This is a genomic window from Pantoea sp. S-LA4, assembly GCF_054482835.1.
Genome location: NZ_JBTLRC010000002.1, coordinates 460,725 through 518,395, shown reverse-complemented (window position 1 = coordinate 518,395; position 57,671 = coordinate 460,725). Strand labels below are relative to the sequence as shown.

Here is a 57,671-nt window from a genome sequence, read left to right as displayed (position 1 = left end):
TGACGCCAAGCGCCAGCAGCAGTTCGGTGGGTAGCCATTCCAGGGCAATAATGCGCGACAGATCTGGCGTGGCGGCGCCCAGCGGCAGGCTGCGGAGCAAGGGTGCAGCCGCCAGCGCCAGCATCAACCTGCGGCGTAACAGATCGGGCATGAGGCCATCCTTAGTAGACAAAACTGACCGGGGCGCCGCCCTGCGGATGCGGTAAAATGCCCATCGGTATGCCGTAAATCTCGCCGAGCACCTCAGCCTGCATGATCGTCTCCGGCCCGCCCTGGGCGATTAACGCACCCTGACGTAGCGCCACCAGATGATCACAGTAGCGTGCCGCCATATTGATATCGTGCAGCACCGCAATCACGGTCAGCCCGCGCTCACGGCTCAGGGTCTGAATCAGCGCCAGGACCTCGACCTGATGGGCGATATCCAGCGCCGAGGTCGGCTCATCCAGCAACAGACAGCGGCTGTTCTGCGCCACCATCATCGCCAGCCAGGCGCGCTGACGTTCACCGCCCGACAGGCTATCAACTAACCGTCCGGCGAAGGCGTTCAGCCCGACGCGCGCAATCGCATCCTCGACCCGGTCGCGATCGTCCTGACCAAAACGCCCCAGCGCACCGTGCCACGGATAGCGACCAATCGCCACCAGCTCGCGCACCGTCATGCCTTCCGCGGCCGGTAACTGCTGCGGCAGATAGGCCACCTCACGGGCAAAAGCCTTGCTGTTCCAGCGTTCAACCGGCTGCTGGTTGAGCAGCACCTGGCCGGTGCTGGCGCTCTGATGACGACCCAGCATTTTCAGCAGCGTCGATTTACCCGAGCCGTTGTGACCAATCAGCGCGGTGACTTTGCCAGGCGGAAAGGTCAGCGACAGCGGCTGAAGGAGAGTACGACCCGGTACCTGAAAACTGGCGTTATCCAGTGTAAAGGTCGCGTCTTCTGCGTGCGGATGCGGCATGGTTATCCCTGTGAACGGGCGCCGCAGCGCCCGGATAAATCAAAATCTGAAAGTGGCAGTACCCACAATCTGGCGTTCCGCGCCCCAGTAGCAGGCGTAGTCACGGTAGCAGCTGGCGACATATTCACGGTCAAACAGGTTGTTGACGTTGACGCCCACTGTCGAGCCCGGCAAACCGAAACGCGCGAGATCGTATTTCAGCGCGGCATCGACCGTGGTGTAACCGGCCACCTTAAAGTTCTGGTTCGAGAGTCCAGCAGCGCTATTATCTGTGGTTTCAGCATACAGCCCCTGACTTTCACCCACGTAGCGAACCCCAGCGCCGATCGTTACCCCTGACAAAGCGGTCTCGTGGAAGGTGTAATCACTCCACAAGGAGGCCATGTGCTTCGGCACCTGTACCGGCGTTTTGCCTTTCAGCAGCGTATCTTCGGTATATTCCGCATCGGTATAGGTATAGGACGCGGTCAGGTTGACGTTGGCATTGAGCGCCGCTTTGGCTTCCAGTTCCACACCGCGCGACCGGATTTCACCGCCCTGCACGCTGAAATTGAGATTACCGGGTTCAGCCGTCAGGTTTTTGGTTTTGGTCAGCTGGTAAACGGCGGCGGTAAGCACCACCGGACGATCTTTGGGAACATATTTCACGCCAGCTTCATATTGCTTTGCGCGTGAGGGATCAAAGGGTTGACCGCCGGACGTAGTGCCGGTGTTGGGAATGAATGATTCGCTGTAGCTAAAGTAGGGAGCCACACCATTATCAAACACATAGTTCAGACCACCGCGCCAGGTGAATGCCTGGTCGTGATTTTTCACTTCGGTACTGCTGCTGCGGTTAAGCGCAGAGGTCGTGGCGTAATCGTAACGGCTGCCTAACGTCAGTACCCAGCGATTCCACTCCATCTGATCCTGTGCATAAAGACCGGTTTGTTCTTGTTTATTGAGATAGTGATAAGGGTATGGCGTACCGATTGCAATGTCATTGCCATATTGGGGGTTGATCGCATTAAGTGGCGTAACAGTGCCGAAGGCAGCATCAATATCGTTACGGGTCCGTTGATAATCGACGCCCAGCAGCAGCGTGTGATCCAGCTGGCCGGTGGCAAATTTCGCCTGCGCCTGAGTATCGACCGCAAACTGATTGAGCTTCTCTTCAGAAATGGCGGAGCCGCGATTAATCTCCTGGGTTTGCGGATTAAAACCGCTGCCATAAATACTGCGGTAATCGGTGCGCAGGTCGGCATAACGCAGGTTCTGGCGCACCGTCCAGGTGTCATTAAAGCTGTGCTCGGCGTTATAACCGACCATTTTGGTGTTACGCGAAATCTTGTTGCTCTGCTCGCCTTCATCAAAATTGGTTGGCAGTTTGTACTCGCTGCCATCAGGACGGGTAATCGGCACCACTGTGCCCTGGCGCGGCAGCCAGCCGTAATAGCCGGTTTCCGGCTCGTTCTGGAAATAGGTCAGCAGATCAATACGGGTACGGTCATCCGGACGCCAGCTGAATGCCGGTGCGAGGGTGTAACGCTTCTCTTTGTTCATCGCCTGCTGCGCATCCTGACTGCGCGCCTGACCGGTCAGACGATAGCTGTAGACGCCATCATCATCCAGCGCGCCACCAAAGTCGAAGCCGGTTGAGAACAGGTTATCGTTGCCCATCTGGAACTGCACTTCACGCAGGGTTTCCTGAGTCGGACGCTTACTCACCAGCGAGACCACACCGCCGGGATTGCTCTTGCCGTACAGCACCGACACCGGACCACGCAGCAGTTCAGCGCGCTCCAGGAAGTAAGGATCGATGGCGAACTCAGAGTAGTTATCCCCCTGCAGTTTCAGGCCATCCAGGTACTGGTTGGTATTGGTTTCGCTGAAGCCGCGAATCGACAGGGCATCAATCACGTCTGAACTGCCGCGGTTGCCGGTCAGCACGCCAGGCGTGTAGTTAAACGCCCCTTTGACGCTGGTGACGTTACGCATTTCCATCTCTTCGCGTGTCACCACGGAAACAGACTGCGGATTTTTTTCGATCGGCGTATCGGTTTTGGTCCCGGTGGCGCTCTGTTTCGCCGCGATAGTCGCCGCTGGTCCCCACGCGCTTTCGGCTGGCGCGCTGGCACCGCCGTCTGCTGACACCACCAGGGTCTCCTCCGCCAGCAGGTTACTGCTCAGGCTGGTCAAAGCCAGCGCAATCATGATTCCCAAAGGCTGGCGGTAAAACTGTTTTTTTACAGAACAAGGAAAAGTCGTTCGCGCATTCATAAAGGTGTCTCTTAACTATGAGGGATCGGCAGGCGAATCGAAACGATAATGATTATTATAACGGTCGGATAATATGCGAAACGCCGCCGGGACTGCAAGGATAAATCCCAGGCGTGACGCCGTTTGTAGCGCGATTAACCGGTATTGATCAGGCACAAAAAAAGGGCGCCGAAGCGCCCTTTTTAACCAGTCTGGTGAAATTATTTACCAAACATATCTTTTATCCATCCCGCTACGCCGTCGCTGTCTTTCTGCTCCTGCGGTTGCTGAGCTGGTTGTTGCTGTTGCTGCTGCTGTTGTTGCTGTTGCTGATCAAACAGCTGTTGCTGCTGCTGGACCTGTTGCTGCTGCTGCTGACACAGCGCATTCGGGTCCAGCGCCCAGACCGGCAGTGAACGCCAGGTGCTGCTGCCACTGCCGCAGACAAAGTTGCCAGCCGAGTCGATGTTCATCAGTGATACATCTTCCGGTGGCGTCAGCTGCAACGGCATCGGTGCCTGGTTGTCAAGGTAGCGGCGATAGAGCTGCATCGCCCCGCTGGCGCCATAGAGTTTGGTCGGCTGGTTGTTGTCACGACCGACCCAGGTAATCGCCACTTCTTTACCATCGATACCGGCAAACCAGCTGTCGACCAGATCGTTGGTGGTTCCGGTCTTGCCCGCCAGGTGGGCATTCGGGAAACGCGCCCCCAGCGCACGCGCCGTACCGTGATCCGCCACCTGCTGCATGGTGTAGAGCGTCAGATAGGCCGCCTGAGCTGGCTCAACGCGCTGCGCCTGCGGATAGCTCTGATAGAGCACGCTGCCATCTTCCGCAATCACCGAGCGCACCGCCGACAGCGAAGCGCGGTTGCCGCCGCTGGCGATCGACTGGAACGCCTGCGCCACTTCAACCGGCGTCAGGTTCAACGCGCCCAGTAACATCGCGGGCACCGGATGCAGCTGATCTTTCGGCACGCCCAGCTTGTTCCAGGTATCAACCACCGCATCCAGACCCAGCGTCATCCCCAGATTCACCGTAGGCACGTTCATCGAGTTGGTCAGCGCATCCACCAGCATCACTTTGCCGCTGAAGCGACGGTCGTCGTTCATCGGTTTCCAGACGCTGCCGTTGGGCTGCTTCAGCGCAATCGGCTCATCGGCGATCCAGCTGTTCAGGCGATAGCTGTTCGGCTGACTCAGCGCGGTGAGATAGGTCGCCGGTTTGGCCAGTGAACCGATCGAGCGGCGCGCCTGCAGCGCACGGTTGTAACCGGCATACTGCGGATCGGCACCGCCGACCATGGCGCGCACTTCACCACTGAAGCGGTCAACCACCACCATCGCAGTTTCCAGATCTTTCAGGCCACGCTGTTTTTTCAGCGTGGGAATGCCGTCGATCACCGCTTTTTCCGCCGCATCCTGCGAGACCGGATCGAGGGTGGTGAAGATCTTCACGCCGGAGAGATCTTTCACCTTGTCGCCGAGCTTCGCCTGCAGTTCATTACGCACCATCTGCATAAAGGCTGGCTGCGGCGTAATCACCCCGCCTTTCGGCTGCACGCCCAGCGGACGCGCCGACAGCATGTCATACAGCTCCTGGTCGATCACTTTCTGCTGCTGCAACAGGCGCAGCACCAGATTGCGGCGTTCCAGCGCCAGTTTCGGGTTACGCCACGGGTTATAGAGTGACGCGCCTTTCACCATGCCGACCAGCATCGCCTGTTGATCCAGACTCAGCTCATCAACCGGGCGACCAAAGTAGTAGAGACTGGCCAGCGGGAAGCCGCGAATCTGATCGCTGCCAGCCTGACCGAGATACACCTCGTTCAGGTAGAGTTCCAGAATGCGGTCTTTGCTGTAGCGCGCATCCATGATCACCGCCATGTAGGCTTCACGCGCTTTACGCCACAGCGAACGCTCGTTGGTGAGGAACAGGTTTTTTACCAGCTGCTGGGTCAGCGTACTGCCGCCCTGCACCGCTTTCCCGGCCGTGATGTTGGCGAGGAAAGCGCGACCAATCGAATAGGGGCTGATGCCGTCATGTTCGTAGAAGTGGCGATCCTCGGTGGCAATCAGCGTATCGACCAGCAGATCCGGGAAACCGGCGCGCGGTACGAACAGACGCTGTTCACCGTTCGGCGATTGCAGCATGGTGATCAGTCGCGGATCGAGGCGGAAAAAGCCAAAATCGCGGCCGGTATCGAGGTTTTTAATCTCGCTCAGCTCATCTTTGCTGAAGCTCATCCGTGCGTGGATCTGCCCCTCTTTACTGTCGGGGAAATCGAACGGGCGACGCAGCAGATCAATGGTGTTGCCTTTGACCGAAAACTCGCCAGGCCGGGTGATGCGTGACACCTCGCGGTATTGCGTCCCTTCCAGCAGCGCGACCATTTCACTTTTGTTGTAGGCCATCCCCGGTTCAAGGCTGACCATACGGCCATAAACGGTGGCGGGCAGTTGCCACACTTTACCGTCTATCCGGCTGCGAATTTCCGAGTCGAGGTAGACGCCCCACGCGGCCATGACCACCACAAACACCAGGAACAGCTTAATTAACCATCCCAGCCAACGGCGTTTGCCGCGCGGCGGTTTTCCACCTTTACCTTTACGTGGCACCGGCGCTTCCTCCTCGTCATCATTAAAATCGTCCTGATCGATATCCTGTTCGATATCCCTGCGGCGTCCCCGGCGCGCGCTGCTGCGCGGCGGCAACGGTTTACCTTTGCGCCCAATAGGTTCGCGATCGTTCCCAGACATTGCTTTTATTCTCCAGGCATAGCTTACGGCTGCGCCGCTACTCTAACTGCTTTCTGGCGTTCCGCATGGCAGAACCCTCTGAATTCGATCCAGCGGTCTCAACCCTGCGGGGACATTTTTTTGGTGCGCCTTGTTGGCAAGGCGGTGGCCGGATCGTCTGGCCAGGGATGTTTAGGATAGCGTCCTTTCATCTCTTTGCGGACCTCCGGGTACGCGCCGCGCCAGAACGCCGCCAGGTCACGGGTAATCTGTAACGGGCGCTGCGCCGGTGATAACAGCTCCAGCACCAGCGGCACCCGACCTTCCGCAACGGCAGGATTGGTGGCTTCGCCAAACATCTCCTGAATCCGCACCGCCAGCGCCGGTGGCTTGTCTGCATCATAGCGGATCGGCAGCCGGCTTCCGGTCGGCACAGTGTAATGAGTTGGCAGCGCACTATCCAGCCGCTGACGTTGTGACCATGTGAGTAAATGTAATAGCGCGTTGACAAGGTCTACCGATTGCAGCGTTTTCAGATCGCGCACGGCGGACATCTGCGGCAATAGCCACTGCGGGAGGCTGTCGAGCAGCGCGGCGTCATCCACCGCCGGCCACGCCTCTTCCGGCAACCACTGTGCGGCACACTGGATGCGCAGCCGCAGCTGCTCCGCCTGCGGCGTCCAGCCCAATACCGCCAGACCTTTTTCGGCGATCCAGCGCAGCATCGCTGCGTGCAGCACCGCCGGTTCCGGGCGGGCCAGCGGCTGGGTTTTCAGCACCAGCGCGCCAATCTGCTCACGCCGGAAAGCGCGCAGCGTGCCTTTCTCCTCATCCCATTCCACTTCGGTCCGGCGTTCAATCAGCGCTGGCTGCTGCTGACACAGCGCCTCAATATCGACCGGCAGCGCCAGTAGCATTCGTGCGTCCGGCGTGGCGCTGACCTGCAACAGCGCCGGGGCGATCAGCCACGCGTTGCGGGTCAGCCCATCCTGCTGATCCAGCCGGGCGCCCAGTCCATTGGCCAGCTGATAACGGCCGCTCTCGTCGCGCCGTCGCGCCAGTCGATCGCCAAATCCTGCCGCCAGCAAGCTGGCGAAGCGATCCTCATCCACCCGACCGCCGCTGACCTTGATCCGTCGCTGCCACTGCTGCGCCCGACGCAGCCACTGCGGTTGCGGCCGGTGCAGCGCATCACGCAGATCGGCACCGCCGCTGCGCGGCGGATCTTCCAGAATCGCCACCAGCAGCGCCGCGCTGGCGACCGCATCAGCATCCTGCCCGGCGGCGCACAGCATCGCCGCCAGCCGGGGATCGCAGCCCAGCGCGGCCATCCGCCGTCCCTGCGGATTGAGCAGTCCATGATTGTCCAGCGCGCCGAGGCGGGTTAACTGTTGCTGCGCCGCTGCCAGATGTCTGGCCGGCGGCAGATCAAGCCACTGCAGCTGTTGCGGCTGGGTACAGCCCCACTGCAGCAGATCGAGCCACAGTGAGGAGAGATCGCTGTGCAGGATTTCCGCTTCGCTCTGTGCCGCCGCGCGTGACGCCTGCTCCTGCGGCAGCAGATGCAGGCAGATGCCCGGCATTAAACGTCCGGCACGTCCGGCGCGCTGGGTCATCGAGGCCTGACTGATGCGCTGAGTCTGCAGACGCGTCACGCCGCTGCGGGCATCAAACAGCGCACTGCGTTCCAGCGCACTGTCGACCACCAGCCGAATCCCCTCAATGGTCAGGCTGGTCTCGGCGATATTGGTGGCGAGCACCACTTTGCGTCTTCCCTGTTCGGCGGGCAGAATCGCCCGACGCTGTGCCGCCAGCGGCAGTGCGCCATACAGCGGCGTCAGGTCGACGTCGTCACTGATGCGTGATTCCAGCTCGCGCTTAACCCGTTCGATTTCCGCCACGCCAGGCAAAAACAGCAGCAACGAGCCCTGCTCATCACGCAGCAGCTGCGCCACTTCACGCGCCACAGCCTCTTCAAAACGTACGTTAGCGTTCAGTGAGGCGTAGCGCCGTTCAACCGGGTAGCTGCGCCCTTCTGAGACGATCAGTGGCGCATCCGGCAGCAGCGCCGCCAGCCGGGCGTTGTCCAGCGTGGCGGACATCAGCATAATCTTCAGGTCATCGCGCAGTCCCTGCTGGACATCCAGCAGCAGCGCCAGCGCCAGATCGGCCTGCAGGCTGCGCTCGTGGAACTCATCGAGGATCACCAGCGCAACCCCGTCCAGCATCGGATCGTGCTGTAACATCCGGGTCAGCATTCCTTCGGTCACCACCTCCAGCCGGGTCTGTGGCCCGACGCAGCTTTCGCCGCGCATCCGGAACCCGACCGTGGCACCCGGCTGTTCGCCCAGCTGCTCCGCCAGCCGCTGCGCCACGTTGCGCGCCGCCAGCCGTCGCGGCTCCAGCATAATGATCCGGCCTGGCAACTCCGCCTGCTGCAACAGCTGTAGCGGCAGCCAGGTTGATTTGCCTGCGCCGGTCGGTGCCGCCAGCAGGATTTGTGAGGCGCGGCTCAGCGCTGCCAGAATGTCAGGCAGCACCGCGCTGACCGGTAAATCGCTCACAGCAAACTCCGCTTCTGCCTGTGCTAAGATGGCGCGCATTGTAGCATTCATCCGTGATATTTGCCGGAGAGCGCCATGGCGACACAACGCTTATTTTTTGCCCTCAGCCTGCCCGACGCGATGCAGCAACAGCTGGTGCGCTGGCGGGCCGATACCTTTCCCGCCGAGGCGGGCCGACCGGTCGCCGCCGCCAATCTGCACCTGACGCTGGCGTTTCTCGGTGAGGTGACGCCAGAGACCGCGCAGCGGCTGCAAACCCTGGCATCGCGCATTGTGCAGCCGGCGTTTGATCTCGATCTGGATGATGCCGGTCACTGGCCGCGTCCCGGCGTGGTGTGGCTCGGCTGCCAGCGCGCGCCGCGCGGTCTGTTGCAACTGGCCAGCCTGTTGCGGGCGCAGGCCGCCCGGCACGGCTGTCACCAGAGTCCGCAGCCGTTTCATCCGCACATTACCCTGTTGCGCCATGCAACCCAGCCGGTGGCCCTGCCGCCACGCGGCTTTCACTGGCGCTTTCGCGTCAGCCAGTTTTCTCTGTTCGCCTCCGACTACGTGCAGGGCCGGACCCGCTATCGCGCGCTGGCCAGCTGGCCGTTACAGCCTTAATCCAGGAACCTTATGCACTTCTCTCCCCCCCTCAAACCTGCCCGTTTGATCGCCCGTTACAAACGCTTTCTGGCCGATGTTGAGACGCCGGAGGGTGAAATCCTGACCATCCACTGCGCCAATACCGGCGCCATGACCGGTTGTGCCACGCCTGGCGATCGGGTCTGGTACTCCACCTCAGACAGTCTGACGCGAAAATACCCGCACAGCTGGGAGCTGACCGAAACGCAACAGGGCCACTGGATCTGCGTCAATACGCTGCGCGCCAATCAACTGGTGGCTGAAGCGCTCGATCAGCAACGGCTGCCCGAACTGGCCGGTTATTCGCAGCGACAGGCCGAAGTGAGATATGGCAGTGAAAAAAGCAGAATTGATTTTCTGCTCAAGGCGCAGGACCGACGCAACTGCTATATTGAGGTGAAATCCGTAACCCTTTTACATGAAGGAAAAGGTTATTTTCCGGATGCGGTGACGGTTCGGGGACAGAAACATCTGCGCGAGCTGGCTATGGTCGCGGCAGAAGGTCATCGGGCCGTTTTGTTGTTTGCCGTTCTGCACTCGGGGATTGAGGACGTTTCCCCGGCGCGTCACATTGACGTGGCTTACGCAGAGCAACTGGTCCAGGCGCAGCGGGAAGGCGTGGAGGTTTTAGCGTATCGGGCGGACTTATCCGCAGCGGGCATGTTTCTTAAAACGCCGCTGAACGTAACCTTGTAATATCTTTTGCAATTTTATGTGGTAAGAATGTTCTGAGCTAAGGCCCAATTACGCTGTTCCTCACAGGCTTGTCAAGGTGTGTTCACGAATAATTGCCAACCCTGACTGCTTCTGTTATTTATAGCGGCCTGTTTTTTTCCCCAATGGGGGATCGATGTACCCCGTAGATGTCAAACAGCAGGCTAGCAGCAACGCACCTGCAAGACGAAAGTCGAAGGGTATAGTGCGTGTTATCCAGGAGAAACAACATGCAAGAAGGGCAAAACCGTAAAACATCGTCCCTGAGTATTCTCGCCATCGCTGGGGTGGAGCCTTATCAGGAGAAGCCGGGCGAAGAGTATATGAACGACGCGCAGCTGACCCATTTTCGCAAGATTCTGGAAGCCTGGCGTAATCAATTGCGGGACGAGGTCGATCGCACCGTATCGCACATGCAGGATGAAGCTGCTAACTTCCCCGACCCGGTTGACCGTGCCGCGCAGGAAGAGGAGTTCAGCCTGGAGCTGCGTAACCGCGATCGCGAACGTAAACTGATTAAAAAGATCGAGAAAACACTGAAGAAAGTTGAAGATGACGACTTCGGTTATTGCGATTCCTGTGGCGTTGAGATTGGTATTCGCCGTCTCGAAGCACGTCCTACTGCCGATCTTTGCATCGACTGTAAGACGTTAGCAGAAATTCGTGAGAAACAAATGGCCGGCTAATGCCGCGTCCAGCACGTTGCCACGCAGTGGAACAACAACCGTTTTTTCCGCTGCGTGGTCACGTTTACTGCCTATGACCACCTCCTGTATTGGCCGCTTCGCCCCTTCCCCGTCTGGTGAACTTCACTTTGGCTCGCTGATTGCTGCATTAGGCAGCTACCTGAGTGCGCGTGCGCAGCAGGGTCTCTGGCGAGTGCGAATTGAAGATATCGATCCGCCGCGTGAAGTCCCGGGCGCAGCAACCCGCATCCTGCATCAGCTGGAGCACTACGGTTTAACCTGGGATGGTGAGGTTCTGTGGCAGTCACAGCGCCACGATGCCTACCGCGAGGCGCTGGCCTGGCTACAGCAGCATCGACAGAGTTACTTCTGTACCTGCACCCGTCGCCGCATTCAGCAGATTGGCGGCTTTTATGATGGCTACTGCCGCGATCGGCAGCGCGGGCCGGAGAATGCGGCGCTGCGCCTGCGGCAGCACAACCCGGTACTGGCGTTTGACGATCGGTTACGCGGCAACGTGCAGGTGGACCCACGACTGGCGCAGGAAGATTTTATCATTCACCGCCGCGATGGGCTGTTTGCCTATAACCTGGCGGTGGTGGTTGACGATCATTTCCAGGGCATTACAGAAGTAGTGCGCGGCGCGGACCTGATTGAGCCCACGGTACGGCAGATTGCGCTCTATCAGCAGTTTGGCTGGCCGCAGCCCGATTATCTGCATCTGCCACTGGCGCTGAATCACGATGGCAATAAGTTATCGAAGCAGAACCATGCGCCGTCCTTGCCCGATGGCGATGCGCGACCGCTGTTGGTTGCGGCGTTACGCTTCCTCGGCCAACCTGTTTCCAGCGGCTGGCAGGACTTAACGCAGGACAAACTGCTGTCTGAGGCGGTGTCGCAGTGGAATATCGCTTTGATGCCCCATGACAACGCCCTGAAACCGGATGCAGAGACAACAGCATTCTCAAATCGTTCTCAACAGGCTATGATTAGCCGCTGATTTTACCTACACCCTTTTACGCCACTGTCGAGGTGTCCCATTTTTACCCGAGTAGCTAATTTTTGCCGGAAAGTCCTGAAGCGTGATGAAGAGGAAGCCCCTGCAGAGGTTGAACCAGAGCGTCTTATGACCATCATTCCTCGTGAAAGCCACACCATCTCACGCAAAGACATCAGCGAAAATGCCCTCAAAGTGCTCTATCGCCTGAATAAAGCCGGTTATGAAGCCTATCTGGTAGGCGGTGGCGTGCGCGATTTGCTGCTGGGGCAAAAACCCAAGGATTTCGATGTCACGACCAACGCCACGCCAGAGCAGATGCGCAAGCTGTTCCGCAACTGTCGCCTGGTGGGTCGCCGTTTTCGTCTGGCGCACGTGATGTTTGGTCCGGAAGTGATCGAAGTTGCGACCTTCCGCGGTCATCATCAGGTGGAAGAGAGCGAGGACGATCGCAACAATTCGCAGCGCGCCCAGAGCGGTATGCTGCTGCGCGATAACATCTTCGGTACTATCGAAGATGATGCCCAGCGCCGCGATCTCACCATCAACAGTCTTTACTACAGCGTCGCCGATTTCAGCGTGCGCGACTATGTCGGCGGCCTGAACGACCTGCAACAGGGCATCATTCGCCTGATTGGCGATCCGGAAACCCGCTATCGCGAAGATCCGGTGCGGATGCTGCGCGTAGCGCGCTTTGCCGCCAAGCTCAATATGAGCATTGCGCCGGAAACGGCCGAGCCGATCCCGCGTCTGGCGTCGCTGCTGCGTGATATTCCGCCTGCGCGCCTGTTCGAAGAGTCGCTGAAGCTGCTGCAGGCGGGTTACGGTTACAGTACCTACCTCAAGCTGTGTGAATATCAGCTGTTCCAGCCGCTGTTCCCGACGCTGGCGCGCAACTTCACCGAGCAGAGTGACAGCCTGATGGAGAAGATGCTGGCACAGGTGCTGAAAAACACCGATAACCGCATCCATAACGACATGCGCGTTAATCCGGCCTTCCTGTTCGCCGCCATGTTCTGGTATCCGCAGCTCGAAACCGCGGAGCGCATTGCGCAGGAGAGCGGCCTGACCTATTTCGAAGCCTTTGCGATGGCGATGAACGATACGCTGGATGAAGCCTGCCGCGCGCTGGCGATCCCGAAACGGATTACCTCGCTGATTCGTGATATCTGGCTGCTGCAGTTACGCATGTCGCGTCGCCACGGTAAACGCGCCTGGAAGCTGATGGAGCATCCTAAGTTCCGTGCCGCCTATGACCTGCTGGCCCTGCGCGCGGAAGTAGAGAACAACCCGGAACTGCTGCGCCTGAGCCAGTGGTGGGGAGAGTTTCAGGTGGCGGCTCCGCCCCATCAGAAAAACATGCTGAACAACCTGGGTGACGATCCGGCGCCGCGTCATAAATCGCGCCGTCCACGCCGTCGTCCATCAGCTCCGCGTCGCGACAATCAAAACGCCTCATGACCCGGGTTTACCTGGCATTAGGCAGTAATCTTGCCGATCCGCTGCATCAGGTTGATGCAGCGCTGACCGCACTGGATGCGTTGCCGCACACGCAACGCATTGCCACCTCCCCGTTCTACCGCACGCCACCTTATGGCCCACCCGATCAGCCTGATTTCCTCAACGCCGCCGTGGCGCTGGAGACCTCACTGAGTGCGGACGCGTTGCTGGATCATACCCAGCAGATTGAACGCGAACATGGCCGGGTCCGCAAGGCGGAACGCTGGGGCCCGCGCACGCTGGATATTGATGTGATGCTGTTTGGCGAAGCGGTGATTAACAGCGATCGGCTGATCGTCCCGCATTATGACCTGCTGAACCGCGCCTTTATGCTGGTGCCGCTGCTGGCGATTGCCCCTGACGCCACGCTGCCGGATGGCCGGGCGCTGAGCGCTATTCTGGCAACGCTCGATAGCCGCGATATCCGTCTCTGGCACGCCTGAGCACACAATCTCACTTCTTCGATTCCGCTCCTGAACGCTATCCAGTAAACTGCGCCCATCAGAATTTCTGAGTAGAGAGCGCCATGAAACCCACCACAATGTCACATCTGCGTCAGTGGAAAGCCGACGGCAAAAAATTTGCCACGCTGACCGCCTACGATTTCAGTTTTGCCCGCCTGTTTGCCGATGAAGGCATTCAGGTGATGCTGGTTGGTGATTCCCTTGGCATGACGGTACAGGGTCACGATTCCACCCTGCCGGTCACGGTCAGCGATATCGCCTATCACACTGCCGCCGTACGGCGCGGCGCGCCTCAGGCGCTGCTGCTCGCCGATTTGCCGTTTATGAGTTACGCCACGCCACAGCAGACCTTCGACAACGCCGCTCAGCTGATGCGTGCCGGAGCCAACATGGTGAAGCTGGAAGGCGGAAGCTGGCTGGCAGAGACGGTGCGGATGCTGACCGAGCGTGCCGTGCCGGTTTGCGGTCACCTCGGACTGACGCCGCAGTCGGTCAATATCTTTGGCGGTTATAAGGTGCAGGGCCGCGATGAAGCGGGCGCAGAGCAGCTGGTGAAAGATGCGCTGGCGCTGGAAGCGGCAGGTGTGCAACTGATGGTGCTGGAGTGCGTACCGGTTTCGCTGGCTCAGCGCGTGACCGCTGCGCTCTCTATTCCGGTGATCGGCATTGGTGCCGGTAACGTCACCGATGGACAGATCCTGGTGATGCACGATGCGCTGGGCGTGACCGGTGGCCATATTCCCAAATTTGCCAAAAACTTTCTGGCCGCGACCGGTGATATCCGCGCCGCGATTCGCCACTATATCGCCGACGTCGAAGCCGGAATCTATCCGGCGGCAGAGCACAGTTTCCAGTAATTCAGGAGAGTCACCGTGTTGATCATTGAAACGCTGCCCATGCTGCGCCGGGAAGTGCGTCGCTGGCGGCAGCAAGCTAAGCGCATTGCGCTGGTACCGACGATGGGCAACCTGCATGAAGGCCATTTAACGCTGGTGGATGAAGCGCGTGCGCGCGGCGATATCGTGATTGTTTCGATCTTCGTCAACCCGATGCAGTTTGATCGTCCTGACGATCTGGCGCGCTATCCACGTACTCTGCAGGAAGATTGTGAGAAGCTGAATCGTCATCAGGTTGATGTGGTGTTTGCCCCGTCGCCGGCTGAAGTCTACCCGCACGGCCTGAAGAATCAGACCTTTGTTGAAGTCCCGGTGCTCTCTTCTCTGCTGGAGGGCGAGACGCGTCCCGGCCATTTTCGCGGCGTGGCGACCATTGTCAGCAAGCTGTTTAACCTGGTGCAGCCGGACATTGCCTGTTTCGGTGAAAAGGATTTTCAGCAGCTGGCTATCATTCGCAAGATGGTGGCGGATATGGGCTTCGACATTGAGATTGTCGGCGTGCCAACGGTGCGCGCCAAAGATGGCCTGGCGCTGAGTTCGCGCAATGGCTACTTAACCGCTGACGAACGTAAGCTGGCACCTGCGCTAAGTCAGGTTATGAATCAGATGGCGGCGCGGCTGGCTGACGGCGAACGCCACATTGAAGAGATTATTGAACAGGCGAATCAGACGCTGCTGGAGCGGGGATTGCGCCCGGATGGTTTGGCCATCTGCGACGCGGAAACGCTGCAACCCCTGACGGTTGATAGCCAGCGCGCCGTGGTGCTGATGGCGGCCTGGCTGGGTAATGCCCGTTTAATCGATAATCAAACTGTGGACCTGACGCAGTAAGCTGCAGGTCATTTTATTCCTCGTCTGACAAGGTTTCTGGCTATGATCCGTACCGTTCTACAAGGCAAATTGCACCGCGTGAAGGTGACACAGGCGGACCTCAACTATGAAGGTTCCTGTGCCATCGATCAGGACTTTCTCGATGCGTCCGGCATTCTGCAATATGAAGCGATTGATATTTATAACGTCACCAACGGCCAGCGCTTTTCTACCTACGCCATCGCCGCTGAACGGGGTTCAAAAATCATCTCGGTCAACGGCGCAGCAGCGCGTTGCGCCTGTGAAGGCGACATTCTGATTATCTGTTCTTACGTGCAGGTCGAGGATGCAGAAGCGCGCCAATGGCAGCCTAAAGTGGCCTATTTTGAAGGCGATAACCAGATGAAGCGGCTGGCTAAAGCTGTCCCCGTCCAGGTTGCCTGACCTAAAAAGGGGCGCCGATCGACCATCGGCGCCCCTCTTTTCACTTCATCCGCCGTGTTACACCGGTTTAGTGGCGAGCGTTTTAGACGGTTTTTTCATGGTAAACAGGAAGTTGAACCAGCCACGTTTCCTGAGCAGACACAGCGTCCACGGCAGCGCCAGCGCCACCAGAAAGGCCGATATAAATTTCAGATCGTTGACCCAGGCTGACGGGCTTTCAAACTTCACCATCTTGCTGAAGAACTGAATCGCCAGATAGTGCGACAGGTAAAAGACGATAGAATTGACCCCGATATAGTAGACCAGCCCCGACTTTAACTTCAGCGCAATCCAGACAAAAAACGGTACTGACAACAGCGCCAGCGGCGACAGTAACGCCGGGGAGTGGGTTTCCAGCATAAAGATATTTAAGCAGGAGAGCAGCACAAAGCTCAGCAGTGAAAGAATGAGCGTCGGCCCATGCTGCACCTTATCAGCGATATCAACCTGTTTTCTGACGATGTAATCACCCAGGTAGAAGAAGACGAACAGATAGAACGCCTTATTGACGTGGGTATTATCAAAGCTGGCAAAGACGCTGTCAGGATCGATCGCCGGTAATCCCCAGCTCAGCCCCATGCAGACCGCGAATACCAGCAGGAACGGCAGGTGACGGGCAAAAATAATCACCACGAAGAAAATAAACAGCGACTGCAGGAACCAGGTCATATCTCCCCCGCCCGTCAGGTGGGAAAGAATAATATTCAGCGGTGATTGCGGGGTATTGGCCATTGAGCTGAAGACGATCTTTAACCCGCCATAAATAATCACCCAGACCACGAACGGATAGAGAATACTGCGGATCTTATTATTAAAAAAAGGACCCAGCCCTTTTCTGAGGCCCGCATCAACAAATAAGCCTGAAACGAAAAACATCAGTCCTAGTCGAACGGGTGCAAGCATTTCATTTAACAGGTTACTGAAGACGGTAAAGTGTCCGGCATTATTATGTACGGCGATGGTGCTATGCAAAAAAATGATGGCGAGAATACTTAATCCCCGCAGATTATCGATCCACGTAATACGATTCATCTTTTCCTGCCTTGTATTTAATAGTGGCCCTGATTGCAGACCATTTTCTTATTGAATACTCAACATTCCCACTTTCTGTCCGTGAGCAGAGGAACAACGTTAATCTGGCGATATCCTGATCACTATTGTACAAATAAACAACAGTCAGCATTTAATCCAATTCCTAAAAAAATTTAAGATTTTTAAAATCATGATGATATAAATTAAAAAGAAATTATTATCAGATAATACTCAAGGTTATCAGCCAGTAGCCGGAATCAGTTCTGCCGCAGCGGAAAGCTAATAATGAAGGGGGAATTTATGATGTCACTAAAACGTTAAACTTAATACTATCAACCAGATTAAGGCGGATGATTTCCAGGCGGACAAAAAAAAGCCACGCTGTTATCACCGCGTGGCTTTAATTTTATTTTATTGATCAGGTACGTAATCCGCGCCCGCGCTGAATCAGGGTATAGACTAGCCCGTAGAACACCACGATAAAGGCGATCAATACCGACAGCGTAAATACCAGCGGCACGTCGTTAATGCCGAGAAAGCCGAAACGGAAGCCGCTGATCATATAAACAATCGGATTCAGTTTTGAAACGGCCTGCCAGAATGGAGGCAGCAGCGTCAGGGAATAGAACACCCCACCGAGGTAGGTTAACGGCGTCAGCACAAACGTCGGGATCAGGCTGATATCATCAAAGGTTCGGGCAAACACCGCATTCAGCAGACCGGCCAGCGAAAACAGCACGGCGGTCAGCAGCAGCGTCACCGCCACCATCGTCCAGGAGTGGACATGGAACGGCACAAAGAACAGCGAAATGGCGGTGACCAGAATGCCGACGCAGACGCCACGAGCCACGCCGCCGCCCACGTAACCGGCAATGATAATGTGGGTTGGCACTGGCGCCACCAGCAGCTCTTCAATATTGCGCTGAAACTTGGCGCTGAAGAACGATGAGGCCACGTTCGCGTAGGCATTGGTGATCACCGCCATCATGATCAGACCCGGCACGATAAACTGCATATAGCTGAAACCGTGCATCTCACCAATCCGGGAGCCGATCAGGTTACCGAAGATGATGAAGTAAAGCGTCATGGTGATCACCGGCGGCACCAGCGTCTGGATCCAGATGCGGGCGAAACGGTTAATCTCTTTGGCCCAGATGCTCTTCAGCGCCACCCAGTACAAATGTGTCATGCTTTTGCTCCTGTTTTTCCCTGCGTCAGGCCGACGAACAACTCTTCCAGACGGTTGGCTTTGTTACGCATACTCAGCACCTGCACGCCCTGCGCACTGAGCTGGCTGAACACGCTGTTAAGGCCCTGCTCGCGCAACACTTCCACTTCCAGCGTCGAGGTATCCACCAGACGGTACTGAAACCCTTCCAGCGTCGGTAATGGGCTGCGCGGTGCCAGATCGAGAATAAAAGTTTCCGATTTGAGTTTGGAAAGCAGTTCTTTCATCGAGGTGTTCTCGACCAGTTCCCCGCTCTGGATAATGCCGATATTGCGGCACAGCATCTCGGCCTCTTCCAGATAGTGAGTAGTGAGAATAATGGTAGTGCCTTTGGCATTGAGATCTTTCAGGAACACCCACATTGAGCGGCGCAGTTCAATATCAACACCAGCAGTCGGCTCATCGAGGATCAGCAGCTTAGGTTCGTGCATCAGCGCCCGGGCGATCATCAGACGGCGCTTCATGCCACCGGAGAGCATCCGCGCGCGTTCGCTGCGTTTGCCCCACAGATCGAGCTGTTTCAGGTACTTTTCTGCCCTTTCATTGGCTTCGCGGCGTTCAACGCCGTAGTAACCCGCCTGGTTGACGACGATTTGCATCACCGTCTCAAACGGGTTGAAGTTAAATTCCTGCGGCACCAGGCCGAGCTGACGTTTGGCGTTGACCACATCTTTTTCCAGATCGTAGCCAAACACCCGGACGCTGCCGTCAGATTTGTTCACCAGCGAGCTGATAATGCCGATGGTGGTCGATTTACCGGCGCCGTTCGGTCCCAGCAGTGCATAAAAATCACCGGCTTCAACATTAAGATCGATACCCTTCAGCGCCTGCACGCCGCCGGGATAGGTCTTGGTCAGCCGGGAAAGTTCCAGTGCATATGTCATTCCGAATCCATACCCTGTATTGATGGCAATCTGATGCCGTTTAAATTTGTGAAGCCTTCGCCTATAGTACGCCCACGCACTCTGCGCAGTAACCGGTCGCTCAACGCCATGACAGATATCGATACCCTGATCAGTAATAACCGTGAATGGTCTAAATTACTGGTCGAAGAAGATCCCGGCTTTTTTGAGCGGCTCGCCCAGGCACAAAAACCGCGCTTCCTGTGGATTGGCTGTTCTGACAGCCGCGTCCCCGCCGAACGTCTGACCGGACTGGAACCGGGTGAACTCTTTGTCCACCGCAACGTTGCCAATCTGGTGATTCACACCGATCTCAACTGTCTTTCCGTGGTGCAGTACGCCATCGAAGTGCTGGAAGTTGAACACGTCATCGTGTGCGGTCACTACGGCTGCGGCGGCGTGCAGGCGGCGATGGATAACCCGGAACTGGGGTTGATCGACAACTGGCTGCTGCACATCCGCGACCTCTGGTACAAGCATAGCGTGTTGCTGGGGGAACTCCCGCCGGATAAACGTCTGGATAAACTGTGCGAAATCAACGTCGTTGAACAAGTCTATAACCTGGGACACTCAACCGTGCTGCAATCTGCCTGGAAACGCGGGCAAAATGTCTCACTGCATGGCTGGGTTTACGGCATTCATGACGGCTGTCTGCGTAACCTTGACGTTACGGCAAACAGCCGCGAAATCCTTGAACAACGTTACCGTCACGGCATCGCTAATCTGCTGTATAGCGAGAAATAAGCGGCATCAGGCGCGACACAGCCTACACGAAGCCGGCGCGGCTGGCCTTGGAAGAATGTGCGGTGCGGTGTGCGCGACTCAGGATTCGGTCGGCACCACTTTGCCGATATAGGGCAGATGACGATAGTGCTGCGCATAATCGATCCCGAACCCGACCACGAACTCGTCCGGAATCGCAAAGCCGACGTACTCCACGTTGACCTCCACTTCCCGGCGTTCCGGCTTGTCCAGCAGGGTACAGATGGCGAGTGACTTCGGCTGACGCAGCTGCAGAATTTCACGCACCTTGCTCAGGGTATTACCGGAGTCGATGATATCTTCGACAATCAGCACATCTTTGCCACGAATATCTTCATCCAGATCTTTCAGGATTTTCACATCGCGGCTGCTGGACATGCCGCTGCCGTAACTGGACGCGGTCATAAAATCGACTTCGTGCGGGACGTCAATGGCACGGCACAGATCGGCCATAAACATAAAAGAGCCGCGCAGCAGCCCCACCAGCACCATGTCACTGCCGCTGTCACGGTAGTGGTCATTAATCTCTTTGCCCAGTTCAGCGATGCGCGCGGCGATTGCCTGTTCAGGGATCATCACTTCAACAGTGTGTTTCATTGCTTTCAGCCCGGTTACGTCAGAAAAGCCACGAAGTCTATCATAGTCATCAGCGTGGCGGCTGCGATCGGCGCGAAGCAAACGATACCGTAGCGAAATTTATTGCCGCCCGCCGCGGGGTCGTTGCAATGCGCATTACCTTAGAACTTTCTGGCATTTACCAGCATGATTCGCTGCATGGTAGCCTTTATCCAACATATCATTACTCCACTCGCGCCGCAGGCCGGAGATCTCAATGACGTCATCAAGCAAGAAAACTCACATCGGCGATCGCCCGCTGCATCCTGAAACTCAGATGCTCAATTACGGCTACGATCCCCGTCTCTCTGAAGGTGCGGTCAAGCCACCGGTGTTCCTGACCTCAACCTTTGTCTTTGACAGCGCCGAAGAAGGACGGGATTTCTTCGATTACGTCTCAGGCCGGCGTGAACCGCCCGAAGGGAAAACGGGCGGGCTGGTCTATTCGCGCTTTAACCATCCCAACAGTGAAATCGTTGAGGATCGGCTGGCGGTCTATGAGCAGGCGGAGAGCTGTTCACTGTTCTCTTCCGGCATGGCGGCGATCGCCACGGCGCTGCTGACCTTTGCCCGACCAGGCGAGGTGATCCTGCATTCGCAGCCGCTGTATGGCGGCACCGAAACCCTGCTCAGCAAGACGATGCACAACCTGGAGATTAAGGCGGTCGGCTTTAGCGACGGGAATGACGAGAACCGGGTGCGTGAAGCGGCGCAGCAGGCGATGACGCTGGGCCGGGTCGCGATGATCCTGATCGAGACACCAGCCAATCCGACTAACAGCCTGGTGAACATCCGCCTGATGGCGCGCATCGCCGATGAGATTGACCAGCAGCAGGGCTCTCGCCCGATTATCGCCTGCGACAATACGCTGCTCGGCCCGCTGTTTCAGCAGCCGCTGACGCTGGGTGCCGATCTGTCGCTCTACTCCCTGACCAAATATGTGGGCGGTCACTCCGACCTGATTGCCGGGGCAGCGATGGGCAGTAAAAAGTTAATGGCGCAGGTCCGCGCGCTGCGCAGCGCTATCGGCACGCAACTCGATCCGCACTCCAGCTGGATGCTCAGCCGCTCGCTGGAGACGCTGTCGCTGCGCATGGAGAAAGCGTTTCACAATGCCGAGGCGGTGGCCGCCTTCCTGCGCGATCATCCGAAGGTGGCCAAGCTGCACTGGCTGCCCTATCTGGATGCAGAGAGTGCCGAAGGCAAAACCTACCACGAGCAGTGCAGCGGCGCCGGTTCGACCTTCTCGTTTGATATTGTCGGAGGTCAGCCCGCTGCATTTCGTTTTCTCAATGCGCTGGCGCTGTTCAAGCAGGCGGTGAGCCTCGGCGGCACCGAGTCGCTGGCCAGCCATCCCGGCAGCACCACCCACTCTGGCGTGCCGCAGGCGGTGCGTCAGCGTATCGGGATCACTGACGCCACGGTGCGGCTGTCGATCGGCATCGAGAACGCGGGCGACCTGATTGAAGATATCCGGCTGGCGCTGGATCAGGCCTGATTTCAGCTGACGGTGAACCCGAGCATCATGCCGGTATCTTCATGCTCCAGCAGATGACAGTGGGCCATGTAAGCATGTTCGGCGGCGGCGACGTAATTGAAGCGCACCAGGACTTCGCTGCGCCAGCCGTCGACATTCACCATATCTTTCCAGCCCTGACGATGCGGTGCCGGTGGCTTGCCGTTCTCTGACAGAATACGGAACTGGGTGCCGTGAATGTGGAACGGATGCAGCATCGCGTCGCCCTCGCCGGAAATCGTCCATTTCTCAAACTCGCCCAGCTTCACCGCAAAGGACGGTTTCGTCATGTTGAACGCCTGGCCGTTGATCTTATTGCCGTTACGGAAATCATAACCGGCCGGTTGTGCCATGCCGTGCATACTGTGATCCATACCTTCCATCGGCGGCATCGGCTCTGCCGTCTTTTTCTCCTGCATCTGCGGCATCGCGTGGTGGCCGCCCTTGCCCATCGCCTTATCACCGTAGCGCTGCATCAGCGCCTGCATACCCCGTTGATCCAGTTGCGGGTCCATCATCAGTTGCAGCCAGCGCGTGTTCAGCCCATCGGTTTTCGGCACTGGCGGCAGCGTTGCCAGCTGATCCGGCAGCGTGGCGCTGGCCATCACCCGCAGCGGCAAAATCTGCACCAGCGGCAGCGGCTGGTCGAACGGTGCCAGCGTCATGCCCATCTGCCCGACCGGCAGCGTCACCAGATCAAAGGCTTTCCCATCCGAGGTATCGATCATCACTTCAAAACGTTCGCCCGGCAGCATCGGCAGTGACGCCAGCTTCACCGGCTCGGTCAGCAGCCCGCCGTCGCTGGCGATGACATAGAGCGGACGCTGGTCACTGGCGGCAACCTGCAGCGAACGGGCATTGCAGCCATTCAGCAACCGCAACCGCAGCCAGCCGCGCGGCACCGCATGTTGCGGGTACTGCACGCCATTGGTCAGCATCATGTCGCCAAACCAGCCAACCGCTGCGCGCATCACATCCAGCTGGTAATCAATCTGACTGCCATCTTTGGTCAGCTGTTTATCCTGAAAGATCAGCGGCACGTCATCCACGCCCCATTGGGTCGGCAGCCGCAATTTACCCATTTCATCATCTTCCAGCAGGATCAGCCCGGCCAATCCCTGCGCCACCTGATGCCCGGTTTTCCCATGCAGATGCGGATGATACCAGCAGGTCGCAGCCGGTTGATCGGGAGTAAAAGAGACCTGTCGCGAGCCGCCAGCCGCGATGCTGGCCTGTGGACCGCCATCGACGGCGCCAGGGATCTCCAGCCCATGCCAGTGCAGCGTAGTGGCTTCGCTGAGCCGGTTATGAATGTTCACCGTGGCGGGCTTGCCACTTTGCAGCTTTATCGCCGGCCCGAGTAAGCTGCCGTTATAACCCCAGGTCGGCACCGCCTTACCGTTCCACTCCGTAGTGCCCTGCATAGCGGTCAGCGTGTACTGGCCCCTGGCATCCGGCAACAGCAGTGACGGAATCGGTAACAGCGGCCGGCTGGCGGCCATCAGCGAGCGGCTCCAGAGCGGCAGCGCCCCGGCCGCACTCAGGGCGGCCGTGAGTTTCAGGAATTGGCGACGTTGCATGGTAATCATCCTTGTAGCATGAGAGCAGACAGCCTAAACCCTGACCTTATGGGAAGGTCAAGCGTTACGCACCGGAATCAGCCGAAAAAAGGCGGAGAGCCGCACGGTACGGCAAATTAATCGAAAACCTGATAGTAACTGTGCTAACGTCATTAACAATATCCATTGAAGAGAACGATTATGAAGCAAAGCTTTAAGATCCTGCTGCTGACGGGACTCCTTGGCTTCTCCTCCACCAGTTTTGCCCTGAGCGAATCCGAAGCGGAAGATCTGGCCGATCTGACGGCGGTGTTCGTCTATCTGAAAAATGATTGCGGCTATCAGGATCTGCCGGATGCGCAGATCCGTAAGGCACTGGTCTTTTTTGCTCAGCAGAACCGCTGGGATTTAAGCAACTACAGCAATTACAACATGAAGGCGCTGGGCGAAGAGAGCTATCGTGACCTGAGCGGCATCGCCATCACCAACGATAAAAAATGTAAGTCGCTGGCGCGCGATTCGCTGAGCCTGCTGGCTTACGTCCGCTAATCCTCCTCTCTCTTCTGCTGGACATTTGACCGTGCAACCACGGTCAGAGTTAGCTATGATGTGCCGCCCATTTTCATGGCGATGTCATCAGAGGAGAGCCCCACCATGGCCCAAAATGAAATGTGGTATGAAACCCTTCATGCCGGTTTTGGTCAGTATTTCACCATCGATAAACAGCTCTATCGTGAGAAAACTGCGCATCAGGATTTAATCATTTTCGAAAATGCCGCGATGGGTCGCGTCATGGCGCTGGACGGCGTGGTGCAGACCACCGAGCGCGACGAATTTATCTATCATGAAATGATGACCCACGTTCCTCTGCTGGCGCACGGCGCGGCGAAAAGCGTGCTGATCATTGGCGGCGGCGATGGTGCCATGCTGCGTGAAGTGTCGCGTCATCCGCAGATCGAAAAGATCACCATGGTGGAAATCGACGCTGGCGTGGTCACCTTCTGCCGCCAGTACCTGCCGAACCACAGCGCCGGTGCCTATGACGATCCGCGCTTTACCCTGGTGATCGACGACGGCGTTAACTTCGTCAATCAGACCACCGAAAAATTTGATGTCATCATCTCTGACTGCACCGATCCCATCGGTCCCGGTGAAAGTCTGTTTACCTCAGAATTTTATGCCGGCTGCAAAGCGGCCCTTAATGAAAATGGCATCTTTGTGGCGCAGAATGGCGTCTGCTTCCTGCAACAGGATGAAGCGGTTAACAGCCATCGCAAACTGGGCCACTATTTTTCCGATGTCAGCTTCTATCAGGCGGCAATTCCGACCTATTACGGCGGCATCATGACCTTTGCCTGGGCGAGTGACAATCCGGCGCTGCGCCAGATCGATAGCGCTACCCTGCAGGCGCGTTTTGAGGCCGCTGGCCTGACCTGCCGTTACTATACACCGGCAATCCATACCGGCAGTTTTGCCCTGCCGCAATATCTGTTGAATGCGTTATCCGCCACACGCTGATGGCACATTTCTAAGGGGGTGAATAAAATTGCAAAAGCTAAAACTACATGGCTTCAACAACCTGACTAAGAGCCTGAGTTTTTGTATTTACGATATTTGCTATGCGAATACTGAAGCTGAACGCGATGGTTATATTGCCTACATTGATGAGCAATATAACGCTAATCGTCTGACCGAAATTCTGACCGAGACCTGCTCGATCATTGGTGCCAACGTGCTGAACATTGCGCGCCAGGATTATGAGCCGCAGGGTGCCAGCGTCACCATTCTGGTCAGCGAAGAACCGATCGATCCGAAAGATATCGATAACTCGGAACACCCTGGCCCGTTGCCAAATTCGGTAGTGGCCCATCTGGATAAGAGCCATATCTGCGTACACACCTATCCGGAAAGTCATCCGGAAGGCGGACTCTGTACCTTCCGCGCCGATATTGAAGTCTCAACCTGCGGCGTGATTTCACCGCTGAAAGCGCTGAATTACCTGATTCACCAGCTGGAATCTGACATCGTGACGGTCGATTACCGGGTGCGCGGTTTTACCCGTGACGTAAAAGGGATGAAGCACTTTATCGATCATGAAATTAATTCGATCCAGAACTTCATGTCGGATGATATGAAGGCGATGTATGACATGGTGGATGTGAACGTTTATCAGGAGAACATCTTCCATACCAAGATGTTGCTGAAAGAGTTCGATCTCAAGCACTACCTGTTCAACACCCAGCCTGAAGATCTCAGCCCGCAGGAACACAAGCGAATCACCGACCTGCTGTGGAAAGAGATGCGTGAAATTTATTACGGCAGAAATATCCCGTCAGTGGGCTTAAAGACGCTGTAATCGTAGGTGGCGGCGCGCTGACTGCAGCATCGGGCGCGCCTTCCCTCCCTGTCACTTCAACTTCCCCATCATCGCAACGTCTCCAATACCCGATCGCCAACAATAATTTTTCCGTCTGAGGATGATATTTTCAGCGCTGGACGCTTCTCTTTCATCCCACGACAGGCAAAAAAATGGCAAGAATTAACGTAATGGATTTCGATGCCGTACCGGACGCCACCTCTCTTTCTACCCAGGCGATTCAACGCGCCATCGACAGCGCAACCGACGGCGATACCGTACTGATTCCGGCTGGACGCTTTCTCAGCGGAGCTCTTTTTTTAAAGAGCAACATGACGCTGGAGCTGGCTGACAATGCGGTGCTGCTTGGCAGTCAGCAGCTGGAAGATTATCCACAAATCGACAGCCGCGTGGCGGGGATTGATATGGTCTGGCCGGCGGCGCTTCTTAACATCAATCATTGCCGAAACGTCACGCTGTGCGGCAATGGCACAATTGATGGGCAAGGCGCCGTCTGGTGGCATAAATTCTGGGGCGATGATGAAAATAGTGGGATGCTGGCGGAATACAGCCAGCGCGGCCTGCGCTGGGTGGTGGATTACGACTGCCAGCGGCCACGCAACCTGGTGGTGTATCACAGTGAGAACGTGACGCTGGCGGGCTTTACCTCACGGGATTCCGGCTTCTGGAATGTTCACGTCTGTTATTCAACGCAGATTATTTTGCAGGGTCTGCGGGTGCTGAACCAGACAGGCCCCAGTACCGACGGCATCGATATTGATTCCAGCCAGCAGGTTCGCGTCGAAGGCTGTACCGTTTCCTGCAATGACGACAATATCTGCGTGAAATCGGGACGCGGTGCCGAAGCGCAACAGCTGGGCAGAACGGCGCGCGATATTATTATTCGCGACTGTACGCTGCTGAAGGGCTCGGGCATTACGCTGGGCAGCGAAACCTCTGGCGGTATTGAAAATGTCATTATCGAGCACAATCGCTTTTCCGGTACCGGAGTCGGATTTCGCATTAAGTCAGCCCGCAACCGCGGGGGATGGATCAGCAATATTATTGTCCGCCACCTGACGCTTGAGGATGTTTGCTATCCCTTTATGCTCCAGCTGAACTGGTTCCCGCAGTACAGCTACAGCGCGCAGTCAGCCGACGCAGAACAGCCGCCGCACTGGCGAAAACTGGCATCGGGCGTAGAGGGGCTGGCCGGGCTGACGCGAGTGGAGAATATTACCATCAGCCACATTACCAGTAGCCTGAGTCAACCCGCCCTGTTTTCACGCGCGTTTTTTATTGAAGGCGCGGCGGAACAGCCGATTGATCAGTTACGTTTCAGTGATATCCGGCTACAGGCGCAGGAATTTGGCAAGATAGCCGGCGTCAGTAATCTGATCTTTGAACGGGTCAGCGTTGATGCACCCGCCGCAACGCTGACAGAGAATGATGCTTATCATCGCTAGCGATACCTCTGACGACAGATGGCTGCGGGACAAGCCCATTGAAACGTCTTCAGGTTGAAGTCAGTGCGAGCGTAATCCCGCGCTCGCGCAGGGCGAGGCCGACCTCTTCCTCTAACCGGCAGTCAGTGACCACATCGGTCAGGCTTTCCAGCGGCACGGCGCAAAACAGCGACCAGGAACCATATTTGCTGCTGTCTGCCAGCAATATCCGGCGAGAAGCATTGGCCAGCAGATCGTGTTTCAGTCCGGCTTTTTCCTCCGTTGGCGTGGTAATACCGCGCTCCAGGCTCCACGAATTACAGCTGACAAAAGCGATATCGGGATTGATGCCGCGCAACAGCCGGCGGCCGTGCTCGCCAATACAGGACTGGCTGGAATCATCAATGCGACCCCCGATAATCGTCACCTCAATCTGCCTGAATTCCGACAAAAACAGCGCAATGTGCAGATCGGCGGTAATCACCCGCAGCGGCAGATGGGTCAGCTGCCGTGCCAGCTCCAGCATGGTGGTACCGGCATCCAGCACCACCGAATCGCCCGCCTGAACAAAACGGGCAGCACAGGCCGCAATCGCCTGCTTTTCGGCCAGGTTACGCTGCATTTTCTCCAGCGTCGTCGGTTGCGTGGGAATAAAGCGGTTGAGGGTAACGCCGCCATGACTGCGGCTGATGACCCCTTCTTTATCCAGCTTAATCAAATCACGTCGAATGGTAGCCGGTGAGGCGGAGATGGCACTGACCAGTTGCTCAACAGTCACCAGATTATGGCTTTTCAGGTAATCCATAATCTGGTCAAGACGGCTCTGTCCCTTCATATATCCCTATGCGAGCTGCATCGCGAGTTTGATAGAGATCGCCATGCTCTCAGACTTCGCTTTACCTGTCCAGGCGATATCAAACGCGGTGCCGTGGTCCGCCGAGGTGCGGATAAACGGCAGGCCCGCCGTGATGTTAACCCCGTCGTAGAATCCCAGCAGTTTAAGCGGAATATGCCCCTGATCGTGGTACATCGCGACCACCATGTCATACCGTCCATCCTGGCACTGCAGGAACACCGTGTCCGGCGGACAAGGCCCGTAGACATCAATCCCCTGCGCTTTCATCGCCTCAATAGCGGGTGCCACGGTGGTGATCTCCTCATCGCCAAACAGGCCGTTTTCACCGGCGTGCGGATTCACGCCCGCCACTGCAATGCGCGGCTGGGTATAACCGACCCGACGCAGGAAGGTGTCCGCCATCCCGATCACCGTCTCAATGCGTGAGCGGCTCAGGGTATCGAGGAATTTACGCAGCGCAATATGGGTGGTGACGTGAATGACTTTCAGCTTATCGGTATAGAGCACCATGGCGTAATCACGACTGTTAGTCAGTTTTGCCAGTAACTCTGTGTGACCCGGATAAAGATGGCCCGCCGCATGCAGCGCCTCTTTATTCAACGGCGCGGTGGCAATGGCGTGTACTTCGCCCGCCAGCGCAAGTTCGGCGGCACGCTTTACGCAACGGTATGCCAGATCCCCTGCCTGAGCCTGCACTTTCCCTGGTGCTAGCGATGCGGGATCTTTTAACGGCTCATCAATAACATTGATTACCCCTGGCATAAAGCGTGCCTCCGAAACCCTGTTAATCAGGTTAAGTTCTGAGGGAGGTGTAATTGCTAAAGCCTGGATGCGCTTTAGCGTGAGCAGACAACCAATCACCACGACCTTCGCGCCAGAGAGCTCGCCACCGGCAAGGGACTTAATGATAATTTCAGGACCGATCCCTGCCGGATCGCCCATGGTGACTGCAACGATTTTACTTCCCACTGTACATCTCCTCGATAAAATAAAGTGCATCACGCAGCGTGGTTTGACAGCCAAAACCGCCCGCTTTGGTAATTACCGGCAAGTCATCAATTTCACTATTAATAAAGGTGCCGCAGGGTATGCAGGGAGCCACTTCCGCATTGATACGATAGCCTTCAGCCCCCAAGGCGCGGGCGACAGCAATAGCGATATCGCCGCCCGTCAGAAACAGACCGCCAATCTGCGTATGCGTGATAATACGCAGCGTTATTTCGCCCAGCGCCTGGCTGATACGATCCCCCAGTTGCTGACGGCTGAGCTGCATCGTTTCGCAAAGTTGCTCAATACGGCGTCGTTCATCACTATCACGACAGGTACGCAATGCGCAGTGACGGCGGGTTTTCAGCATGTCGATAGCGCGTCCGGCAATCTGCTGGCAAGCGTGAGTCGCGTCTTCCAGCAACAGGGCTTCGACGTCGATATCAACAATCCCCAGCAGCTCTTCCTGTTGCGCAAAAGTAATCTGTTGCCGGGTCACTTCGCTCATTGAACCGGCAACCACCAGCACAGGCAGCCGCTGCCTGTCGCTAAGGTAACTTTCAGCGGGCAACGCATTAGCAAACCCTGCGGCACCGACTAGCAGTAATGAGGTGGTGAGGTGAGGAAGACACTGAGCTAACAAAGCCAGGTCACTTTCCTGCACGGCATCAATAACGACGATACCGCGCTCCTGATGACCCAGCGCCGCCAGCCTTTCGGCAAGTCTGCCACTGCGCACAACGGCCAAATCCACTTCATAAACAGGTATCCGGGTTTGCGCCTCAATAAGCGTCCGGATATGTGAAGAGAGGATCGGCGTTTTCGGATCGCTGGCATATTCCGTTTCAGCCAGTGGCACATCAAAAACCCGGCATTCTCCCTGCAACGTTGTTCGTCCCGCAGCCGGAATAGCCGCCGCGATAAGGGCAAGCTGCGCACCACTGGCCTGCATCGCAGCCTCGATCTCAGCGCCGACATTGCCACGAAAGGTTGAGTCAATTTTTTTATACACAACAGGCCGATCAACGCTGCCGCAAAAAGGTTGTAATGCGGTCAACACTTTTTGGCGGGCATCGTCAGGTGTCAGCGCCCGGCTCTCCGTGTTGATGACCAGCACATCACACCCCCGCGCAGGCTTGTGCTGGTCGCTCAGCAGCACATCGATCCGCGCGCCTTTTTTAGCCAGCTGCACCCCGGTATCATTTGCACCAGTAAAATCATCGGCAATGACGACCATTTTCATGCAGCATTCTCCTCTCTGGCCGCTTTCGCAGAGACGCGTCTGGCGACCCATGAACTGAGGACAGGAGTCAGGATCGCCGTGGTGATAACTGAAGCTGCAATCAGGGGCGCCGCCGCCGCCGCCACCGCTGCCATCGAAGGATCAGCCTGGGCTATGGCCAGCGGTGTCGCCACGGCATTACCCGCCGTGCTGGAGGCCGCTGCACCCGCAATACCCGATCCACCCACCAGGCGATCGGCGCGAATATTAAAAAATCCGCCCACAAAGGTCGTGATGAACCCTAAAAGAATGCCGGCCAGTCCGCCCTGAAGAAGCATCTCCAGATTGATGCCAGCCCCTAAGGCAAAAGCGAAGAAAGGGATCAACAGCGGGCCGCCTTTGGTGAGAAATTCACGCATATTGTGATCAAGGTTTCCGAGTAGCATACCGACCAGTAAAGGCACCAGCACCGCGACCAGAGCCATCAGCGGAATATTGGCCATACCGGCCGCCCCCAACGCGATCAGGGTAAAGAAAGGACCATCGTTCAGCGATAATACCGAGATAGCACCGACATCCCGCTCATTGCCAAACTCGCCGACCAGCGCAGCATACAAGCCTCCGTTAGAGTTGCTCATTGCTGCAATAATGGCGATGCCGGTCAGGCCGAATATTCCCTCTGCCCCGAACAGATGTTCGACTCCCAGACCCAGTGCAACCGCAACCAGCAATTTAGTCAGCGTGATGGTTCCACCCTGTAGCAGCGCATGAGGCGCAGCTTTAAAACTGATGCCTGCGCCCATGCACAATAAAAAGGCGCCAATCAGTGTCGCTGCGCCATTTTTAAACAATGCGGTCGTGAAACCGCCAATATTCAGCGCTGCAGGATAAAAGGTGTTGATCAACGCACCGATAACCAGCGGGACGACCATCATCCCTCCCGGGACTTTTTCTATTGCCGCCTTTAGTTTCATATTACACCCAGAATGATTTTAAATAGTCAAAATGATTGTAATAGATCAAATAAAAACAAATGTGAGGTCAGTCGCAGATAAATAATAAGCAAAATGATTAATTTTGCTCATTTGGTCCTGCAGGTTACAACCAGCAGCCAGACCGGCGATCCTCAACAGAGCGGGTAGGAAGAGACAGAAAGACAGGAATGGAGGTAATGAAAACCGAATCAGCGGGAAGCGCACCCGGCGAAACTAAACAGGTGCACTCAAAAGGAGCGGGATTAACAGGCCGAAAAGTTACGTCCGGCTTTTATTACCATACTGATTGACGAACTGGCGATAGGCGGCGATCACCAGCAGGAAATCTTCAATGCCGCAGAATGAGAGGCTCTCTTCGTCGTAGTAGTTCATCCCCTCTTCCATGCCGTCATCTTCCAGCGCCAGCAGGTTGGCGCGGATCATCACCTCTTCCTCATCCAGCAGGATGGTGTACTCGCTGCCGACGCGCTGCCATTGCCGCACGCTGCCTTTCACATCTTCGATTGCGGCTTCGACTTCATCCAGCAGGCCAGGATCGTCTCTGACCTCTTCATTGAACCAGTGGCCGACCGCTTCGTGATCCATCGACATGCGCACCTTAATCTGGCCGGTCACATCGCGTAAAAATTCATATTCCATCGCCCGTTCCTCTCTACATCATCGCGTCACGTTATCAGTGTCAGCGCTGCCTCAACGGCAAAGTGTGACAAGTGGCGCATTATTGCAGGCTGTCCGGCGAAATGCAGCTTTTCATCGCGCCGGTTGCCGTCGCACAGACGAAAAAAAGGGGCGAATCATCGCCCCTTTTTACGGCTATCGGTCAGTGAATCAGACTGCAGTCTGGAAAATCACGCCGTCAGCTTTGTCGGTGTACTGCGTCAGCTGGTCGAAGTTGAGATAGCGATAAGTGTCGCTGGCGGTTTTATCCACCTGCGCCATAAATTGCTGATACTCATCCGGCGTTGGCAAACGGCCTAACAGTGAGGCCACTGCCGCCAGCTCGGCTGATGCCAGGTAGACGTTCGCGCCGGTACCCAGACGGTTCGGGAAGTTACGGGTTGAGGTGGAGACCACCGTCGCACCGTCCGCCACGCGTGCCTGGTTACCCATGCAGAGTGAACAGCCTGGGATCTCGATACGCGCCCCGCTCTTACCGAATACGCTGTAGTAGCCTTCTTCGGTCAGCTGCGCCGCATCCATCTTGGTTGGCGGTGCCACCCACAGACGAGTCGGTAACTGCCCTTTATGGCTATCCAGCAGCTTACCGGCTGCACGGAAGTGACCGATGTTGGTCATGCACGATCCGATGAAGACTTCATCGATCTTCTCGCCCTGCACATCAGAGAGCAGACGGGCATCATCCGGATCGTTTGGTGCGCAGAGGATCGGCTCTTTAATATCTGCCAGATCGATCTCAATCACCGCGGCATATTCCGCATCCGCATCCGCTTCCAGCAGCTGTGGATCCGCCAGCCATTTCTCCATCCCTTCAACACGACGCTCCAGCGTACGACGATCGCCATAGCCTTCAGCAATCATCCACTTCAGCAGAACGATGTTGGAGTTCAGGTATTCAATGATCGGGTCTTTATCCAGCTTGATGGTACAGCCCGCCGCTGAACGTTCCGCTGACGCATCTGACAGCTCAAACGCCTGCTCCACTTTCAGATCCGGCAGACCTTCAATCTCCAGGATGCGGCCAGAGAAGATGTTTTTCTTACCTTTCTTCTCAACGGTCAGCAGACCCTGTTTGATGGCATACAGCGGGATGGCGTGAACCAGATCGCGCAGCGTAATGCCTGGCTCCATTTTACCTTTGAAGCGCACCAGCACCGATTCCGGCATGTCGAGCGGCATCACGCCGGTCGCGGCGGCAAACGCCACCAGGCCTGAACCCGCCGGGAAAGAGATACCGATCGGGAAACGGGTATGTGAATCACCGCCGGTGCCGACGGTATCCGGCAGCAGCATACGGTTCAGCCAGCTGTGGATGATGCCGTCACCCGGACGCAGCGACACACCGCCACGGTTCATGATGAAGTCGGGCAGCGTATGGTGCGTATTCACATCCACTGGCTTAGGATAAGCCGCGGTGTGACAGAATGATTGCATCACCAGATCGGTTGAGAAACCGAGGCACGCCAGATCTTTCAGCTCATCACGGGTCATCGGACCGGTGGTATCCTGCGATCCCACTGAGGTCATTTTCGGTTCGCAATAGGCGCCCGGACGAACACCCTCGACGCCACAGGCGCGGCCGACCATCTTCTGTGCCAGCGAGAAACCGCGGGTGCTCTCCGCGACATCTTTCGCCTGACGGAATACGGTGCTGTGCGGCAGACCCAGCGACTCACGCGCTTTGGTGGTCAGGCCACGACCGATGATCAGCGGAATACGGCCACCGGCGCGCACTTCGTCAATCAGCACTTCAGTTTTCAGTTCGAAGCTGGCCAGCAGTTCGTTGGTCTGATGGTTGCGCACTTCGCCTTTGAATGGATAGATGTCGATGACATCGCCCATGTTCAGGTTGTTCACATCCACTTCGATCGGCAGTGCGCCCGCATCTTCCATGGTGTTGAAGAAGATTGGAGCAATTTTGCTGCCCAGCACCACGCCGCCGCCTTTTTTGTTCGGCACGTTCGGGATGTCGTCGCCCATAAACCACAGCACCGAGTTGGTGGCGGATTTACGTGAGGAACCGGTACCGACGACGTCACCGACGTACGCCAGCGGGAAGCCTTTAGCCTGCAGCGCCTGGATCTGTTTGATCGGGCCAACGTTGCCTGGCTCATCCGGCTCAATGCCTTCACGGGCATTTTTCAGCATCGCTAACGCGTGCAGTGGGATGTCAGGACGTGACCAGGCATCCGGAGCCGGAGAGAGATCATCGGTGTTGGTTTCGCCGGTGACTTTGAACACCGTAACGGTAATTTTTTCTGCCAGTTCAGGGCGTGACAGATACCATTCCGCATCGGCCCACGATTGCATCACCTGCTTCGCGTATTCATTGCCCGCTTTCGCTTTCTCTTCCACATCATAGAAGCTGTCGAACATCAGCAGCGTGTGTGAAAGGGCTTTGGCCGCGATCGGTGCCAGTTCCTGGTCTTCCAGCGCATCGATCAGCGGATGAATATTGTAACCGCCCTGCATGGTGCCGAGCAGTTCAACCGCTTTTTCAGGAGAGATCAGAGGAGAGGTGGCTTCGCCTTTGGCGACAGCGGCCAGGAAACCCGCTTTAACGTACGCCGCTTCATCGACGCCCGGTGGAACACGGTTGACCAACAGATCGGTCAGAAATTCTTCTTCACCCGCAGGTGGATTTTTTAGCAGTTCAACCAGCGCGGCCATTTGGGAAGCATCTAAAGGCTTAGGTACGATCCCTTCTGCGGCACGCTCGGCAACGTGCTTACGGTATTCTTCTAGCACGACGTTATCCTCGCTCTCATTATGTAGGGCTTTCCGACCACCTTGCTCACTTATGGAGAACAACCTTACCTTATGATGTCCAGGTTGAGGTGCCCGGTTTCGCGGAGGGCAGAATAGCAGGATTTCGGGTGTTTGTTAATCTGTTTACAAAAATACAACATTAAATGCATAACCGTTTCTGCCGGTTTCCTGCCTGCTGGCACCGGGCATCTGAACCACAAACAGGCCAGCAAAGCAGGCGATCGCGCGGCAGAAAAGCGTCACGACTGAATAACGCGCCGGTCAGGGTTAATCAGGCAGTGAATTGTCTGAAATGCATAACGCGCAGGAATAGAAGACGCGGCAGGATTAACGTTTTGGCGGGAATGGCCCGGATTGGGCCGTGGCCGTTAAGGCCAGCCTGAACCGGCCTGATAGCGTAACGGCTAGAGCGTGGTTTTCATTTCGCGCAGTGATTCAGGCCAGTCGCCAGGCCAGACATAGTGATCTTTCAGAATTCTGGCGCTGTAGTCGAGGCAGATTTTCACCGGCAGGTTGGGATAGATTCTCTCCATCTCCGCGATCAGCTCCTCGCTGTTGTTAACCCGATGCAGCGCATTAATAAAATCGTTGATATAGCGGCGGGTAAAGCCAATTGCTGACGGACTCAGCGTTGGCGTGGTGCAGGAGTGACCGGGGATCACCACTTTCGGTGCCAGCGCTTCCAGCGTATCCAGGCTCTGCATCCACTTCGCCATCCGTTCCGGCGTGCGCATGTCGGCAATCCAGACGTGGGCATCGGCAAACACCACATCGGAGGCGATCAGCGTGCGGGTCGAAGGGATCCAGAGCGGTGTCACCCGGATACAATCGCCGCTGAGCAGTCCGAGGATGTTAATCGGCTGGCCTTCCAGATAGAGCGTCTCCTCCTCAATCTCGGTAATCGGATAGGTGGTGCGAGCCCCATTCGCTTTCAGAACCTGCCTGCCCCAGTAATCAATTTTGAAGTCAAAAGCGTCGTTAACGTCTTCCGCCACCTGCTTGTAAGAGAGGATTTCAGCGTGCGGGAAAACAGACTTAATGACTTCAAGACCAAGAAAGTGATCGGGATGCAGGTGGGTAATGAATATCCGTTTTAGCTCAAGACCGGTTTCAATAATCTCTGCCACCAGTCGATGCGCATTTGCCAGGGTAAACTGCGCATCCACCAGCATCACCTCTTTTTCGCCCATGATAAGAGTGGAGCTGACCCCGAATCCATCATGGGCATCACTGCTGATAAAAACCTTTGTCGATAATTCCATTTTTCGTCCTCGCAAAACAGATCAGAAGCTACAAGACAGAAACTGCTATTAAGAAGAGGTCGTCATGACCTCTTCTGTGCAGGCTTAATTTTTCAGGTTGTCCGGAAAATTCGCTGGCAACTGGTCAGGTGGGCAGTCGATCACGCTTTCGTTATTTTCACCCACATCGCGGATTACGGTCAGCGTTGCGAACTCATCAATCACTTCGGTTGGATAAGCCGGACCCGCTTCGCGGAATTTTGCCATCTCTTCCAGATGATCATTCTGGAAGCAGACGGTTTTTTCCGGGTTGTTCATGACCCAGCGTGGGAAGAAGATGGTGCCATGGAAAATTTTATCAGCCAGATTAACGGCCAGGCTGACATCGGTGCCGGTTGGTTCAGTCCAGGAAACTTTATAGACATCCTGCGCCAGACGAACAACATAGACATGCTGATTTTTAACCCAGCGATTACCGACCATACCGCTGTGAATGCGATAGTCGATGGTGCTGGCATTTTTGATGTAGAGCTCGTAATTCCAGCCGTTGTCATAGGTGTAAACCAGATGTTTGCCGACGATGCCTGACAGGTCATGTTTATCAAAAGTGCTCATGATTAATTCCTCATTTGTTTTCCTTGAGGAGATTATTGCGCGTTACAAAAACGATTAATAACGCTATTTTTAACGCTAATTCATTCAAATTTTCGATGAGTATCCATGCATAAAACGACACTCGAACAGTGGTTCCTGCTCGACTCGGTAGTAAAGGAAGGCAGTTTTGCGCTGGCGGCAGAAAAAAATAACCGTAGCCAGTCCTCAGTCAGCTATCAGATTGGCCTGTTGCAGCAGCGACTGGACATCGCGCTACTGCAACAAGAAGGACGACGCGCGGTACTGACGGCGGAGGGCGAGCAGTTGCTGGCGCAGGCGCGTCCGCTGCTGACCGGTTTTAGCAGCCTGGAAGCGCAGGCTGCCGCCTTGCAGCGCGGTGAACCCTCGCGTGTCGACCTGATGGTCGATGCCATTGCGCCCAAGCCACTGCTGTTTACGGTGCTGCATCAGTTTCAGCAGCGTTATCCGCACGTCCGCGTCTGGTTCAGCGAAATCGTCCGCAGCGAAACGCCCGCCAGACTGGCGGAGCAGCAGGCCGATCTCTGGCTGGTAGCGCGCAGTGATGACGAACCGTTAGCCGGGGAAAGTCTGATGAGCGTTGACTTTATTGCGGTCGCTCATCGCGATCATCCTCTGCACAGCGAGCCGGCACCGCTCAGTGCCGCCGCTCTGGCGCGCTGGCCCTGCATCACCATCCTCGATCGCCAGCAACAGCAGCAGTCAGAGGTCAGCGGTGAGCAGGCCGAGAACTGGTCGTTCACCACCCTGTCGGCAGCCATTGAGGCGGTGCAGCATCAGCTGGGCTATGGCTGGTTGCCGGAGAAGAACATTGCCGCGCTACTGGCCAGCGGCGAGCTGCGCCCGCTCCCGCTGCTGCAGGGCCGTAGACGCTCAACCTCGCTGATGCTGCGCATTAATGAAGAGAGATTGCCAGGCAATGCGGCGATCGCCGTACTGGCACAGATGTTTATCGACCAGGTGGCGGTTGATCGGCAAAGTTGATGGGTTGTGGATGGTTTGCGCGAGAGGATGAGTAAGGGTTGAGGTGGTTTTTCCCGGTTGGTGTGGGGAACAATGGAATGCCTGCAGCGCCGCCATCCTGCGCAACGGTTTATCCCCGCTGGCGCGGGGAACACACCTCCTGCCTGCTGCTGCCATGTTCTATTCACGGTTTATCCCCGCTCACGCGGGGAACACTCCATTAAGCATTATCTTGCTCTGTTCATCTGCGGTTTATCCCCGCTCGCGCGGGGAACACGCTAAAATTATCCGTTTGATTACTAACTACTTTTTAGCCACCACTAATTCTACCGAATTTTACACCCAGACTTAACCCAAATGCACACTTAATCGCCAGCACAAAATTCAGGCAAAAAAAAGCTCCCGTAAAGGGAGCTTTTCTATCGGGCAATGAGGCTTATTTCTTTTTCGCTTTCGCGTTAGGCAGATCGGTGATGCTGCCTTCAAAGATTTCTGCCGCCAGACCCACAGACTCGTGCAGCGTCGGGTGAGCATGGATGGTCAGCGCAATATCTTCCGCATCACAACCCATCTCGATCGCCAGACCGATTTCACCCAGCAGCTCGCCGCCGTTGGTGCCGACAATCGCGCCACCGATCACCCGGTGCGTCTCTTTGTCGAAAATCAGTTTGGTGATGCCGTCTGCACAGTCAGAAGCGATAGCACGACCTGAGGCTGCCCACGGGAAGGTGGCGGTCTCGTAGCTGATGCCTTTCTCTTTCGCTTCTTTCTCGGTCAGACCAACCCAGGCAACTTCTGGCTCGGTATAGGCGATGGATGGGATCACTTTCGGATCGAAGTAGTGCTTCAGACCGGAGATCACTTCCGCCGCGACGTGGCCTTCATGCACGCCTTTGTGCGCCAGCATTGGCTGACCGACGATGTCGCCGATAGCGTAGATGTGCGGCACATTGGTACGCATCTGCTTGTCGACGCGAATGAAGCCGCGATCGTCCACTTCCACGCCCGCTTTGCCGGCATCCAGACCTTTGCCATTCGGTACACGACCGATAGCCACCAGCACCGCATCGTAACGCTGTGCTTCGCCTGGTGCTTTTTTACCTTCCATGGAAACGTAAATGCCATCGTCTTTTGCTTCAACGGCGGTCACTTTGGTTTCCAGCATCAGGTTAAATTTCTTGCTGATTTTTTTGGTGAAGACTTTCACCACATCTTTATCCGCAGCCGGGATGACCTGATCGAACATCTCGACCACATCGATCTCTGAACCCAGCGCATGATAGACCGTCGCCATTTCCAGACCGATGATACCGCCACCCATAACCAGCAGGCGCTTCGGTACTTCTTTCAGCTCCAGCGCATCGGTTGAGTCCCAGACGCGTGGATCTTCATGTGGAATGAACGGCAGTTCGATTGGGCGTGAACCCGCAGCGATGATGGCGTTATCGAAGTTGATGGTGGTCGCGCCGCCTTCTCCTTCAACCACCAGCGTGTTAGCACCGGTGAATTTGCCCAGGCCATTAACCACTTTCACTTTACGACCTTTTGCCATACCTGACAGGCCGCCAGTTAACTGGTTAATTACCTTTTCTTTCCAGCTGCGAATTTTGTTGATATCAGTCGATGGCTGACCAAACACAATGCCGTGCTCTTCAAGGGCTTTCGCCTCTTCAATCACTTTAGCAACGTGCAGCAGCGCTTTAGATGGGATACAACCGACGTTCAGACAAACACCGCCAAGGGTGCTGTAACGCTCTACCAGTACGGTTTCCAGACCTAAATCCGCGCAACGGAAGGCTGCAGAGTAACCTGCAGGACCCGCCCCAAGTACTACGACCTGGGTTTTAATCTCTGTACTCATCATGACCTCTTATTTGATATCCGGCGGGTCAGACGTTCTTATGATGCCCTTGTTCCACCGGGACTTTCACCGCAAGAGTTTACAGAATTGTTAACAAACTGCCAACCGCGGTGCGACGAATCGTTACAGGAAGGCCGGCTTTCGCCGGCCTTCTTCACATTTACATAACTAAACGACGAATGTCGGACAGCATATTGCCGATGAGAGTGATGAAACGCGCACCATCAGCACCGTCTATAACACGGTGATCGAAGGAAAGAGAAATTGGCATCATCAGACGCGGCGCAAACTCTTTACCATTCCAGACTGGCTCCATCGCCGACTTCGAGACGCCAAGGATAGCCACTTCCGGCGCGTTGACGATCGGCGCGAAGTGCGTGGTACCCAAACCGCCAAGGCTGGAGATAGTGAAGCATCCGCCCTGCATGTCGCCTGCCGTCAGCTTACCGTCACGCGCTTTCTTCGAAATCGCCATCAGTTCACGCGACAGCTCGGTAATGCCCTTTTTGTTCACGTCTTTGAAGACCGGAACCACCAGGCCATTTGGCGTATCAACCGCCACACCGATGTTGATATATTTTTTCAGCGTCAGCTTCTGCGCATCTTCTGACAGCGAGCTGTTGAAGCGTGGCATCTGCTCAAGTGCCGCAGCGACCGCTTTCATGATGAACACCACCGGGGTGTACTTCACGTCCATCTTACGCTTCTCGGCTTCCGCATTCTGCTGCTTACGGAACGCTTCCAGATCGGTGATATCGGTTTTGTCGAAATGCGTAACGTGCGGGATCATCACCCAGTTACGGCTCAGGTTCGCGCCAGAAATTTTCTGGATGCGTCCCAGTTCGACTTCTTCGATTTCGCCAAACTTACTGAAGTCCACTTTCGGCCATGGCAGCATGCCAGGCAGACCGCCGCCGCTGGCAGCAGCCGGTGCTGCTTCAGCGCGTTTCACGGCCTCTTTAACGTAGCTCTGCACGTCTTCTTTCAGGATGCGACCTTTGCGGCCGGAGCCTTTGACTTTCGCCAGGTTAACACCGAACTCACGCGCCAGACGACGGATCACCGGGGTCGCGTGAACATAGGCATCATTCTCTGCGAACTCGCCTTTGCTCTCCGCTTTGGCGGCGGCTGGTGCCGCGGCTTTAGCTTCGGCCTTCTCTGCCGGTGCCGGGGCATCCTGTTTCGCTGCTGCAGGAGCGGCGGCTGGCGCAGCACCTTCAACTTCAAACACCATGATCAGCGAGCCGGTGCTGACTTTGTCGCCAGTCGCCACTTTCAGCTCTTTCACGGTGCCCGCGAACGGGGCCGGGACTTCCATTGAGGCTTTGTCGCCTTCCACCACGATCAGTGACTGCTCAGCTTCAACTTTGTCGCCGACTTTCACCAGCACTTCAGTGACTTCAACTTCGTCACCGCCGATGTCCGGAACGTTAACCTCTTTTGCGCCCGCTGCCGCAGCCGGAGCCGTTGCCGCTTCTTCTTTAACTTCAGGCTTCACGTCAGCGGCCGGCGCTGCGCCTTCCGCTTCAAACACCATGATGTGTGAACCGGTGCTGACTTTGTCGCCGGTCGCGATTTTGATCTCTTTCACGGTACCCGCGAACGGGGCCGGGACTTCCATCGAGGCTTTGTCGCCTTCCACCACGATCAGGGACTGTTCGGCTTCAACTTTGTCGCCAACCTTCACCAGAATCTCAGTGACTTCGACTTCGTCACCGCCGATATCCGGAACATTGACATCTTTGCTGGCGGTAGCAGCGGCAGCCGCTGGCGCCGGGGCCGCGTCTGCTTTTTTCTCTGCCGCCGGTGCCGGTGCGGCTTCTGCCGCACCTTCCGCGTCAAACATCATGATCAGCGAGCCGGTTTCTACTTTGTCACCGGTGGCGATTTTGATCTCTTTGACCACGCCAGCCTGCGGCGAAGGCACTTCCATTGAGGCTTTGTCGCCTTCCACGGTGATCAGCGACTGTTCGGCTTCCACCTTGTCGCCAACTTTCACCAGAATCTCGGTGACTTCAACTTCGTCAGACCCGATATCCGGTACCTTAATTTCGATAGCCATTACTCTATTACCTCTTAAGCCAGACGCGGGTTAACTTTATCGGCATCGATACTGAATTTGGTGATCGCGTCGGCCACCACTTTCTTCTCGATCTCGCCGCGTTTAGCCAGCTCACCCAGCGCGGCAACCACCACATAAGATGCATCCACTTCGAAGTGATGACGCAGATTCTCACGGCTGTCAGAGCGACCAAATCCATCGGTACCCAGTACACGATAATCGCTGGCTGGGACATAGCTACGAACCTGCTCAGCGAACAGCTTCATGTAGTCGGTTGAAGCGACGGCCGGTGCATCGTTCATCACCTGCGCGATGTAAGGCACGCGCGGTTCTTCGGTCGGATGCAGCATGTTCCAGCGCTCACAATCCTGGCCATCACGAGCCAGTTCGGTGAACGAGGTGACGCTGTAGACGTCAGAGCCGATACCGTAGTCTTTCGCCAGGATCTGCGCAGCTTCACGTACGTGACGCAGGATAGAGCCTGAACCCAGCAGCTGGACTTTGCCTTTGCTGCCCTCGACCGTTTCCAGCTTGTAGATACCCTTACGGATACCCTCTTCCGCACCCTGCGGCATCGCTGGCATGTGGTAGTTTTCGTTCAGCGTGGTGATGTAGTAGTAGACGTTTTCCTGCGCTTCGCCATACATCCGCACCAGACCGTCATGCATGATCACCGCGACTTCATACGCGTATGAAGGATCGTAGGAGATACAGTTCGGGATGGTCAGCGACTGAATGTGGCTGTGACCATCTTCATGCTGCAAGCCTTCGCCGTTCAGCGTGGTACGACCGGAGGTGCCGCCGACCAGGAAGCCGCGCGCCTGTTGGTCGCCCGCCAGCCACATCAGATCGCCGATACGCTGGAAGCCGAACATCGAGTAATAGATGTAGAACGGGATCATTGGCAGGTTGTTGGTGCTGTAAGAGGTCGCCGCCGCCAGCCAGGATGAACCTGCGCCCAGCTCGTTGATCCCTTCCTGCAGAATCTGGCCTTTCTCGTCTTCTTTGTAGTAAGCCACTTGCTCGCGGTCCTGCGGGGTGTACTGCTGACCGTTCGGGCTGTAGATACCGATCTGACGGAACAGACCTTCCATACCAAAGGTACGCGCTTCATCGGCGAGGATCGGAACCAGACGATCTTTGATCGACTTGTTCTTCAGCATCACGTTCAGAGCACGCACAAAGGCGATGGTGGTTGAGATCTCTTTGTTCTGCTCTTCCAGCAGCGCACTGAACTCTTCCAGCGCTGGCATCTCCAGCTTTTCGGTGAACTTCGGCTGACGCGTCGGCAGGTAGCCGCCCAACTTCTCACGCTGACCGTGCAGATAGTTGTACTCTTCAGAGCCTTTGTCGAAGGTCACGTATGGCAGAGATTCAATCTTGTCATCCGCTACCGGCACGTTGAAGCGATCACGGATATAGCGCACGCCATCCATGTTCATCTTCTTCACCTGGTGAGCAATGTTTTTGCCTTCCGCGGTGTCGCCCATACCATAACCTTTGATGGTATGCGCCAGGATCAGCACCGGTTTGCCTTTGGTGTCCTGCGCTTTTTTCAGTGCCGCGTAGATTTTCTTCGGATCGTGGCCGCCACGGTTCAGTGCCCAGATTTCATCATCGGACATATCTTTAACCAGCGCGGCGGTTTCCGGATATTTACCAAAGAAGTGCTCGCGCACATAGGCACCATCACGGGATTTAAAGGTCTGGTAATCGCCGTCAACGGTTTCGTTCATCAGCTGAATCAGCTTGCCGCTGGTATCTTTACGCAGCAGCTCATCCCAGCGACCGCCCCAGATGACTTTGATCACTTCCCAGCCAGCACCGGCAAAGATGCCTTCCAGCTCGTTGATGATCTTACCGTTACCGGTGACCGGACCATCCAGACGCTGCAGGTTGCAGTTGATGATGAAGACCAGGTTATCCAGTTTTTCACGGGTGGCGATGGTGATTGCGCCTTTTGATTCCGGCTCATCCATCTCGCCATCACCCAGGAAGGCATAGACGGTCTGTGCAGAGGTATCTTTCAGGCCACGGTGTTCCAGATATTTCAGGAACTTCGCCTGATAGATAGCCGACAGCGGACCCAGACCCATAGAAACGGTCGGGAACTGCCAGAATTCCGGCATCAGTTTCGGGTGCGGATAAGATGAGAGGCCTTTACCAGCCACTTCCTGACGGAAGTTGTTCATCTGCTCTTCGGTCAGACGACCTTCAAGGAACGCACGGGCGTAGATGCCTGGGGAAATGTGGCCCTGGAAGTAAACCAGGTCGCCGCCATCCTTCTCACTGCGCGCGCGGAAGAAGTGGTTAAAGCACACTTCATAAATGGTGGCAGAAGACTGGAAGGAGGACATATGGCCACCCAGTTCCAGATCTTTCTTCGATGCGCGCAGCACCGACATGATGGCGTTCCAGCGGATCGCGGAACGGATACGACGTTCAAGAGAGGTGTTGCCCGGATAGTCCGGTTCATCTTCAACGGCAATAGAGTTGATATAGTTGCTGATTGCAGAAGATCCTGCAGCAACGTTCACGCCGCCTTTGCGGGCTGCACCCAGTACCTGATCAATCAGATACTGCGCACGTTCAACACCTTCTTCACGGATGACCGATTCGATCGCCTGTAGCCAGTCACGAGTTTCAATCGGATCCACGTCATTGTGTAAACGTTCTGACATGGGTGTGTTCCTTATCTGTGTCTAATACGTTGAATAATCGGGAGCCTGTTACAGCACATGCAGGCAGGCTCGTCGCACATGTCCGTACGATCTTTGTCGCACGTTATTCCTTACGTTGCTGTAAACGACGCAGGGAGCGTTCTCGACGGCTCTGCTCCCGACTTCTGTCCAGCAAGATTTCCTCAATGAACGCCAGGTGACGGTGTGAAGCCTCGCGCGCTTTTTCCGGCTCACGAGCCACAATCGCCTCAAAGATTCTGGCGCGGTGACCGCTCACTTTCGCCAGCATTTCCCGGCGCGAGTAGAGCAATTCGAAATTCTGACGGACGTTTTGTTCCAGCATAGGGCCCATAGAGCGTAGCAAATGCAAAAGCACGACATTATGGGCTGCTTCTGTGACAGCGATCTGATACTGCATCACTGCGTCCGCTTCGGCGTCTAAGTCGCCGCTGTCCTGTGCCTGCTGGATCTGCAGATGGCAATCACGAATCCGCAGCAGATCCTCTTCGGTGCCGCGCAGTGCCGCATAATAAGCGGCGATGCCTTCTAAGGCGTGGCGCGTTTCCAGCAGATCAAATTGTGATTCCGGATGGTCGGCGAGAAGCTCTACGAGTGGATCGCTCATGCTTTGCCAGAGATGCTCCTGTACGAACGTTCCGCCACCCTGACGGCGTAGCAGTAATCCTTTGGCTTCTAAGCGCTGGATTGCTTCGCGGAGGGACGGACGTGAGACATCGAATTGTTTGGCGAGTTCGCGCTCGGGGAGCAGCTTCTCTCCCGGACGCAGCGTCCCTTCCATGATCAGGGATTCGAGCTGTTGCTCGATGGCGTCGGAGAGCTTGGGTTGGCGAATCTTACTGTAAGCCATCTTCCCTTCTTATTAGCCAATCGTCCGGAGTAAATTGGTAATACCAATTGTCAAAAGGTGCCGGTAAAGTAACAAAGTATTCACCTTGTGTCTATATGGTCCCGGTCACATTCCGCAACGGTGAAAGCCAGTGGTGACGCTAACTTGCGGTTAAAAAAATGAAAAATTACCCTGGAAGTAAATGTTAAATAACTTCACTTTTACCAAACCTTACACCCGTTTAGCCGCTTACCGCAGCGGCTACCATAAGCGAAACCTATTCGTCATCGGCATCATTTCATGGCAGAAATTTGCCTGTCACAGACGTGAGCTGGCGCTGTTTTTTCAGTCAATGCCCAGCACGAAAAGCGAAAGCAGGTGCAAAGCGATTCGCTTATCACTATTCTTGTCGCCAGGGTAGCGCCTGGCAGCAGACAGCACGCCGGATACCGTAAAATAATCAATACGTTAATGTAACCACTTCCTTACAGCGGACTGCGCTGCGAACGAAGAATAAAAACATCACGAGGTTTGTATGGAACAACAGCAAGGCGAAGCGCTGAAACGCGGTCTGAAGAACCGCCATATTCAGCTCATCGCGCTGGGTGGTGCGGTGGGGACCGGCCTGTTTCTCGGCAGTGCGTCGGTCATTGAATCCGCCGGACCGGCAGTCATTCTGGGGTATGCCATTGCCGGTTTTATTGCCTTTTTAATCATGCGTCAGTTGGGCGAAATGGTCGTAGAGGAGCCGGTTGCCGGCAGCTTCAGCCACTTCGCCTATAAATACTGGGGCAACTTTGCTGGCTTCGCATCGGGCTGGAACTATTGGGTGCTCTATGTACTGGTAGCGATGGCAGAGCTGACCGCTGTCGGTAAATATATCCAGTTCTGGTGGCCTGACTTCCCGACCTGGGCCTCGGCCGCCATCTTCTTTGTGATGATCAACGCCATTAACCTGACCAACGTGAAAGTGTTTGGTGAGATGGAGTTCTGGTTCGCCATTATTAAAGTGGTCGCGGTGATTGGCATGATCCTGTTCGGCGGCTGGCTGCTGTTCAGCGGCCACGGCGGCCCGCAGGCCACCGTACGCAACCTGTGGGAACAGGGCGGATTCTTCCCGCATGGCCTCGGCGGGCTGGTGATGGTGATGGCGATCATCATGTTCTCGTTTGGTGGTCTGGAGCTGGTGGGGATCACCGCGGCAGAAGCGGATAATCCGGAAACCAGCATTCCTAAAGCGACCAATCAGGTGCTGTGGCGCATCCTGATTTTCTATATCGGTTCGCTGGCGGTGCTGCTGTCACTGATGCCGTGGACCCGCGTTACCGCAGACGTCAGCCCGTTCGTCTTCATCTTCCACGAACTGGGTGATGCGATGGTGGCTAATGCGCTGAACGTGGTGATCCTGACGGCGGCGCTGTCGGTCTATAACAGCTGCGTGTACTGCAACAGCCGTATGCTGTTTGGTCTGGCGCAGCAGGGCAACGCGCCGAAAGCGCTGCTGAAAGTGGACCGCCGCGGCGTGCCGGTGCTGACCATTCTGGTGTCAGCCGTCGCCACTGCGCTCTGCGTGTTAATCAACTACCTGATGCCGGGCGAGGCTTTTGGCCTGCTGATGTCACTGGTGGTTTCGGCGCTGGTGATCAACTGGGCGATGATCAGCCTGGCGCACCTCAAGTTCCGTCGTAAGAAAGATCAGCAAGGGGTGACTACCCGCTTCAAAGCGCTGCTCTATCCGGTAGGTAACTGGATTTGCCTGATCTTCCTGGCGGCGATTCTGGTGCTGATGGCAACCACGCCGGGCATGGCGATCTCCGTCTGGCTGATTCCGGTCTGGCTGGTGATTCTGGGGATTGGTTACTTCATTAAGAATCAGGCCCAGAAAGCCTGATAAGCCCTGACCTGCTGCAGCGCCGTGGCGTGCTGCAGCAGGCATTCCGCCTCATCCGCCGCCTGGCGCTAAAGCCCGATCCAGTTCACACTTCTCCTCGCGCACCTGTTTTGTCCATCTTCATGGCGATTTACTCCCAGTCATCTCTCTGATTTAGCGACAATAATTCCTGTTCACACCGGATGCGCAGGAGAGAACCATGAAAGGTGCAGCCCTCTCGTTTCGAGAAAAACTGGGTTATGGCATGGGCGATGCCGGATGCAACATGATTGGCGGTGCCATCATGCTGTTCCTCAACTACTTCTATACCGATGTTTTTGGTTTAGCCCCGGCGCTGGTCGGCACACTGCTGCTGTCGGTGCGGGTGCTGGACGCGGTGACCGATCCGATTATGGGCGCGGTTGCCGATCGCACCCAGAGCCGCTGGGGCCGCTTCCGCCCGTGGCTGCTGTGGGTCTCGGTTCCCTATGTGCTGTTCAGCGTGCTGATGTTTACCACGCCGGACTGGACCTACCATAACAAGGTCATCTGGGCGTTCGTCACCTACTTCCTGATGTCGCTGACCTACACCGCCATCAACATTCCTTACTGCTCGCTGGGCGGCGTGATTACCAACGATCCCGGCGAACGCGTCTCCTGTCAGTCTTACCGCTTCGTGATGGTCGGCATCGCTACGCTGATCCTGTCGATGTCGCTGCTGCCGATGGCGGAATGGTTTGGCGGCGAAGACAAGGCGCGCGGCTATCAGATGGCGATGACCGTGCTGGCGACTATCGGTCTGGCGATGTTCCTGTTCTGCTTTGCCACGGTGCGTGAGCGTATTCACCCCGCCGTTCCCAGCAATGACGACCTGAAGAAAGATCTGCGCGACGTCTGGAAAAACGATCAGTGGGTGCGCATTCTTCTGCTGACCTTCTGCAACGTCTGTCCCGGCTTTATCCGTATGGCCGCCACCATGTATTACGTCACCTGGGTGATGGGGCAATCGACCCATTTCGCCACGCTGTTTATCAGCCTCGGCGTGATTGGCATGATGTTCGGCAGTACGCTGGCAAAAGTGCTGACCGATCGCTGGTGTAAGCTCAAGGTCTTCTTCTGGACCAACATTGCGCTGGCGCTGTTCTCCAGTGCGTTTTACTGGATCGATCCGCACGCCACGCTGATGGTGGTGATCGCTTACTTTGTGCTGAATATCCTGCATCAGATCCCGTCGCCGCTGCACTGGTCGCTGATGGCCGATGTTGATGACTATGGCGAATGGAAAACCGGCAAGCGCATCACCGGTATCAGCTTCTCCGGTAACCTGTTCTTTCTCAAAGTGGGACTGGCGGTCGCCGGGGCGATGGTCGGCTTCCTGCTGTCGATCTACGGCTACAATGCCGGGGCTAAACAGCAGTCGCCGGAGGCCATTAACGGCATCATGCTGCTGTTTACCGTGATCCCGGGCATTGGCTATCTGATTACGGCAGGTGTGGTACGGCTGATGAAGGTCGACCGTAAAATGATGCTCACTATTCAGCAGGATCTCGCGCTGCGTCGCGAAAATTTCCGTGATTTACAGACTGTTCGCACACGCGACGGCGTTGTCCCGCAAACCGGAGAAGTAAAATGACCGCTATCCTGCCTAACCCTTTTATCGAGCAGCGCGCCGACCCGTTTATTCTGCGTCATGATCAACACTACTACTTTATCGCCTCAGTGCCGGAATATGACCGGCTGGAGATCCGTCGTGCCGATACGCTGGCCGGTCTGCGCACTGCCGAACCGGTAGTGGTATGGCGCAAGCCGGACAGCGGTCCCTGCAGCGAGCTGATCTGGGCGCCGGAACTGCACTTAATCGACGGCCAGTGGGTGATCTACTTCGCGGCTGCGCCGACACGCGACATCAAAGATGGCCTGTTTCAGCACCGGATGTATGCGCTGGTGTGTGATGCGGCCGATCCGCTGCAGGGTGAATGGCAGCCGTGTCGTCGGGTATTCAGCCAGTTCGACAGTTTCTCGCTGGATGCCACCCACTTCGTGCATCAGGGCAAGAACTGGTATCTGTGGGCGCAGAAAGATCCGTCGATTCCCGGCAACTCCAACCTCTATCTGGCCGAGCTGCTCAACCCCTGGACGCTGAAAGGGACGCCGGTGATGCTGAGCCGGCCTGAATATGAGTGGGAATGTGCCGGGTTTAGCGTTAACGAAGGCGCGGCGGTGATCCGCCACGGTGACCGGCTGTTTGTCACCTACTCGGCCAGCGCCACCGATGAGAATTACTGTCTGGGCCTGTTGTCGATTGCGATGGATGCCGATCCGCTCGACGTCACGGCATGGCAGAAATCTGCCCGGCCGGTGTTTGTGTCGAGCTGGGATAATCATCAGTATGGGCCGGGCCACAACAGTTTTACCCAGGATGAGGCGGGACGCGACGTGCTGGTTTACCACGCGCGCAACTACACCGAAATTGAGGGCGACCCGTTATGGGACCCGAACCGCCATACCCGGCTGAAGTATTTTGACTGGCGGGCAGATGGCACACCCGATTTTGGCGTGCCGCCCGCCGATCACACCAGCGTGCCGTAGATCGTCAGCAACGCCACGGCCACGACCAGCACCAGTGAAGTTCGTTTTGCTAACGCCACGGCAACCCGTGGCGTTTCGACTTTATCGGTGTGTGGATCGCGCGACAGCGAGAACTGCGCCAGGCTGGTCAGCACCTGATACTGCGAACGATGACGGTCGGTGAGCGAGGCAAACCACGCCGGCAACGCTTTCTCGCCGTGCCCCAGCAAGGCGTAGGCCACACCGGCCAGTCGCACCGGGATCCAGTCGAGCACATGCAGTATGCCATCGACGCCAGACTGCGCACGCGCCATCGGCGTGCCCTGTTTTGCCAGCCAGCCCTGCCAGGCACGCAGGAAGGCGTATCCCACCAGCAGCACCGGACCCCAGGCCCCGCCGACCACCAGCCAGAACATCGGCGCGAGGTAGAAGCGGAAGTTAATCCAGATCAGCGCATTCTGCAGTTCGCGCAGAAATTCGCGCTCGCTGCACTCTACCGGCACACCGTGTATCAGAGTCAGCTCGGCCGCCATCGCCTGATGCGCAGCCGCATCATCATGGCTGGCCGCTTTCAGGTAGGTGTGATAATGCTGTCGCACCGACCCCGCGCCGATACACAGCAGCCCGACGACGATCCAGAACAGCAGTTGCAGTACGCCAAACAGCAGGCCTTTCAGGCTCCAGACCACCAGCGCCGTCACGGCCATCACTAGTAGCGTCATCAGCAGGGTACGCACCATTGAGACATGCTGGCGGCGACGAAAAAACGGCTCCAGCCGGTGTTCCAGCTGCCAGTGCTCGCCCAGCTTAAACAGGCGTTCCCAGCCTAAAACCAACAACAAGGTAAACAACGTCATACTGACTCCGCAAAAATCAGGATTTTTGCTGCGTTAACAGCTGCTTATAGTAGCCCCAGTCAAAAGCAGGTCCGGGATCGGTTTTGCGCGCCGGTGCGATATCACTGTGTCCGGTAATGCGCGCAGGCGTCAGCGGGTAGTGCTGCAACAGCAGTTGCGTGACCCGTTGCAGCGACTGGTATTGCGCTTCGGTATAGGGATCGCTATCCGTACCTTCCAGTTCAATACCGATGGAGAAGTCGTTGCAGTTCTCACGGCCTTCAAACTGCGACACGCCAGCATGCCAGGCACGTTTATCAAAGGAAACGTACTGTACGATCTCGCCATCACGACGAATCAGGCAGTGCGCCGCCACGCGCAGTGCGGCAATGTCTGCGAAATAAGGATGCGCATCCGGCGGCAACGTGCCGGTGAACAATTTATCGATCCACGGGCCACCAAATTCGCCTGGCGGTAAGCTGATATTGTGGATCACCAGCAGCGAAGGCGCCTCATCGTCGGGTCGCTCATTACAATGCGGCGAGGGGACCTGACGTACCCCGGTCAGCCAGCCATGTTCAATTTTCATGCTGTATTTCCTTATTCAATCAGGCTGAGAATAGCATGAATAGTAAGGGATTATTGCCTCTAAATGCGTCGCTGAGCCGCCAGACAAGCGGCGCGTGTTAAGGATACTAAACAAAATTGCGTCCATCGCTGGTACGCGATCACGGTTCAGGCTATTGTGGACACCTTACTCACCATCCCATTTTGGAGTTCAACGCTTATGTCTTCGCGTGGTTATGATCCAGACAGCCGCCGTCAGGCTTTGATTAGACGCATCGAAGGTGATATTCCCGAGGCGGTTGCGCGTGCGTTACAGGAAGATCTTGGCGGCGAAATTGATGCCGACCGTGATATCACCGCTCAGCTGTTACCGGCTGAAACGCAGGCCCATGCTCAGGTGATTACCCGTGAAGCGGGTGTTTTCTGTGGTAAACGCTGGGTCGAGGAGGTGTTTATTCAGCTCGGCTCACACGCAACCCTGACCTGGCATGTCGCGGATGGTGATCGGATCGAAGCTGACCAGCCGCTGTTCGATATCAAGGGTCCGGCACGATTGCTGTTGACCGCTGAACGTACCGCGCTCAATTTTGTTCAGACCCTCTCGGGCGTTGCCACCGAAGTCAGCCGCTATGTGGCGCTGCTGGCGGGCAGTCAGACGCAACTGCTGGACACGCGAAAAACCCTGCCCGGCCTGCGCACCGCACTGAAATATGCCGTCCTGTGCGGCGGCGGCAGTAACCATCGCCTGGGCCTCTCCGATGCCTATCTGATTAAAGAGAATCACATTATTGCCAGCGGATCGATCCGTCAGGCGGTGGAAAAGGCGCAATGGCTGCAGCCGGATGTGCCGGTAGAGGTAGAAGTGGAATCGCTGGATGAGCTGAGTCAGGCGCTGGAGGCAGCAGCAGATATTGTGATGCTGGATAACTTCAGCCTGGAGCAGATGCGTGCGGCGGTAGCGCTGAATCAGGGGCGCGCGCTGCTGGAAGTCTCGGGCAACGTCACGGAAACCACGCTCCCCCAGATTGCGCAGACCGGCGTCGATTATGTCTCGGTGGGTGCGCTGACGAAACATGTGCGTGCACTCGATTTATCGATGCGTTTTCAGCAGCAGTAAGCTCGCGCGCCGTGCCGCCAGCACGGCGCTTTATGCGATCCCGCTTCCATAACGATTTCGGCTGCACTGCAAGCCATGACTCTCTTCTCGTCTTCTTTTCCATTGTTTCACTCTGCGTCTGTGATTCCTCAAGCCCCTTTTTTAGTCTGTCGGCTTCTTAAACTGGAGAAGACGAAATGGATTATCAACGTGGATTTACCCTGGTCGAACTGATGATTGTGGTGGGCATTGTGGCGATCCTCAGCGCCATTGGCCTGCCTGCTTACCAAAACTATCTGCAGCGCGCAGCGCTCACCGACATGCTGCAAACGATGGTGCCGTATAAAACCGCAGTGGAGCTCTGTGCGCTGGAGCGCGGCGGCCCGACGCCCTGTCAGGCTGGCGAACACGGCATTCCTGCTGCCAGAAGCTCGCGCTATGTTTCCGCCCTAAGCGTCACCAATGGCGTCATCACCCTGACCGGCCAGGAGAGCCTGAATGGGTTAAGCGTCGAGATGCTGCCGGTATGGGACAGCACCGAAGGCGGCATCAGCTGGCAACGTAGCTGCACCAGCAGCAACAGCAGCCTGCGTGACAATTGCCTTGAGCAGTTCCGCTTTGCCGATAAAGGAGCCGCCGATGAAGCCTGATGCGGCGATTGCGGCATTATGCCAGCGCTATCGCGCCCTGGTGCTGCACCATGATGCCGGCCAGCTACGGGTTGCCGTGGCGGAAACGGTGCCGCCGGGGCTGGCTGAGGCTCTGCATTTTGCCAGCCAGTGCCAGATTGAGATTGAGTGCTGGCCCCAGGCGCGTCTCGACCAGTTGCAGCACAGTGAAAAACCGCTGTCAGCACGCGAAGATGCTCCTTCAGAGTCAGCCATTGAGGCAACGCAGCAGATACTGCAGCAGGCGCTGGAGCGTCGCGCATCAGACATTCACATTGAACCCTGGCGGGATGGGCTAAGAGTCAGGCTGCGGATTGATGGTGTCCTGCATCCGCTCTCAGCACTGCCAGCCATCCCGCCCGCCGCATTGCTGGCTCGTCTTAAAATCCTTGGCGGCCTGGATATTGCCGAACGCCGGTTACCGCAGGATGGTCAGTTCAGCCTGGAGATTGCCGGCAAACCGGCCTCGTTTCGCCTTGCCACGCTACCGATTCACGGCGGGGAAAAAGCCGTGGTCCGGCTGTTGCAGAGTGAAAGCGCCGCACTATCGCTGGATAAGCTGGGGCTTCCCGCCGCCCAGTTACGCCTGCTCTGCTCGGCGCTGGCGCAGCCACAAGGGCTGATCCTGGTGACCGGACCGACCGGCAGCGGCAAAACCTTCACGCTCTATAGCGGGCTTAGTGCGCTGAATACGCCCGACAAAAACCTCTGTAGTGTTGAAGATCCGATAGAGATACCGTTACCCGGCATCAATCAGACGCAGATTCACAGTAAAAACGGGCTCGACTTCCATCGCGTGCTGCGTGCGCTGCTGCGTCAGGATCCGGATGTGATTATGGTCGGCGAGATCCGCGATGCAGAAACCGCCGAGATTGCGGTTAAGGCCGCACAGACCGGGCATCTGGTGCTCTCGACCCTGCATACCAACTCAACCGCCGAAACCCTGACGCGCCTTCGACAGATGGGTATTCCCGGTTACCTGCTGGGGTCGGCGCTACGGCTGATCGTGGCGCAGCGCCTGGTACGGCGTCTCTGCCCGCACTGTCGTCAGCCGGCTCAGGCGGTAGCGCACTACCCTGCCGAACTCTGGCCCGGGACCTTACAGACCTGGCGCGCGCCCGGCTGCGATCACTGCTTCTCCGGCTACTTTGGCCGGCTGGCGCTGTTTGAACTGCTGCCGGTGAACGCCAGGCTGCAAAACGCCATTGCGGCAGAGATGCCGCTTGAGAATCTGCTTGCTCTGGCAAAGCAGCAGGGGCTGCGTACCCTGCTTGCCTCCGGGCTGGAGGCGGTGAGCCGGGGCGATACCTCGCTGGAAGAGATGCAGCGGGTTATCGGACTGGAAGATGGCTAATCCGGCGCTGTTTCGCTGGCAGGCCGTCGATAGCCAGGGCGAGCTGCAAAGCGGTCAGCTGCTGGCTATCGACAGTGAAAACCTGTTGCTGATGCTGGCACAGCGCGATCTGCTGCCGGTCAGCTGGAAACGAGACAAGGTCTGGCGCCAGGCGGACTGGAAATGGCAGCACAAAACCGATCTGATTCGCCAGCTGGCTACCCTGCTTAAAGCCGGTTTGCCGCTGGCCGAGAGTCTCGCCCTGCTGGCTGAAGGCCATCCCCATGCTGGCTGGCGTGCATTGATGATGGCGCTGCATCATCGGGTCATCAGCGGTCAGCCCTTTTCACAGGCGCTGCGTGAGTGGCCGCAGATCTTTCCGGCCCTTTACCCGGCTTTGATGGAGGTCGGTGAACTGACCGGACAACTGGATGTTTGCTGCAATGAACTGGCCCGGCAGCAGACCCGCCAGCATCAGTTATGGCGTCAGGTCGTAAAGGCGCTTCGCTATCCCCTGTTCATTCTGCTGGTGGCGCTGGCCGTCAGCTGCGGCATGCTGCTGTTCGTTCTGCCGGAGTTTGTCGCGGTCTACGCCTCGTTTGACGCGCCCTTACCAGCCTTTACCGCCGCAGTGATGCAGCTTTCTGCCGCGTTGCAGCAGTGGGGGTTGCTGATAGCCAGCGTATTGTTGCTGACGCTGGTGAGCTGGCAGCAACTGCGGCGGCGCTCAGCAGACTGGCAGCGACGGGAACAGCGACTGTTTTTACGTCTCCCGCTGCTCTCCGGGCTCTGGCGCGGTTCACAGTTAACCCAGATTTACACCATTCTGCATCTGACGCAGCATGCCGGATTAACCCTGTTACAGGGACTTGCCGCCGTCGAGGTGACACTCTCTTCACTGTTATGGCGGGAAGCGATTGCCGGTTTGCAGCAGCATATCGCCGAAGGAAAACCGCTGCATCAGGCACTGGCGCAGCATCCACTGTTTACCGCGCTCTGTGGTCAGTTGATTCGCGTCGGTGAAGAGGCGGGTGCATTGGATTTGATGCTGGCACGGCTGGCTGAATGGCATGAGGGGCAAACCCGTGAACGGGCTGACACGCTGGCCGCCTCGCTGGAACCCATGATGATGGTAGTGATTGGCGGCATTGTCGGCACGCTGGTGATCGCGATGTATCTGCCGGTATTCGGATTAGGTGATGCGATGCATTAAGGCGCGCATTTTGCGCGCCTTAATGTGAAGTCAGATAAGTAAGATGTGACACCCGCTGAGGAGCCTCAGATGGAGGTCGATCGATGGATGAGCAACCCTAAACCACGCCTGGTGCGCCGGTAACGGAGCTGACGGTCAATGCCTGACCGCCGGTAACCGATCAACCATCATTAACTCGCCATCATCAGCCATCTGCCATCTGCCATCTGCCACTGACCATTAATCACTGACTCTCGCTGGATCATTAACGATTAAAAACGCGGTTTTCCTGCTCGGCTACCCGAATAAAGGTCGTGCGTTTCGTCAGCTCTTTCAGACGCTCGGCACCTACATAGGTGCAGGCTGAACGCAGGCCGCCCAGAATATCACGCGCGGTTTCAGCCACCGGGCCGCGCAACGGCAACTTCACGGTTTTCCCTTCCGCTGCACGATACTCTGCCACACCACCGACATGACGCTTCATTGCCGACTCTGAACTCATGCCATAAAACAGCATGAAACTTTCGCCATTTTCTTCGACGACTCGCCCTTCGCATTCATCGTGTGCGGCCAGCATTCCGCCCAGCATCACGAAATCAGCGCCGCCACCAAAGGCTTTGGCAATATCGCCCGGCACCGAACAACCGCCGTCGCTGACAATCTGACCGCTCAGGCCGTGCGCCGCATCAGCACACTCAATCACCGCTGAGAGCTGCGGATAACCCACGCCGGTCTTCACCCGTGTGGTACAGACCGATCCGGGTCCTATGCCCACTTTGACAATATCGGCACCTGACAGAATCAGCTCTTCTACCATTTCTCCGGTCACCACATTTCCGGCACAGATCGTTTTGCCAGGAAAGGCTTCGCGGGCACGCTGCAGAAAATCGACAAAATGCTGGGAATAGCCGTTGGCAACGTCAATGCAGATAAACTGCAGTTTCTCTGACAGCGCCATAATGGCGTTCAGCTTAGTGAAATCAGCTTCAGAGGTACCGGTAGAGACCATTACCGAGTTCAAAACCGTCTCGGGCACGCGCTGAATGAAGGCACGCCAGTCATCTACGCTGTAATGCTTATGTACCGCCGTCAGAATATTAAAGCTGGCCAGCGCTTCCGCCATCAGAAAGGTGCCGACGGTATCCATGTTAGCGGCAATCACCGGCACGCCGCTCCAGCTCAGGCCGGAGTGCTTAAAGGTAAAACTGCGCTCCAGCTCAACCTGTGAACGGCTTTTCAACGTAGAACGTTTTGGCCGGATTAAGACGTCTTTAAAGCCCAGTTTCAAATCTTCTTCAATACGCATCTGTTATGTCCTGGTGAGTGGCAACGAACCGCGGTCCGCGAAGCCAGCACGGCTCCAGTGACCTTATGATACGCGCGTATCGTCCGGCGACAAGACTGCGAATTTCACTTTATTTACGCTACAATCCGTTAAATTTAGCTGAGTGTTATCGTTGTGATCTGGCGCGCATTTTTGCCTTTGTGAACCAGACCTTTAACATGAACCTGTGTCCAAAAGAGAAGTCAGATGGGAAATAGGCCCTATACCATAGCGCTGACAGGGGGAATCGGTAGCGGTAAAAGCTCGATTGCCCGGCAGTTTGCTGCGTTCGGGGTCAACATTATCGATGCTGACCTGATTGCACGGGAAGTCGTTGAGCCCGGAACGCCCGCGTTACAGGCGATAGAAGCGCGTTATGGCGCCGCTATCCTGACCGAACAGGGCAGCCTGGATCGTGCGCGGTTACGCGATATTATTTTTCAGACGCCGGAAGAGAAAAACTGGTTAAACGCGCTGCTGCATCCGCTGATTAACGCCCGCACCCAACAGCTGATCGCCGAAGCCACTTCGCCTTATGTGCTGTGGGTAGTGCCATTACTGGTAGAAAATCAGCTACAGCACCAGGCTGATCGGGTACTGGTGATTGATGTCGACGAAGCGACGCAGATCGCCCGCACCCGACAGCGCGACCAGATTTCACTTGCTCAGGCGCAACGTATTCTTGCGGCACAGGCCACGCGGCAGCAACGCCTCGCCTGTGCCGATGACATTATTGATAACAGTGGCGAGCCTGAAGACGCATTGCCACAGGTTGCCGAACTTCATCAGCGCTATCTCAGGCTGGCGGCAACGAAACAGGATTAACACCATGAGCACACCCGTTCTGTTTGAACATCCCCTGAATGAAAAAATGCGCACCTGGCTACGGGTTGAGTTTCTGATTAATCAGTTAGATGAGACCATCCCGCTGGATAAAACCGTCAACGCCCTGACCTTTTTTCGTCTGATCGGCGAACTGCTCGATATTTTTGAGCGCGGCGATATGCGCACCGAGTTACTGAAAGAGCTGGAGCGCCAGCAGCAGAAGCTCCGCGCCTGGGCGGATGTGCCCGGCGTGGATATGACGCTGGTCGATGCCCTGCGTGACAAGTTAAAAATGCAGGCAACCCAGCTGATGAATGCGCCACGGATGGGGCAGCAACTGCGTGAGGATCGCCTGATTGCGCTGGTGCGCCAGCGTCTGAGTATCCCAGGCGGCTGCTGTAGTTTTGATTTGCCCGGCCTGCACATCTGGCTGCACCTGCCGCAGGAAGCGCGCGATGCTCAGGTCGAGGCCTGGATGCAGACGCTGGTGCCGCTGCATCATGCGCTGGCGA

The 57,671-nt window shown here is 56.5% G+C and carries 50 protein-coding genes (2 of these 50 cut by a window edge); 25 read left to right on the top strand and 25 right to left on the bottom strand.

The features are described from left to right. The 5 genes from fhuD to hrpB all read right to left on the bottom strand — a co-directional run. Positions 1-151, bottom strand: the 5' portion of a protein-coding gene (gene fhuD / locus ACX3P5_RS03165) for a Fe(3+)-hydroxamate ABC transporter substrate-binding protein FhuD (RefSeq protein ID WP_458968282.1). Its footprint begins 728 nt before the window's first position; only the first 151 of its 879 coding nucleotides appear in the window; it begins with the start codon at positions 149-151; its stop codon lies off the left edge, out of view. A gap of 10 nt (positions 152-161) precedes the next feature. After that, complete coding sequence (gene fhuC / locus ACX3P5_RS03160; protein WP_233985259.1) at positions 162-956, bottom strand: Fe3+-hydroxamate ABC transporter ATP-binding protein FhuC; 795 nt, start codon at positions 954-956, stop codon at positions 162-164. Positions 957-995: 39 nt separating this feature from the next. Next, a complete protein-coding gene (gene fhuA / locus ACX3P5_RS03155) occupies positions 996-3,215 on the bottom strand; it encodes a ferrichrome porin FhuA (protein WP_458968281.1) in 2,220 nt (739 codons plus the stop codon). Between the two features lie 200 nt (positions 3,216-3,415). Next, a complete protein-coding gene (gene mrcB, locus ACX3P5_RS03150; RefSeq protein ID WP_233985260.1) occupies positions 3,416-5,953 on the bottom strand; it encodes a bifunctional glycosyl transferase/transpeptidase in 2,538 nt (845 codons plus the stop codon). A 98-nt stretch (positions 5,954-6,051) separates the two neighbouring features. Next, positions 6,052-8,535: an ATP-dependent helicase HrpB gene (gene hrpB / locus ACX3P5_RS03145; protein ID WP_458968280.1), complete on the bottom strand. Its 2,484-nt coding sequence runs from the start codon at positions 8,533-8,535 to the stop codon at positions 6,052-6,054. A 36-nt stretch (positions 8,536-8,571) separates the two neighbouring features. On the opposite strand from hrpB, the gene thpR reads away from it, so the two are divergent. The 9 genes from thpR to panD all read left to right on the top strand — a co-directional run bounded on the left by thpR (position 8,572) and on the right by panD (position 15,631). After that, a complete protein-coding gene (thpR, locus tag ACX3P5_RS03140) occupies positions 8,572-9,099 on the top strand; it encodes an RNA 2',3'-cyclic phosphodiesterase (protein ID WP_336755816.1) in 528 nt (175 codons plus the stop codon). A 12-nt stretch (positions 9,100-9,111) separates the two neighbouring features. Next, positions 9,112-9,816 (top strand): DNA/RNA nuclease SfsA, encoded by a 705-nt coding sequence (gene sfsA / locus ACX3P5_RS03135; RefSeq protein WP_233985263.1) that lies wholly within the window; start codon positions 9,112-9,114, stop codon positions 9,814-9,816. A 248-nt stretch (positions 9,817-10,064) separates the two neighbouring features. Then, positions 10,065-10,520, top strand: a complete 456-nt coding sequence (dksA, locus tag ACX3P5_RS03130) for an RNA polymerase-binding protein DksA (RefSeq protein WP_031375735.1) — start codon at positions 10,065-10,067, stop codon at positions 10,518-10,520. 73 nt (positions 10,521-10,593) lie between these two features. After that, on the top strand, positions 10,594-11,520 hold the full coding sequence (gluQRS, locus tag ACX3P5_RS03125; RefSeq protein WP_233985264.1) for a tRNA glutamyl-Q(34) synthetase GluQRS: 927 nt from the start codon (positions 10,594-10,596) through the stop codon (positions 11,518-11,520). A gap of 39 nt (positions 11,521-11,559) precedes the next feature. Beyond that, a complete protein-coding gene (gene pcnB, locus ACX3P5_RS03120; protein WP_233988221.1) occupies positions 11,560-12,978 on the top strand; it encodes a polynucleotide adenylyltransferase PcnB in 1,419 nt (472 codons plus the stop codon). Beyond that, complete coding sequence (gene folK / locus ACX3P5_RS03115) at positions 12,975-13,460, top strand: 2-amino-4-hydroxy-6-hydroxymethyldihydropteridine diphosphokinase (RefSeq protein ID WP_233985265.1); 486 nt, start codon at positions 12,975-12,977, stop codon at positions 13,458-13,460. The genes pcnB and folK overlap by 4 nt, the downstream gene beginning before the upstream one ends. Before the next feature lie 83 nt (positions 13,461-13,543). Beyond that, positions 13,544-14,338: a 3-methyl-2-oxobutanoate hydroxymethyltransferase gene (gene panB, locus ACX3P5_RS03110; RefSeq protein ID WP_458968279.1), complete on the top strand. Its 795-nt coding sequence runs from the start codon at positions 13,544-13,546 to the stop codon at positions 14,336-14,338. 15 nt (positions 14,339-14,353) lie between these two features. Continuing rightward, positions 14,354-15,208, top strand: a complete 855-nt coding sequence (gene panC / locus ACX3P5_RS03105) for a pantoate--beta-alanine ligase (RefSeq protein WP_233985267.1) — start codon at positions 14,354-14,356, stop codon at positions 15,206-15,208. 42 nt (positions 15,209-15,250) lie between these two features. Continuing rightward, positions 15,251-15,631, top strand: a complete 381-nt coding sequence (gene panD / locus ACX3P5_RS03100) for an aspartate 1-decarboxylase (protein WP_031375740.1) — start codon at positions 15,251-15,253, stop codon at positions 15,629-15,631. A gap of 57 nt (positions 15,632-15,688) precedes the next feature. On the opposite strand, the gene ACX3P5_RS03095 is transcribed toward panD, so the two are convergent. From ACX3P5_RS03095 to ACX3P5_RS03085, 3 genes are all read right to left on the bottom strand, one after another. Continuing rightward, the gene (locus ACX3P5_RS03095) at positions 15,689-16,702 is read right to left on the bottom strand and encodes an acyltransferase family protein (protein WP_233985268.1); all 1,014 of its coding nucleotides are present in this window, start codon (positions 16,700-16,702) and stop codon (positions 15,689-15,691) included. A 418-nt stretch (positions 16,703-17,120) separates the two neighbouring features. Then, the gene (locus tag ACX3P5_RS03090) at positions 17,121-17,891 is read right to left on the bottom strand and encodes an ABC transporter permease (RefSeq protein WP_089561393.1); all 771 of its coding nucleotides are present in this window, start codon (positions 17,889-17,891) and stop codon (positions 17,121-17,123) included. Further along, positions 17,888-18,814, bottom strand: a complete 927-nt coding sequence (locus ACX3P5_RS03085) for an ABC transporter ATP-binding protein (RefSeq protein ID WP_031375742.1) — start codon at positions 18,812-18,814, stop codon at positions 17,888-17,890. The genes ACX3P5_RS03090 and ACX3P5_RS03085 overlap by 4 nt, the downstream gene beginning before the upstream one ends. Positions 18,815-18,922: 108 nt before the next feature. Here ACX3P5_RS03085 and can point away from each other — a divergent pair, with 108 nt between their 5' ends. Beyond that, positions 18,923-19,576 carry a carbonate dehydratase gene (gene can / locus ACX3P5_RS03080; protein ID WP_233985269.1) on the top strand — a complete coding sequence of 218 codons (654 nt, stop codon included), beginning with the start codon at positions 18,923-18,925 and terminating at the stop codon, positions 19,574-19,576. Positions 19,577-19,654: 78 nt separating this feature from the next. Here the strand turns inward: can and hpt are convergent, their stop codons facing one another. After that, entirely contained in the window at positions 19,655-20,191 is a 537-nt protein-coding gene (gene hpt / locus ACX3P5_RS03075; protein ID WP_233985270.1) for a hypoxanthine phosphoribosyltransferase, read from the bottom strand. Positions 20,192-20,426: 235 nt separating this feature from the next. Between hpt and ACX3P5_RS03070 the strand changes: the two genes are divergently transcribed. Further along, positions 20,427-21,707 carry a cystathionine gamma-synthase family protein gene (locus tag ACX3P5_RS03070; RefSeq protein WP_233985271.1) on the top strand — a complete coding sequence of 427 codons (1,281 nt, stop codon included), beginning with the start codon at positions 20,427-20,429 and terminating at the stop codon, positions 21,705-21,707. 2 nt (positions 21,708-21,709) lie between these two features. On the opposite strand, the gene cueO is transcribed toward ACX3P5_RS03070, so the two are convergent. After that, positions 21,710-23,305 carry a multicopper oxidase CueO gene (cueO, locus tag ACX3P5_RS03065; protein WP_458968278.1) on the bottom strand — a complete coding sequence of 532 codons (1,596 nt, stop codon included), beginning with the start codon at positions 23,303-23,305 and terminating at the stop codon, positions 21,710-21,712. A gap of 180 nt (positions 23,306-23,485) precedes the next feature. Here cueO and ACX3P5_RS03060 point away from each other — a divergent pair, with 180 nt between their 5' ends. The 4 genes from ACX3P5_RS03060 to ACX3P5_RS03045 all read left to right on the top strand — a co-directional run bounded on the left by ACX3P5_RS03060 (position 23,486) and on the right by ACX3P5_RS03045 (position 27,106). Beyond that, on the top strand, positions 23,486-23,833 hold the full coding sequence (locus ACX3P5_RS03060; protein WP_094119295.1) for a YacC family pilotin-like protein: 348 nt from the start codon (positions 23,486-23,488) through the stop codon (positions 23,831-23,833). Between the two features lie 105 nt (positions 23,834-23,938). Beyond that, a complete protein-coding gene (gene speE / locus ACX3P5_RS03055; protein ID WP_233985273.1) occupies positions 23,939-24,802 on the top strand; it encodes a polyamine aminopropyltransferase in 864 nt (287 codons plus the stop codon). 28 nt (positions 24,803-24,830) lie between these two features. Beyond that, positions 24,831-25,640 carry an adenosylmethionine decarboxylase gene (gene speD, locus ACX3P5_RS03050; RefSeq protein ID WP_094119293.1) on the top strand — a complete coding sequence of 270 codons (810 nt, stop codon included), beginning with the start codon at positions 24,831-24,833 and terminating at the stop codon, positions 25,638-25,640. A gap of 173 nt (positions 25,641-25,813) precedes the next feature. Then, positions 25,814-27,106 carry a glycoside hydrolase family 28 protein gene (locus tag ACX3P5_RS03045; RefSeq protein WP_458968277.1) on the top strand — a complete coding sequence of 431 codons (1,293 nt, stop codon included), beginning with the start codon at positions 25,814-25,816 and terminating at the stop codon, positions 27,104-27,106. Positions 27,107-27,155: 49 nt separating this feature from the next. Here ACX3P5_RS03045 and ACX3P5_RS03040 read toward each other — a convergent pair whose 3' ends face one another. The 8 genes from ACX3P5_RS03040 to ACX3P5_RS03005 form a co-directional block, all read right to left on the bottom strand. After that, positions 27,156-27,920, bottom strand: coding sequence for a DeoR/GlpR family DNA-binding transcription regulator (locus tag ACX3P5_RS03040; RefSeq protein ID WP_233985275.1), 765 nt, complete (start codon positions 27,918-27,920; stop codon positions 27,156-27,158). A gap of 6 nt (positions 27,921-27,926) precedes the next feature. Then, positions 27,927-28,940, bottom strand: a complete 1,014-nt coding sequence (locus ACX3P5_RS03035) for a D-threonate 4-phosphate dehydrogenase (protein WP_458968276.1) — start codon at positions 28,938-28,940, stop codon at positions 27,927-27,929. After that, a complete protein-coding gene (gene dtnK, locus ACX3P5_RS03030) occupies positions 28,900-30,171 on the bottom strand; it encodes a D-threonate kinase (protein ID WP_458968275.1) in 1,272 nt (423 codons plus the stop codon). Before dtnK ends, ACX3P5_RS03035 begins: the two co-directional genes overlap by 41 nt. Beyond that, positions 30,168-31,124: a 2-keto-3-deoxygluconate permease 1 gene (locus ACX3P5_RS03025; protein WP_336755828.1), complete on the bottom strand. Its 957-nt coding sequence runs from the start codon at positions 31,122-31,124 to the stop codon at positions 30,168-30,170. Before ACX3P5_RS03025 ends, dtnK begins: the two co-directional genes overlap by 4 nt. Before the next feature lie 279 nt (positions 31,125-31,403). Beyond that, positions 31,404-31,784: a protein YacL gene (gene yacL, locus ACX3P5_RS03020; RefSeq protein WP_336755829.1), complete on the bottom strand. Its 381-nt coding sequence runs from the start codon at positions 31,782-31,784 to the stop codon at positions 31,404-31,406. Between the two features lie 189 nt (positions 31,785-31,973). Continuing rightward, positions 31,974-34,571, bottom strand: a complete 2,598-nt coding sequence (gene acnB / locus ACX3P5_RS03015) for a bifunctional aconitate hydratase 2/2-methylisocitrate dehydratase (protein WP_458968274.1) — start codon at positions 34,569-34,571, stop codon at positions 31,974-31,976. A 425-nt stretch (positions 34,572-34,996) separates the two neighbouring features. Beyond that, positions 34,997-35,854 (bottom strand): MBL fold metallo-hydrolase, encoded by an 858-nt coding sequence (locus tag ACX3P5_RS03010; RefSeq protein WP_233985282.1) that lies wholly within the window; start codon positions 35,852-35,854, stop codon positions 34,997-34,999. 84 nt (positions 35,855-35,938) lie between these two features. Then, complete coding sequence (locus ACX3P5_RS03005; protein ID WP_039391324.1) at positions 35,939-36,448, bottom strand: phenolic acid decarboxylase; 510 nt, start codon at positions 36,446-36,448, stop codon at positions 35,939-35,941. Between the two features lie 105 nt (positions 36,449-36,553). Between ACX3P5_RS03005 and ACX3P5_RS03000 the strand changes: the two genes are divergently transcribed. Next, the gene (locus ACX3P5_RS03000) at positions 36,554-37,450 is read left to right on the top strand and encodes a LysR family transcriptional regulator (protein ID WP_233985283.1); all 897 of its coding nucleotides are present in this window, start codon (positions 36,554-36,556) and stop codon (positions 37,448-37,450) included. 415 nt (positions 37,451-37,865) lie between these two features. Here the strand turns inward: ACX3P5_RS03000 and lpdA are convergent, their stop codons facing one another. The 4 genes from lpdA to pdhR all read right to left on the bottom strand — a co-directional run bounded on the left by lpdA (position 37,866) and on the right by pdhR (position 44,901). Next, positions 37,866-39,290, bottom strand: coding sequence for a dihydrolipoyl dehydrogenase (gene lpdA / locus ACX3P5_RS02995; RefSeq protein ID WP_031376687.1), 1,425 nt, complete (start codon positions 39,288-39,290; stop codon positions 37,866-37,868). Positions 39,291-39,450: 160 nt separating this feature from the next. After that, positions 39,451-41,352 (bottom strand): pyruvate dehydrogenase complex dihydrolipoyllysine-residue acetyltransferase, encoded by a 1,902-nt coding sequence (gene aceF / locus ACX3P5_RS02990; protein WP_458968273.1) that lies wholly within the window; start codon positions 41,350-41,352, stop codon positions 39,451-39,453. 14 nt (positions 41,353-41,366) lie between these two features. Beyond that, on the bottom strand, positions 41,367-44,033 hold the full coding sequence (aceE, locus tag ACX3P5_RS02985; protein ID WP_336755845.1) for a pyruvate dehydrogenase (acetyl-transferring), homodimeric type: 2,667 nt from the start codon (positions 44,031-44,033) through the stop codon (positions 41,367-41,369). Between the two features lie 103 nt (positions 44,034-44,136). Then, positions 44,137-44,901, bottom strand: a complete 765-nt coding sequence (gene pdhR, locus ACX3P5_RS02980) for a pyruvate dehydrogenase complex transcriptional repressor PdhR (protein ID WP_233985286.1) — start codon at positions 44,899-44,901, stop codon at positions 44,137-44,139. A gap of 514 nt (positions 44,902-45,415) precedes the next feature. On the opposite strand from pdhR, the gene aroP reads away from it, so the two are divergent. From aroP to ACX3P5_RS02965, 3 genes are all read left to right on the top strand, one after another. Then, entirely contained in the window at positions 45,416-46,771 is a 1,356-nt protein-coding gene (aroP, locus tag ACX3P5_RS02975) for an aromatic amino acid transporter AroP (protein WP_233985287.1), read from the top strand. A 199-nt stretch (positions 46,772-46,970) separates the two neighbouring features. Next, positions 46,971-48,383 carry a glycoside-pentoside-hexuronide (GPH):cation symporter gene (locus ACX3P5_RS02970; RefSeq protein ID WP_233985288.1) on the top strand — a complete coding sequence of 471 codons (1,413 nt, stop codon included), beginning with the start codon at positions 46,971-46,973 and terminating at the stop codon, positions 48,381-48,383. Then, positions 48,380-49,339, top strand: coding sequence for a glycoside hydrolase family 43 protein (locus ACX3P5_RS02965; protein ID WP_458968272.1), 960 nt, complete (start codon positions 48,380-48,382; stop codon positions 49,337-49,339). The genes ACX3P5_RS02970 and ACX3P5_RS02965 overlap by 4 nt, the downstream gene beginning before the upstream one ends. On the opposite strand, the gene ampE is transcribed toward ACX3P5_RS02965, so the two are convergent. After that, positions 49,321-50,175 (bottom strand): beta-lactamase regulator AmpE, encoded by an 855-nt coding sequence (gene ampE, locus ACX3P5_RS02960; RefSeq protein ID WP_233985290.1) that lies wholly within the window; start codon positions 50,173-50,175, stop codon positions 49,321-49,323. The genes ACX3P5_RS02965 and ampE overlap by 19 nt on opposite strands. A 16-nt stretch (positions 50,176-50,191) precedes the next feature. Then, positions 50,192-50,743 (bottom strand): 1,6-anhydro-N-acetylmuramyl-L-alanine amidase AmpD, encoded by a 552-nt coding sequence (ampD, locus tag ACX3P5_RS02955; RefSeq protein WP_233985291.1) that lies wholly within the window; start codon positions 50,741-50,743, stop codon positions 50,192-50,194. A 198-nt stretch (positions 50,744-50,941) separates the two neighbouring features. On the opposite strand from ampD, the gene nadC reads away from it, so the two are divergent. The 4 genes from nadC to hofC all read left to right on the top strand — a co-directional run bounded on the left by nadC (position 50,942) and on the right by hofC (position 55,031). Beyond that, positions 50,942-51,838 carry a carboxylating nicotinate-nucleotide diphosphorylase gene (gene nadC, locus ACX3P5_RS02950; RefSeq protein WP_233985292.1) on the top strand — a complete coding sequence of 299 codons (897 nt, stop codon included), beginning with the start codon at positions 50,942-50,944 and terminating at the stop codon, positions 51,836-51,838. Between the two features lie 176 nt (positions 51,839-52,014). Further along, positions 52,015-52,467 carry a prepilin peptidase-dependent pilin gene (ppdD, locus tag ACX3P5_RS02945; RefSeq protein ID WP_233985293.1) on the top strand — a complete coding sequence of 151 codons (453 nt, stop codon included), beginning with the start codon at positions 52,015-52,017 and terminating at the stop codon, positions 52,465-52,467. Next, on the top strand, positions 52,457-53,839 hold the full coding sequence (gene gspE / locus ACX3P5_RS02940; RefSeq protein WP_458968271.1) for a type II secretion system protein GspE: 1,383 nt from the start codon (positions 52,457-52,459) through the stop codon (positions 53,837-53,839). Before ppdD ends, gspE begins: the two co-directional genes overlap by 11 nt. Next, entirely contained in the window at positions 53,832-55,031 is a 1,200-nt protein-coding gene (hofC, locus tag ACX3P5_RS02935; protein ID WP_336755849.1) for a protein transport protein HofC, read from the top strand. The genes gspE and hofC overlap by 8 nt, the downstream gene beginning before the upstream one ends. A gap of 244 nt (positions 55,032-55,275) precedes the next feature. Here hofC and ACX3P5_RS02930 read toward each other — a convergent pair whose 3' ends face one another. Beyond that, the gene (locus ACX3P5_RS02930; RefSeq protein ID WP_233985296.1) at positions 55,276-56,316 is read right to left on the bottom strand and encodes a GMP reductase; all 1,041 of its coding nucleotides are present in this window, start codon (positions 56,314-56,316) and stop codon (positions 55,276-55,278) included. Positions 56,317-56,541: 225 nt separating this feature from the next. On the opposite strand from ACX3P5_RS02930, the gene coaE reads away from it, so the two are divergent. Further along, positions 56,542-57,159: a dephospho-CoA kinase gene (gene coaE / locus ACX3P5_RS02925; protein ID WP_233985297.1), complete on the top strand. Its 618-nt coding sequence runs from the start codon at positions 56,542-56,544 to the stop codon at positions 57,157-57,159. Positions 57,160-57,163: 4 nt separating this feature from the next. Further along, positions 57,164-57,671, top strand: the 5' portion of a protein-coding gene (gene zapD / locus ACX3P5_RS02920) for a cell division protein ZapD (protein WP_233985298.1). Its footprint extends 236 nt past the window's final position; only the first 508 of its 744 coding nucleotides appear in the window; it begins with the start codon at positions 57,164-57,166; its stop codon lies beyond the right edge, outside the window.

What these genes read in the sequence shown, in the direction of transcription:
- gluQRS (WP_233985264.1), top strand. Translation starts at nt 10,594, where the DNA reads ATGACCACCTCCTGTATTGGCCGCTTCGCCCCTTCCCCGTCTGGTGAA.
- dtnK (WP_458968275.1), bottom strand. Translation starts at nt 30,171, where the DNA reads ATGAAAATGGTCGTCATTGCCGATGATTTTACTGGTGCAAATGATACC.
- fhuA (WP_458968281.1), bottom strand. Translation starts at nt 3,215, where the DNA reads ATGAATGCGCGAACGACTTTTCCTTGTTCTGTAAAAAAACAGTTTTAC.
- ACX3P5_RS03060 (WP_094119295.1), top strand. Translation starts at nt 23,486, where the DNA reads ATGAAGCAAAGCTTTAAGATCCTGCTGCTGACGGGACTCCTTGGCTTC.
- thpR (WP_336755816.1), top strand. Translation starts at nt 8,572, where the DNA reads ATGGCGACACAACGCTTATTTTTTGCCCTCAGCCTGCCCGACGCGATG.
- ACX3P5_RS03070 (WP_233985271.1), top strand. Translation starts at nt 20,427, where the DNA reads ATGACGTCATCAAGCAAGAAAACTCACATCGGCGATCGCCCGCTGCAT.
- hofC (WP_336755849.1), top strand. Translation starts at nt 53,832, where the DNA reads ATGGCTAATCCGGCGCTGTTTCGCTGGCAGGCCGTCGATAGCCAGGGC.
- can (WP_233985269.1), top strand. Translation starts at nt 18,923, where the DNA reads ATGACAGATATCGATACCCTGATCAGTAATAACCGTGAATGGTCTAAA.
- gspE (WP_458968271.1), top strand. Translation starts at nt 52,457, where the DNA reads ATGAAGCCTGATGCGGCGATTGCGGCATTATGCCAGCGCTATCGCGCC.
- ACX3P5_RS03045 (WP_458968277.1), top strand. Translation starts at nt 25,814, where the DNA reads ATGGCAAGAATTAACGTAATGGATTTCGATGCCGTACCGGACGCCACC.
- ACX3P5_RS03040 (WP_233985275.1), bottom strand. Translation starts at nt 27,920, where the DNA reads ATGAAGGGACAGAGCCGTCTTGACCAGATTATGGATTACCTGAAAAGC.
- yacL (WP_336755829.1), bottom strand. Translation starts at nt 31,784, where the DNA reads ATGGAATATGAATTTTTACGCGATGTGACCGGCCAGATTAAGGTGCGC.
- ACX3P5_RS03090 (WP_089561393.1), bottom strand. Translation starts at nt 17,891, where the DNA reads ATGACACATTTGTACTGGGTGGCGCTGAAGAGCATCTGGGCCAAAGAG.
- ACX3P5_RS03010 (WP_233985282.1), bottom strand. Translation starts at nt 35,854, where the DNA reads ATGGAATTATCGACAAAGGTTTTTATCAGCAGTGATGCCCATGATGGA.
- ACX3P5_RS02970 (WP_233985288.1), top strand. Translation starts at nt 46,971, where the DNA reads ATGAAAGGTGCAGCCCTCTCGTTTCGAGAAAAACTGGGTTATGGCATG.
- coaE (WP_233985297.1), top strand. Translation starts at nt 56,542, where the DNA reads ATGGGAAATAGGCCCTATACCATAGCGCTGACAGGGGGAATCGGTAGC.
- ampD (WP_233985291.1), bottom strand. Translation starts at nt 50,743, where the DNA reads ATGAAAATTGAACATGGCTGGCTGACCGGGGTACGTCAGGTCCCCTCG.
- ACX3P5_RS03025 (WP_336755828.1), bottom strand. Translation starts at nt 31,124, where the DNA reads ATGAAACTAAAGGCGGCAATAGAAAAAGTCCCGGGAGGGATGATGGTC.
- hpt (WP_233985270.1), bottom strand. Translation starts at nt 20,191, where the DNA reads ATGAAACACACTGTTGAAGTGATGATCCCTGAACAGGCAATCGCCGCG.
- pdhR (WP_233985286.1), bottom strand. Translation starts at nt 44,901, where the DNA reads ATGGCTTACAGTAAGATTCGCCAACCCAAGCTCTCCGACGCCATCGAG.
- mrcB (WP_233985260.1), bottom strand. Translation starts at nt 5,953, where the DNA reads ATGTCTGGGAACGATCGCGAACCTATTGGGCGCAAAGGTAAACCGTTG.
- aroP (WP_233985287.1), top strand. Translation starts at nt 45,416, where the DNA reads ATGGAACAACAGCAAGGCGAAGCGCTGAAACGCGGTCTGAAGAACCGC.
- ACX3P5_RS03095 (WP_233985268.1), bottom strand. Translation starts at nt 16,702, where the DNA reads ATGAATCGTATTACGTGGATCGATAATCTGCGGGGATTAAGTATTCTC.
- dksA (WP_031375735.1), top strand. Translation starts at nt 10,065, where the DNA reads ATGCAAGAAGGGCAAAACCGTAAAACATCGTCCCTGAGTATTCTCGCC.
- aceE (WP_336755845.1), bottom strand. Translation starts at nt 44,033, where the DNA reads ATGTCAGAACGTTTACACAATGACGTGGATCCGATTGAAACTCGTGAC.
- folK (WP_233985265.1), top strand. Translation starts at nt 12,975, where the DNA reads ATGACCCGGGTTTACCTGGCATTAGGCAGTAATCTTGCCGATCCGCTG.
- ampE (WP_233985290.1), bottom strand. Translation starts at nt 50,175, where the DNA reads ATGACGTTGTTTACCTTGTTGTTGGTTTTAGGCTGGGAACGCCTGTTT.
- fhuC (WP_233985259.1), bottom strand. Translation starts at nt 956, where the DNA reads ATGCCGCATCCGCACGCAGAAGACGCGACCTTTACACTGGATAACGCC.
- aceF (WP_458968273.1), bottom strand. Translation starts at nt 41,352, where the DNA reads ATGGCTATCGAAATTAAGGTACCGGATATCGGGTCTGACGAAGTTGAA.
- ACX3P5_RS02930 (WP_233985296.1), bottom strand. Translation starts at nt 56,316, where the DNA reads ATGCGTATTGAAGAAGATTTGAAACTGGGCTTTAAAGACGTCTTAATC.
- ACX3P5_RS03000 (WP_233985283.1), top strand. Translation starts at nt 36,554, where the DNA reads ATGCATAAAACGACACTCGAACAGTGGTTCCTGCTCGACTCGGTAGTA.
- cueO (WP_458968278.1), bottom strand. Translation starts at nt 23,305, where the DNA reads ATGCAACGTCGCCAATTCCTGAAACTCACGGCCGCCCTGAGTGCGGCC.
- ACX3P5_RS03005 (WP_039391324.1), bottom strand. Translation starts at nt 36,448, where the DNA reads ATGAGCACTTTTGATAAACATGACCTGTCAGGCATCGTCGGCAAACAT.
- panB (WP_458968279.1), top strand. Translation starts at nt 13,544, where the DNA reads ATGAAACCCACCACAATGTCACATCTGCGTCAGTGGAAAGCCGACGGC.
- ACX3P5_RS02965 (WP_458968272.1), top strand. Translation starts at nt 48,380, where the DNA reads ATGACCGCTATCCTGCCTAACCCTTTTATCGAGCAGCGCGCCGACCCG.
- ppdD (WP_233985293.1), top strand. Translation starts at nt 52,015, where the DNA reads ATGGATTATCAACGTGGATTTACCCTGGTCGAACTGATGATTGTGGTG.
- hrpB (WP_458968280.1), bottom strand. Translation starts at nt 8,535, where the DNA reads ATGCGCGCCATCTTAGCACAGGCAGAAGCGGAGTTTGCTGTGAGCGAT.
- ACX3P5_RS03035 (WP_458968276.1), bottom strand. Translation starts at nt 28,940, where the DNA reads ATGCACTTTATTTTATCGAGGAGATGTACAGTGGGAAGTAAAATCGTT.
- speE (WP_233985273.1), top strand. Translation starts at nt 23,939, where the DNA reads ATGGCCCAAAATGAAATGTGGTATGAAACCCTTCATGCCGGTTTTGGT.
- ACX3P5_RS03085 (WP_031375742.1), bottom strand. Translation starts at nt 18,814, where the DNA reads ATGACATATGCACTGGAACTTTCCCGGCTGACCAAGACCTATCCCGGC.
- panD (WP_031375740.1), top strand. Translation starts at nt 15,251, where the DNA reads ATGATCCGTACCGTTCTACAAGGCAAATTGCACCGCGTGAAGGTGACA.
- sfsA (WP_233985263.1), top strand. Translation starts at nt 9,112, where the DNA reads ATGCACTTCTCTCCCCCCCTCAAACCTGCCCGTTTGATCGCCCGTTAC.
- lpdA (WP_031376687.1), bottom strand. Translation starts at nt 39,290, where the DNA reads ATGAGTACAGAGATTAAAACCCAGGTCGTAGTACTTGGGGCGGGTCCT.
- nadC (WP_233985292.1), top strand. Translation starts at nt 50,942, where the DNA reads ATGTCTTCGCGTGGTTATGATCCAGACAGCCGCCGTCAGGCTTTGATT.